Origin of the sequence: Sorangium sp. So ce128 (assembly GCF_051525245.1) — a bacterium.
Lineage (GTDB): Bacteria > Myxococcota_A > Polyangia > Polyangiales > Polyangiaceae > Sorangium > Sorangium cellulosum_B.
Genome location: NZ_CP150313.1, coordinates 3,790,172 through 3,847,842 on the forward strand (window position 1 = coordinate 3,790,172; position 57,671 = coordinate 3,847,842).

Below are 57,671 nucleotides of genomic sequence, written 5' to 3' on the forward strand. Positions count from 1 at the left end.
CGCCTGGAACTGCCTGAACGCCTCCCGCTCGTCGAACGCCCCCGCGTCCGGCTGGGCGGACGGCTCGTCGTTGCCCCCGGTGCGGTCGCCGCGCCAGTGCATCGGGCCGTGGTTGGCGAGGCCGCGAAGGCTCTGCGTCACCATCGGCCCCTTCATGGGGTGGAAGATGGGGTCGGTGATGGGCGTCTGCGTGATGACGTTGAAGAGGCCGAACGGGAAGGGGCCCGGGTCCGTCACGACGGGGGCGTCCGGGTTGCCGAGGTTCCAGGCCAGGTCATCGAGATCTCCGAAGACGTGGCAGCTCGCGCAGGCCGAGTCCCCGTGGCTCGACGAGAACGACGCGTCGTAGAGGAACCGGCGGCCGTTCACGATGCTGGGCGGCTCGGGGTTGAACATCGCGACGTGCCCCACCTCCGTCTTCGATGAGGTGTTGATGATCGAGATGGAGTTGTCGAAGCGCGTCAGCACGTAGAGGCGATTCTTGCTCTCATCGAGGACCATGCCCGTCGGCCCGCCGCCGCTCACCGGGATCTGGTTCGCGGCGTCTGGCACGAAGGTGTCGTTCTCGAGCGCGGCGGTGCTGAAGACGCCGATCTTGCTCGAGCCGAGCGCGGCCACGTACAGCGTCGCGCCGTTGCTCGTCACGACCATCTCCTGCGGGAAGGCGAGGCTCTTCGCGTTCTCTGCGTTGGGGATCGGCGCGCAGCAGGTGCTGTAGTCGATGTGTTTGTTGAGGTGCCTCGGCGCGACGCTCCCCGGGCTGAGGACGGTGATCCGGCTCTCGTGGAGGTGGCCGCGCACGGTCTCTCCGGCGAAGATGCCGGGCCCCTCGAAGCTCTTCTCGTTGAACGCCTCGGTGTTCGCGACGTAGACCTTCCCGTTCACCGGGTTGACGGTCATGTTGAAGAGGACCGTCCCGACGCCGGAGAAGAAGCCCTGTGAGCCGCTGATCCACGCAGGGGGGGTCGCCATGGCGTCGATGACGAAGACGTCCTTGTCGGGCAGCGAGAACCTCATCTGGTCGTCCCAGGTGCGGCCCAGCTCGTCGTACCAGTGTCCGCCATCGTATTTCACGATGAGGGCGACCTCGGGCGCCGGTACGCCTTCGAAGTTGGTGCTCGGGCCGGGCACGCCGTCAGGCCCGAAGCCGTCGGGGACCAGCGCCTCGTTGACCGTGGCGGTGCGGTTGCCGGAGTGGAACGCCGCTGCGTACACGCGCGTGCCGTCCGGGGTCACGGCCAGGGCGCGCGGGGTGTCGCTGAAGAGGGTGATGACGTTGATCGGAGCGCCGCCGAGGGACGTGCCGAGCTGGTTCGCGTCGAAGACCCAGACGTCGGCGCGGCCGACGCCAGGCGTCGTGAGCTGTGGGTCGATGGGGTTGTTCTGGCCGCGGTGGGCCGTCGTGATGAAGGCGCGCCGTCGCCCCGGGCCGCCGAACACGATGTCGCGTGGCTCGTCGCCCACGAGGAGCGTGCGCACGACGCGTCCGGTGTAGCCGCCGAGACCCACGTTGACGACGCTCACGCTGTCCGATAGGTGGTTTACGACCCAGACCTCGTTGTTGCTGCGCGCGGCCACGGCCACCGGCTCGAGACCGACCGAGATCGACGCGCGGCGCTCCAGGCCGCCTCCGCTCAGGATGCGGAACACCTCGAGGCGGCTGTCCGGCGTGTTGACGGCGAAGAGCAGCTTCCCGTCCGGTGAGATGGCCAGCGGGCGGACCTGCCCGCTCTCGAAGGCGGTGAACGACGGCGCGCCCATGGCCGGCGCGCTTGAGAGCGATACTGCAGTCAGGGATGCGACGAGAACGCCTAACGTCGCCCACCGTGAGCCGGGCAATCGATTCATGGGTGCCTCCATGCTGTCGAGTGGCCCCAAGCCACGCGACGACAATCCAGAACTGTAAGGCAGGACGAAATAATTGTTCAAGTGTGCATTGAGGCGTGATGCGATTTTTGCCAAGTACGCGCCAAGTACGCGATTTTTCATCTGCCATAAGGACCGCTGATGTGGGCGTGGTTGACGCGCATGCGCATGCGCACGCGCTTTTGCCTTTTGACGCGCACGGCGCGTCATCGCAGCTGGTCGCGTGTGGGGCGTGGGAGGCGCTCTGGCGCCCTCTCTCGCCAGCTCGTCAGTCGCGCGGTTCGCGCAGAGCGCGTGAGCCGCAGGTGTCCCGACGCCTCCCGCGCAGGGGTGGCCGGGGCGCGTAGGATCGGGACCGACGGTGCCGAGGAATACGAATGCCAGGCGCCGTCGTTGGCTCGGGCGACCGATGAAGCACCGACCATCAGCCCTCCTCCTGGCCGCGCTCCTCGCCGCGGCTTGCTCGCGCCCTTCCAGAGAGACGCCGGCCGTCGAGCGAAGCGCCGAAGTCGCCGGGACGGCGGCGCCGGCTCCGCCAGCCTCTCCGCCGCCGCCGCAGAAGCTCCAGGCCGTCACGCGGGTCGGCAGCGCGCTCGCGCGCGCGCCGCAGGACGACGCGCTCTATCTGGCCGACGAGGACCACGCCGTCCTCCGGCGCATCCCGCTTCCCGTCGACGTGAGCACGCCGCCTGTCGAGATCGCCATGCCGGGGCCGCCGGCGCAGGTGCTCGCGCTCGCGGACCGCGTGCTCGTCACGATCCGCGATCCCGGGCTCCTCCTTGTCTTGCGGCCCGATCCGGCGGCGGGGCTCGTGGAAGCGGCCCGCGTGCCCCTGCCGGCCGACGCCTGGGGGCTCGCGATCACGCCGGATGAGCGCACGGCGCTCGTCACCAGCGCATGGGCGGGCAAGGTCTCCGCGGTGGACCTCGCGACCGCGACCGCGACATGGGCCATCGATGTCCCGCGCGAGCCCCGCGGCGTCGTGATCCGCGAGGACGGCGCGGCCGCGTACGTCACGCACCTCACGTCCGCCTCGCTCACCCGGATCGCGCTGGGTGGCGCTCCCGAGGCCCGGCCGGTCGTCCTTCCTCCGTCGCCTTTCCGGGCTCCTCATGCCAAGTCGCTCTCCGCGTCGCTCGGCTACGCGGCAGCGCTCTCGCCGGATGGCCGCCGCCTCTTCGTCGCGCGCCACGCGCTCGGCGCGCTCGGTGAACAGGCGTGGTTCGGCGCCTCCACGGTGGACGTCCTCATGACGAGCGACGAGGCGCCCCTCGCGCCCCGGCGCCGCCAGGGCGCGCCGCTCTGGCGGGCGAGCGCGCTCGACGATGCCCCGTTCGACGACGCGGAGCTGGAGCTCCCAACACCTCGCTCGCCCCGTTCGTCCAGCCGCGCGCGCTCGTGTACCGGAAGAGCACCCGCACCCTGCTCGTCGCCAGCGAGGGCACCGACACCTTGGTGGAGCTCGACGCGCTCGCGGTCGATCCGGCGCTCCGGCCGCTCCGCACCTACGATCTCGGCCGCCATGCGGGCCCCGACATCTACGTGGCGACCCTGTGCGGCGCGCCCAGCGGCGTCGCGCTGTCCGCGGACGAGTCCATGGCGTGGGTGTTTTGCCGTTCCACGGACGCCCTCGCGATCGTCCGCCTCGACGAGCACCGCGACGACGCTCCGTTCGAGCCGAGCCCCGTGCCGTACATCGCGCTGGCCGACGCGCCGGTCCCGCGGCAGGCCGCCCTTGGCCGGAAGCTCTTCTACAACGCGGTCGACTGGGGCACGAGCGGCGGCCTCGGGTGCGCTGGCTGCCACCCGGACGGGCGCGACGACGGCCATGTGTGGCACGAGGCCCACGTGATGGACATCGGCGGCGAGAGCGTCAATTTCCTCGGGTCCGCCGAGAATCAGCCGGTCGACGTGGAGCCGCGCGGCGGCGTGCCCCGGCAGACTCCCATGCTCGCGGGCCGCGTGTCGGCCGAGGGGCCTTATGGCTGGAACGCCCAGAGCGAGAACCTGGCGGAGCGCCTCCGCGAGGGGTTCGGCCTTCACCGGTGGGGGCCCGGTGGTCTAGGCAACGGCGAGCTCGCCCTGAGGGCGCGCCACCTGGCCGCGTTCCTGCGCGCGGGCCTCGTGCCGCCGCCTAGGGAGGCGCGGAAGCTCACGCCGCAGGAGGAGCACGGCCGCGCCCTCTTCATGAGCGACACGGCGCAGTGCGCTCGCTGCCACGTGCCCGAGACGGAGCACACCGACCGCATGGGCTACCCGATGCCCGGGTTCGCGGCGCGGCCCGGGTTCGCGGAGGAGAAGGCGGGCCAGGTGTTCAAGACGCCCTCGCTGCGCTTCGTCGGCGGGACGGCGCCCTATTACCACGATGGATCCGCGAAGACGCTCGAAGAGCTCATCGACACCAACCAGGACCGGATGGGTCGCACCAGCCACATGTCGAGGAATGACAAGGCGGCGCTCGCCGCCTTCTTGAGGATGTTATGAAGAAGAGAGCGGTGATCGGGATGGTCCTGCTCGGCGCGCTCGCGCCGGCGCAGGCGGCGGAGTCGGTGCTCGCCCCGGCGGGAGGGGCGGCGGCCGGGCCGCAGGCGGGAGCCACGGGAGGCCCGGCGGACGCGGGAGGAGGCGCGGAGGCGCCGCAGAAGCGCGCGCTCGAGGCGACGACGCCGCCGCCGCCCGAGCGGACGGCGCGGCCGGCAGCGGCCGAGTGGGACGCCGCGGAGCAGGTGTCGCTCGCGCGCGTCGCGAGGGGCGGCGCGTGCAAGGCGCGCCGGCGGCGCGAGTGGCTGCGGATCGATTGCAGCGTTCCGTCGGTGGTCGCCGTGAGGTCGCTCGGCGCCGGGGCCGGAGGCGAGTCTGTCTCGGTCGGCGAGCACAAGGCCGACGAGGACGGCCCCTTTCCGTCGAGCGTCTCGGTGATCTTCCCCGTCCGGATCGGCGACAGGAGGGTCATCGAGATCGTCTCGATCGAGGAAGGATACCGCTTCCAGACCGGGCTCTCGACGAGCGTCATGATCTCCGAGCAATGGCTCGAAGGCGACGCCGGGCCGCTCGTCAGCGCGCTCTGAAGCGACGCCGGCGCGACTGTCGACGCGCTGCACTGCGCTTGCCCTGCGAGGCGCCACGCGCCCGGACGACATCCACACGAATTCGGAGGCATCCGCGCTCCGAGCCGGGAAGCCGCGATCGAGCGGGCGCGCTCTGCATCGAGAAGCCTGTTCGCGAAATGTTGCGGTGCTCACCGCGCGACGCCGCATCGTGTGCGCCTTCCACCTGCTACCCGCACTCACGCGTGGCGCGTGGCGCGTGGCGCGTGGCGCGTGGCGCGTGGCGCGTGGCGCGTGGCGAGATCAACCCGCGCGGCTTGCGGGAAGGGATTGGATCCGGCGCGACTACGTCGTAGTATGGAGAGCTCGCATCGACCATCGCACCGGCCGTCGGCTGCAGCATCCAGAGGAACGATCCGGCGGTCGTCGCGCGCGCGGTCGAGAGATGGAGAAGAGATGAGCTGCTTGAGCGTGGATCCTGTCGTCACCGACAGCTTCGGGATCGAGCAAGCCTTGAGGGACGACACCCTCAGCGTCAAGCTCACCGGCACGGGGGACATGGCGGCATCTCCGCCGCTCAGCAGGTACGTCAAGGCGCTGGAGGGCGAGGTGATGCGCCTCTCGGTGAGCACCGTCGAGTTCGACGTGCGCGACCTGCGCTTCATGAGCTCGAGCTGCCTCAAGGCGTTCGTCGGCTTCATCTGCGGCCTGATGGGCCATGGCCTCAAATGCAGGATACGGTTCGTCACGGACGCGAAGCGGACATGGCAGCGACGGAGCCTGAAGCCCCTGGATCGCATATGCCCGGAGCTGGTCTCGATCGCGGATGCATGATCGAGAGCCCGAGGCCATGACGAGGAAGCGTCGGACGCTCGCGTTTCTGATCGACAATGTCGTTGGCGACTACCAGTCCGAGCTGCGCGCCGGGATCGAGCGCGGCGCCGCGGCGCACGACGTCAACCTGCTGACGGCGTTCAGCGACCCGGCCATGGCTCGCCGGCCGGAGGTGGCCGACCGGGGCACCTTCTATCACCTCATCGGCCCTGAGACCGCCGACGGCGTCATCGTCGCCTCGTCGACGCTCTCCCCTTACGGCGGCATGGAGGTCATGCGATCGTTCTGCCGGTCCTTCGCGCCGCTGCCGGTGTGCAGCATCGGGACCGCGATCGACGGTGTGCCGAGCCTGATGGTCGACAACGCCCTCGGGAGCGAGATATCGGTCGGGCACATGGCGGACGAGCACGGGTGCCGGCGCATCGCGTACATCGGCGGCCCGAGCAGCAGCGAGGAGGCCGCGCTGCGCGCCGGCGGGTACCGGAGGGCGCTTGCGGCGCGGGCGCTCCCTTGCGACGAGCGCCTCCTCGTGTTCGGTGGGTTCACGATCCCGACGGGGCGCGCGGCGATGCGCGAGCTCCTGGCTCGCGGGGTGGCGTTCGACGCCGTGGTGGCGGCCAACGACAGGATGGCGCTCGGGGCGATCGAGGTGCTCAAGGCCGAGGGACGCCGCATCCCGGAGGACGTCCTCGTTTGCGGGTTCGATGACGTCGGCATCGCGCGCTTCACGAAGCCGTCGTTGACGACGGTCCGCCAGCCGATCGAGCGGCTCGGGGGGATGGCCGTGAGCACGGTCCTCCGCATGATCGACGGCGAGGCCGTCGAGCCGCTGCAGCTCGCGCGTGTGGAGCTCACGCAGCGCGAGTCCTGCGGCTGCGGGTACCGCGCGGGCGACACGTTCCTGCAGCCGGTCCCCTCGGTGCGCGGCTTTCCGCGCGCCATCGCGGATCAGCGGGCGTCGCTGGAGCGCGCGCTCGCCAGCAGCGTGGCGATCCCGAGGGGCGCCCTCGACGGCTGGGCGGGCGACCTGCTCGCCGCGATGGAGGCGGAGCTCGCGGGCGACGAGGGGCGCTTCCTGCGCGCGCTCCAGGCGCTCCTCGACGGGGCGAGGCGCGAGGGCGTGCTCCTCGAGGAGTTCCAGGCGGTGATATCGCTCTTGCGCTCGCGGGTACAGGGGTCGCCCGTGGGCGGCGACGCGGCGCTGGAGCAGCTCTGGCACGCTGCGCGCATCCTGATCGGGAGCGAGTGCGTGCACGTCGAGGGGGAGCAGCGGCTGAACGTCGAGCTCGCCGCGATCGATGTCACCTACGGCGCGCGGGGCTTCTCCGCGTGCTTGAGCCTGCCCGTGCTCAAGGGGTTGCTGGCGTCGGAGCTGCCGAGGATGCGGTTCTCGGACGTCGCCGTGTCGCTGTACGACGACGCTCAGCACGCCACCATGAAGCCGCTGTTCGTGATGGAGGACGGCCGCGAGGTGGAGGTGCCGGCCGTGAGCTTCCCGGCGCACCTCCTCGCGCCCCCGGGCTTCCTGGACGCCGACGAGCGCATCAGCAGGATCGTGCTCCCGGTTGCGTTCGGCGACGAGGAGAGGTTCGGCGTCGCGGTGCTCGACCACCGCGCCAGCGGCATGATGTACGAGGTGCTGCGCCTCCAGCTCGGCTCTGCGGTCAAGGCCGCGGCGCTGCACCGGCAGGTCGTCCGGGAGGTGGAGCTGCGCGAGCGGCTGGAGCAGGAGCGGGTCCGTCAGGAGAGCCAGGTCGCGGCGCGCATCCAGACCACGCTGGTGCCGAAGCAGCTCTCGATCGAGGGGCTCGACCTCTGCGCGGTCATGAAGCCGGCGGCCGAGGTCGGCGGTGATTACTACGATGTGATCCCGGCGGACGGGGGCGGGTGGCTGGGGATCGGCGACGTCGCGGGGCACGGGCTCGCGGCGGGTCTCATCATGCTGATGATCCAGAGCATGGTATCGGCGCTCACGTGCAACGACCCGGCGGCGAGCCCGGCGAAGGTCATCACGGCGCTCAACAAGGCAATCTACAAGAACGTCCGCGATCGTCTGGAGCGCGACGAGCACGCGACGCTCCTCTTGCTCCGGTACGAGCGCAACGGGCGCGTGACGTTCGCGGGCGCGCACGACGACCTGGTCGTGTGCTCGGCGCGGACGCGGCGCTGCGGGTGCATTCCGAGCTCAGGCGTCTGGATCGGCGCGCTGCCCGAGATCGGCGCGCTGACGCGGGATGCCGAGCTCTACCTTGGGGATGGGGACGTGCTCGTGCTCTATAGCGATGGCGTGACCGAGGCGCGGAACGCCCATCACGAGCAGTTCGGGCTGGAGCGGCTCTGCGCCGTCATCGAGGCTGTCCAGACGGAGCCTGTCGGCGTGATTCGCGACCGGATCCTCGATGCGGTCGAGGGGTGGTGCCCGAGCCCGGACGACGACATCACGATCGTGGTGGCGAGGTATCGCGCGCCCGAGTAGCTGCGGCGGGGCGGCGCTCGCTCTGGCCGGGCTCGTTCTTCGTGGTGGACCCATCGCGCCGGTGGAGCTCCTCGCTGCGTGGGGCACCGCCGGTGCTTCCGCTGGCGAGAGGGCGAAGGAGAAGGCCGCGCGCAGTTACCGCGAGCGCCCTGGTTTTGGGGGCCTTGTCGCGTTCTGCGCCCGCGGTCCACGGTCCGGCGCGCGCGAGCGCATCGTGGCAGGGGATCGGCGGGTCGTGCTGGCTGGCTTCGACGCGAACACCTCGCTCATCGACGCCGCCGTCGCCGCGCTGGCGATCCATCGGTCGAGCTCCGCAGGAGCCCTGCAGGCGTCAATGTGAGCCCGCTCATCCGCCGTCAGTGACAGGCCGCGCGCTTCGAGCACCGCGAGCAGGGCCTCCCGCTTGCCTTCGATCTTGCCTTCGATCTTGCCCTCGGCCCGACCACGCTTCTCGAAGAAGAGCCGGAAACGTCGAGACGCCGGGGTTTCAGGGACTTTGCTTGGATCCATGGCCATCTCCCTGAGCGCGGCCAGCATGGCGTCGCTCAGCACCGCGAGGATCGCACGCGCCTGCGCATCCCGCAACGGCTCGTCGGTGAGGTGCTTTTCGGTCAGCTCCAGAGCGCGTATCACGATCCGGCGCGCGGCCGGCCCGCGACGGTGGTGTACGGCCCACGCGGCGAAGAGCGCGAGTTCCGGGTGCATCGGATCGAGCAGCGCCTCGACGCGTCGACCTGCCAGGAGCAGCACCCGCGGCGTCAGCTCGAAGCGCGTGCCGAGCTCGCCCTGGAGGTGCGCGACCCGCTTCGCCCAGGAAGCCACGCGGCGGCTGGCCGTGATCACGAGGACCTCGCCCATCGCCTTCTCCTGATGGACAAGCACGCTGACCGCAAGCGGCCAGCTCCTCCGCTTGCGCTCATCGATCGAATTCTGGACCTCGACCATCAGCCAGCCCCGCTGTCGCGAGCGCAGGAGCAGATCCGGACGAACCTCGATGGCTCTGGTGAAGCGCACGGTCGCATCGACCACCTCGGTTGGCCCGCCGAGCGAGCAGCCGGTGAGGTGGTGGAAGAGATCGGCGAGCAGCGCTGGACGATCCCGCAGCGCGACGACGAGCACCTCGTGCGGAGTTCCCGGCATCCGGCTGTCTGTACCCGAGGGGAGCGAGGTTGGCGAGCCTCGATGTCGCGAATTCGATCCTCCGTCGGAGAGGGCCGTCGCTCGGACCGCCGACGTGGAAGCGACCAATTCTTGCTGCTCATGATGAAATAGCCAGAGCGCGTGTAATGAGGCGCGGTGGGCGCCAGGGGCCACACGCACAGGGACTGCGGACAACTGCCTTGGCCTGTCGCCGTGGCGACGCTGGCTCGCCAGGCACCTGCCGGTGAGCCTCTCGATTCCGGCGGCTGCCTCTGGCGGCCGCCACCCCGTCCGCCGCGTTCGCCACCCCTCCCGCCGCGAAATTCCCTGAGTTCGCCGCCCTCTCTGTCTGGCACGCCTTTCGCGAAAGGGCTCCGGCATGCAGGCCACGGCGCTCACGTTCTCTCTGCTCGGGCTCGACGCGCACCCCATCCGGGTGGAGGTCGACTCGGGCCGCGGTCCGTCGTTCTTCCAGATGGTGGGCCTCGCCGAGGCGAGCGTCCGCGAGAGCCGCGTGCGCGTCCGCGCCGCGCTCCAGCAACTGGGCATCGAGCTTGACGAATATGTGATCACCGTGAACCTCGCCCCGGCAGACCTCAAGAAGAGCGGCGGCGCGTACGACCTCGCCATCGCGATCGCCGCGCTCGCGGCGCTCGGCAAGGTGCCCGCCGAGGGGCTCGACCGGATTGGCCTGCTGGGCGAGCTGTCGTTGAGCGGCGCGGTGCGCCCCGTGCGCGGCGTCCTGCCGGCGCTGCGCGGCGCGGCGGCGCAGGGGGTCACGCGCGCGATCGTGCCCCAGGGAAACGCGCGCGAAGCGGCGAGCGTGGCTGGTATCGACGTCCTCATCGCGGAGCACCTCGGCCAGGTCGTCGCGCACCTCCGCGGCAACAAGCCCCTCCCGGGCGCGGGGACCATGGCCGCGATCGACGCGGAGCCGAGCGCTGCAGCGGCGGATCTCGCGGAGGTCCGCGGCCAGCACGGGGCGCGCCGAGCCCTCGAGATTGCCGCTTCCGGGGGACACAACCTGATCATGGTCGGCCCGCCAGGCAGCGGAAAGACCATGCTTGCTCGGCGCCTGCCAACGGTCTTGCCGCCGATGTCCTACGACGAGGCGCTCGATATCACCGCGATCCACTCCGTCGCCGGGCTGCTCTCCCCGGACAGGGGCCTCGTCGCGGTTCGCCCGTTCCGCGCCCCGCATCATACCGTGAGCGCCGCGGGCCTCGTCGGCGGCGGGGATCCAATCCGCCCCGGCGAGGTCTCCCTGGCCCACCACGGGTGCCTGTTCCTCGACGAGCTGCTCGAGTTCCGCCGCGGCGTCCTCGAGGCGCTCCGCGAGCCGCTCGAAGAGGGCACGGTCGCCCTTTGCCGCGCCCGCGCCCGCGTCGTGTTCCCGGCGCGTCCGATCCTGGTGGCCGCCATCAACCCCTGTCCGTGCGGCTTCCATGGCGACCGCGGCAATCGCTGCGCCTGCTCCCTCGATCGTGTCCGCGCCTACCGCGCGCGGCTGAGCGGGCCGATGCTCGATCGCATCGATCTTCACATCTCCTTGCCGCCCGTCGACGTCGCTCACCTGTGCGCGCCGCTCGCCGACGGCCGCTCGTCGCTCGACGCGCCCGAGCGCTCCGCGGCGGTGCGGGCGCGCGTGGTCGAGGCCCGGGCCGCGCAGCGCGCGCGCTTCGAGGCGGGGGAGGTGGCGGCGACGCACAACGCCGAGCTCGGCCCGCGCGATCTCGCGCGCGTCGCCATGCCGGACGCGACCGGCGCGCGCGTGCTCGCGTCGGCCGTGGAGCGGCTCGGCCTCTCGGCGCGGGCGTATACCAAGGTGCTGCGGGTCGCCCGCACGCTCGCCGACATGGACAGGAGCTCTGCCGTGCGGGCAGCGCACGTGGCCGAGGCGATCGGCGCGCGGCTGTTCGATCGCGAGGCCGCCTGCGGGCCGGCGCCCGCCACCACCGCCGCGGGCGCCTGAGCTCGCCGCAGGGCCAAGGACCACCGCGCCCGCAGCGATTCGGGCGCGATCGCGGCCGCCCCGACGGCCGCGCTGGATCGTCTGTCTGCGCGCTCGGGGGCGCGCACGTTCAACACGCAACAATTGAACCGCAACAAGCAACGAACGCACGTCGAAAAGGAGAGACCGAGATGATGACCGAGATCGCTGAGAAGCTCCGCACCGTGAAGACCGTCGTAGGCACCATCGAGAAGCAGTTCGGGAAGGGGGCGATCATGTCATTGAACGACGAGAACGAGACCCGGGACATCGGCCTGATCCGGACCGGATCCCTGTCGCTCGACGCGGCGCTGGGGATCGGGGGATACCCGCGCGGGCGCATCGTGGAGATCTATGGCCCGGAGTCGTCGGGGAAGACCACGCTCACGTTGCACGCGATGCGGGAGGCGCAGCGCGCGGGCGGCGTCGCCGCGTTCATCGACGCCGAGCACGCGTTCGACGTCACGTACGCGCGCTCGCTCGGCGTCGACATCGACAGGCTGCTCGTCTCGCAGCCGGACAACGGCGAGCAGGCGCTCGAGATCGTCGAGATGCTCGCGCGCTCGAGCGCCGTTGACGTGATCGTCGTCGACTCGGTGGCTGCGCTCACGCCCAAGGCCGAGATCGAGGGGGACATGGGCGATTCGCACATGGGCCTCCAGGCGCGGCTGATGAGCCAGGCGCTGCGGAAGCTCACGGGCATATGCCACCGCACCGACACCACGCTCATCTTCATCAACCAGCTCCGGCAGAAGATCGGCGTCGTCTTTGGCAATCCCGAGGTGACGACCGGCGGCAATGCGCTCAAGTTCTACGCGAGCGTGCGGCTCGACGTGCGCCGGGTGGGGCCGGTGAAGGTGAGCGACGAGGCCATTGGAAGCAGGACGCGCGTCAAGGTGGTCAAGAACAAGATGGCTCCTCCGTTCAGAGAAGCCGAGTTCGACATCCGGTGGGGAGCGGGCATCGACGGCGCGGCGGATCTCATCGACTTCGCCTGCCAGCTCGGGGTCGTGGAGAAGAGCGGCGCGCACCTGTCGTTCGCGGGTGAGCACATCGGGCAGGGGAGGGAGCGCGCCCGCGAGGCGCTGCTCGGCAAGCCGACGCTCGCCTCGTCGCTCCGCGCCGCCGTCGACGCGGCGGCGCCGGCGCGAGCTAACGGTAGCAACGGCAGCGCGGCGATGGATTCCTGATCTCGGGGCGGTCGGCGCGCCCGGCGGCTCGCCGCCGCCGGCGCGGCCGCTCTCGCTGCGCGACGACGCCGCGCCTCGCGAGAGGCGCAGGGCGGTGGGCGCCGGCGGATGGTGAGCGACGGCAGAGACGACACGCACAAGAGAACGACAGCAGACGACAACACAGAAGCGAACTGGAGCATGTCATGAACGAAGGACTGAACAAGGTGATCCTCATGGGCAATCTCGGCGCGGATCCGGAGCTGCGCTACACGGGCAACGGCACCCCGGTGCTTCACCTGCGCATGGCGACGAACGAGTCGTTCGTGGACAGGAACAAGGAGCCCAAGGAGCGCACCGAGTGGCACAGCATCGTGTTCTGGGGGCCGCGCGCCGAGGCGCTGGCCAAGGTGCTGACGAAGGGGGACGGCGTGCTCATCGAGGGCGGGCTGCGCACGTCGAGCTACGAGAAGGACGGGATCAAGCGCTACCGCACCGAGGTGATCGCGCGGGATCTCCGCTTCGCGGGGCGGCGGGCCGCGTTGGCGGAGCCCGTGCCGGGTTCGGACGACGACGGCGAGCCGACGCAGCCCGGGGCGGGCGTGCCGACCACGGCGCGGCTCGGGAAGAACGGCGCGCGGGGGCGGCCCCCGGAGGTGCCTGCGCTGGATGAGATGCCGTACTGAGGCGGTCCGTCCGGACGAGCGCGGGGGCGAGGCGGCTTGTCTCGAGCCGCCTCGCGGCGTCCCCAGCATGCCTCGCCTCACCCGGTCGGCGACATTCCCCTCCTGCGGTCGCCGTCGCGGCCCCATCGAGCCCCCCGGCGCTCAGCGCTTGGCGTGTTGCTGGATTCCACTCAGGCCAGTTTCCAGGGCGATGTGTTACGAGGTAGCCCTTCGCGGACGCTGGCGCGCAGCGTCAGCCGCGAGATGACTGATTCGATGACTACATGTCACCATCACGCGGTGGACGGTATCCGGCAGTGCCGTCTGAAGAACTCTCGTGTCCTACATGAACACAGAAAAGTGATTGAATCGATGGATAACGTGCTCGAAGTGTGTTGACGAATGCCGTGCTTTGGAAGTAAACAGTGGATGCTAGGCTCGACGCGACCAGGTGCGATTCTCTTGCTGTACACGATCGACCTCCTCAACCGAATCTGCTCGGCCTGCGGAACGGCAACGTGGTAACCGTCAACCGAGGTACTTCATGCTCAGCAATGCGGTTCGCTTTCTGATGGTGTCTGCTGCTGCTTCTTTCGTCGCGCTCGGCGCTGCCCCGGCCGACGCGTGCTCCCTGCTGTCCAGCGGAGCGCTCGATTTTATCGCTGCCGGTACGCCGTCCGGGGCCGGGGCCGTCTTCCTCACGGGCGTTCAGAAAGAAGAGTTCTGGTTCGACCCGGACCCGATCGTGGACGCGGTGAACGACTCGGCCAAGATGTCCTCCTACTGGGGTTCGACGAGCCCGACCTCGGAGAAGTACTATACCGAGTTCACCAAGCCCGGGGCCATCGTCTCGCTGATTTCGAACATCTCCAACGTCGCTGCGGGTGACGTGCTCGTCATCAATAAGACGGTGGCGGTGCCAGGCGGCCCACAGACCGCATACGGCGGGCACACCGTGATCATCACGGGCCCGGCGCAGCAGCTCACGACGGCCCTCAACCCGAAGTACACGAACACGATCCAGTGGGCGCTGCCGATCGCCGACTCCACCAGTTCGGTCCACGGATGCGACGCCATCTGGCGTGACAGCCGGTGGACGAACACGTGCAGCGACTTCGTCGCAGGGCCGGGGACGGGCTACATGCGCATCTATACCGATTCCTCGGGAGTCCCCGTGGGTCACACCTGGAGCGTCACCTCGGGCGGCACCTATTTCCCGATCACGAGCACGACCGTCGCGCAGCGGCCCTTCGTCATCGGCAGGCTGAACTCTTGCCCGCTGCCCTGACCCCCTGAACCGGCGCGCCCGCGGCGCAGCGGCGTGTTCGCCGGGCGATCCTGAGGGCGCGCGCTCTCAGGATCGCCCTCTCCCCCTTCGGCGTTTATGGCGTTCCGCCCTTCTCGGCCGCCGCGGGCACGCGGCAGAGCTGGGCGATGCCCTTTCCGCTCAGCTTCTCGCGCGTCAGCTCGAACTGCGGCACGTACATGCAGAAGCGGCCGCCCTTCTCGGTCGCGATGCTCGTTCGACGCGAGATCATCTCCTCGAGCTCCGAGCGGCTGATGGCCTTGTCCGTCTTCAGCGTGTCCGAGACCTTGAGATCGACCGCGTTCGGGCAGCTGACGCTGGCGGCGACGGTGAGGTTGGGCTTCACCTTCTCCTGACCTTCGCGATAGTCAGCACCTGGCCCGGCCTGACCGCCCGCTTGCGCCCTGCCGGCCTGGGCGCCTTCGTGGGGCTGGCTGCCGCCTTGAGCGCCGCCGGCCTGAGCCTGGGCCTGGCTGCCGTCGGTCTGGCCCTGCACACCCGCACCGCTGCCCCGTCCCAGGTTGCCGCTGCCGCTGCCGGTCTGACCGCCCGACGGCTGCTGCGACTTGCCCGCCGCGACGGGATCGATCCGACCGTTGACGGAGGCGGTGTAGGTGCACCCTTCCTCGACCGGGAACGAGATCTGCTCCTGGAGATTCATCGCCTGTTTCTTCTGACTCTGCCCCTGTTGCTGCTGGGTGCGCTGTGCGCCGCTCGGGCTGGGCTTGTCGCCCTGATGCTGCGCACCGCCCTGCGCCGCTCCCGGCGTGCCCGATTCGCGTTGCTGCGGCGAGCCCGTGCCGCCCGTCTGTGCTGCCGCGAGCGCCGGCACGACCGCGAGCGCTCCCATGGCGAGCGCGAGTTGGATGGACCGATTCGATTTCATATTACCCCCAACCGTAGAATCTGCTTCCGATCGTACTCACCACCGCGCGGGCCGACCGCCCACTAGGCGGCTTGTTCCCAGACCTTCCTTGACAGCGCGTCCTTGATCCACGCGAGGTGCCGCTGCTCATCAGTGTAGTTGCGCTCGACGATCGCGCGCGCCTCGGCCGTGAGCGACTCGTCCAGCGCCGCCTGGTATTGCCGGTTCGTGAGCTCCTCGTTGCCGCGCATGGCGAGGAGCGCGCTCTGGTCTCCCTGGCTCGTGATCGCCGTGAACCCTTCGATGAGCTTGCCCTTGAGGTCGCGGGTCCGTTCCGCGATGCCGCCGAGCGACGTCACATGCGCGGTCAGATCCACCACGTGGCGCGCGTGATCATCCCTGAAGCTCGCGAGCCTCTCCTTGGTATGAGCGTGCTCGCACGCCTCGATGGCGCGGTCGTAAGCGGCGATCGCGTCGCGATCGAGCTGGATGAGGTCGTTGAGCACCTCGATGACGTCTCTCGCCATGATGGACACTCCTTCCGGGATCCCGCTCCGCTCGGACCCCACCGCCCACCACCTGGGGCATTTGCGTGGGGGCGCAAGCCATGCGCACGTCGTCACCGGAACTTGTGGTCGCCGTGGCCTCGCCCGGCTCGGCCGCCGCTCGAGGCTGCCGATGGCGGCCGTGGCGGGCGGTCCGGCATCCCGAACGGTCCGGCAACCTCGACCTGGCACGGACCGTGAAGGTCAGTCGGGAGACGGGAGACGGGTGACGGGAAACCCTGACAGCTTCCGTGGACCGGCGCCGCCAGCGCCGGCGCCGCGGGGAGATGGAATGTGCCTATGAAACGCTCTCTTGGCCGCTCCTCGATGCGCGCCGCGCTCGCGCTGCTCCTCGCCGCCTCCGCGGCTTGCGCCGAGGGGCTCGCGAACGCGCCCGGCATCAACCGCGAATGGACCCCGGAGGACCGTGGTCAGGACGCCATCGCAAATGGCCCGGGCTCCTGCCCCAGGGAAGGCCCCGATCCGCTCTCGCCCCCCGGCGAGCTGCGCGAGATCTGTCCCAAGGCCGCTCCGCCGAGGCTGCCCAACGCCGCCGCGTCGCCCTGAGCGCAGCCGGCTCGCGCCAGAAACCTCGCTGCGCCCACTGACCTCACGTTCGCGCGCGCAGGAGCGCGCGGCGAGCTCGGCACGCAAGAGTCCTTCTGCTGTCGATCGCTTCCACGATTCGACCGCCCGGATGTGGTTGTGCCTGCCAGAGCGAAGGCAGAATGTCGCGGCTGAGGCGAACTGCCTCATGGAGGGAACGATCGCCAGGGCTCCGGTCTGCCTCTACAGCTCGGGCGCGCCAGCTCCCGCCGCGGCGCCCGCTGCGGGGGGGCGACTCCGCCGCTCGCCCGCGGGGCACTCGCGGTGCCCGGCGCTTGCCGCGTCGACCTTGAGTTGGCCGGGCCGGCGTGGCTGCCGCGCGGTCGGGATGGTGATGGGCTCCTCGATGAGCTCCGGCGCCAGGGCGCCCTGGGCGGGGATGAAGCGCGGCTCGCCGGGCTTGCGATCGTCGGCCACCTTCCACGCGCGCGGCACCCTCCTCAGCCCGACGGGATAGAGGGTGAGGCCGTCGCGGTGGACGTGAATCCGCAAGAAGTTCTTGTAGTCCTGGATCCGGAGCGCCGAGAACGCTTCGTTGCCGTGCCGCCGCGCGACGTTGAGCGAGATCAGGAGATAGACGCCCATGATCGTCGACCCGACCACGGCGCCGGTGGCGCCGACGAAGAGCGTCACGCCGAGGAGGCTCCACATGGACGGGAGGTCCCGGACGTCGACGCCGAGCAGCGCGCCGCCGAGGTGCGCGAGCCCCAGCGCCGCCCCGAGGTGCGCGAGCGCGTGGAGCGAGCCCGCGAACCGGCGATACCAGGTCTTGTAGGTGTCCGTGAAGACGATGAACACGAGCACGACGACGAGGACCCACCCCACGGCCCCCGGCCCGGGACGGGGCAGCGTCAGGGAGGAGAGCATGTAGACGAAGGCGGCGGCAGGCCAGAAGCCGAGGTTGTGCCGAGCGAACGAGAGGTTGCGCCAGGCGAGCCGGCGCGACTCCGGCTCTGACGGAAACGAGGCACGCAACATATAAGGGCGCTGGTCGGCGCCCGCGCCGGAGCGGACCACGGTGACCGGCTCGCCGTGGGTCGGGTGGAGGAACGCGCCGCCGCCGCCGGCGATGACGTTTTGCCGGCCGTCCGCGGACTCGTGGCGGCGATAGTGGTGCAGATCTCCGGCGATGCGCGCGACGATCTCGACCCCGGGCCGCGCGTCGGCGAGCTGCTTCTCGAAGAAGGCGAGGTTGCTCTGGAGCTCTGGGTTGTAGATGGCGCCCTTCACCCAGTCGGGCTCGGCGGTGCAGAGGATCACGCGATCGCCGTCGCGCATGTCGTGCGTCGCCAGCTTGCAGAAATACTCGATCTGCGGCTGGTCGATGTCGGACTCGAGCTGGATGTCGACGCCGAGCAGCCAGAAGCCGTGGGGCAGCTTCAGCGCGAAGTAGCTCCGCGACTGGAACGTCTTCCAGGCGCCGAGCGTGCGTTTCTGGCCGAAGAGGCGCATGAAGCTCATCAGCCCGTCGTACCAGTCGTGGTTGCCAGGGATGGCGAACAGGTGCGGCGGATCCGTCACATCGGCCTTCGGGAGCGCGGCCGCGTAGGGCTCGACGAGCCGCGTCCAGTACGCCTGACGCGTGGCCGAGGGGTAGACCTGGTCGCCGCCCATGATGAGCACCTCTCCGCGCCTCGTCTCCCGGTCGCCCAGCGAGAGGACCGGCCGTGCGAGCAGGCTGGCGATCGCGTAGGTGGGGTTGAAGCCATCGCCTGTGTCCGCCACGTAATCGATCCAGAGCTCGTCGCGCGTGACGCCGTTTCGGACGGCATAGTCGAAGGGCGGCTGCGGCCCCGCGATCGCCTCGATGAGGCGGAAATCGCCGCGCGCGCCCATCAGGCGGGAGACGGTCATGTCGAGCGCGGAGCGGGCCAGCTGGAAGGGGCTGTACCAGCACGTCATGACGCTCTGCTGGAGCGCCGCGAGCCGCTCGCGATCCGGGCGATCGATCATCCGTCCCTCCGCTCAAGGGAGATTATCACCGCCGGAGCGCCGCGTCGCCTCGGCCGCGCGCTTCAGCGGGGCGCGACGACGTCGTGGGCACTCACGCTACGCGAGATCACTGCCATCCTTGAGACAGCCGGCGAGCTCGCTGAGGAGCTTGTCGGTCGCCTCCAGACCGCTCGTGAAGGCTTCGCCCTCCTTGGCTCGGCGGGTGAGGCGCATGTCGGGCGAGAGTCGGTAGGGTGAGGCCTTCGGCTGGACCAGCTTGAGCACCTTGGCATGATCGAGCGGGGTGTCCTCGCGCAAGTGCAGCGTGACGCCCTTGGCGCTCGCCTCGCATGCGAGCGCCTTCAGCCGGCGCAGCTCGGTCTTGAGCCGCATGAGGTGCACGAACCGGCGCGCCTCGAGCGGAGGCGGGCCGAAGCGATCCTCCATCTCGACCGCGAGGTCCTGCACGTCCTCGGTCGAGGCGGCACCGGCGAGCCGCTTGTAGAGGGAGAGGCGTACGCCTACATCGGAAATGTACTCCTCTGGAAGAAGCGCGTCGGCGTCGAAGGAGAGCTCGGTGTCGACGTCGTGGACCACGGGTTCGCCGCGCAGCTCGTGGACGGCCTCGTCGAGCATCTGGCAGAAGAGCTCGAAGCCAACCTGGGCGACGGTGCCGCTCTGCTCGGCGCCGAGGAGGTCACCGGAGCCGCGAAGCTCCAGGTCGAGCGAGGCGATCTGGAAACCGGAGCCGAGCTCGGTGTGTCGCTCGAGGGCCTCGATGCGGGCGCGGGCCTCGTCGGTCATGGCGTTCGGGGGCGGGACGATGAGGTAGCAGTAAGCGCGCTCCTTGGAGCGGCCGACGCGGCCGCGCAGCTGGTAGAGCTGCGAGAGGCCGAACATGTCGGCGCGGTCGATGAGGATCGTGTTGGCGCGGGGGATGTCGAGGCCGCTCTCGATGATGGCGGTGGCGCAGAGGACGTCGTAGCGCCCCTCGACGAAGTCGAGCATCGTCTGCTCGAGGTTGTGCTCGCTCATCTGGCCGTGGGCGACGCAGACGCGGGCGCTCGGGACGAGCTCGGCGAGGCGGGCGGCGCGCTCGTAGAGGCCCTCGACGCGGTTGTAGACGTAGAACACCTGGCCGCCGCGGCCGAGCTCGCGGAGGACGGCGTCGCGGAGGACGGCCTCGTCGTGGCGGGTCACCACGGTGCGGATGGCGCGGCGATCGACCGGGGGGGTCGTGATGATCGACATGTCGCGGAGGCCGGAGACCGCCATCTGGAGGGTGCGGGGGATGGGGGTGGCCGAGAGCGTGAGGACGTCGACGTTGGTCTTGAGGGCCTTGATGCGCTCCTTGTGGGTGACGCCGAAGCGCTGCTCCTCGTCGACGATGAGGAGGCCGAGCCGCTTGAAGTGGACGTCCTTGGAGAGGAGGCGGTGGGTGCCGATCACGACGTCGACGCTGCCGTCGCGGAGTCCGCGGGAGACCTCGTCCTGCTCCTGCTTGGTCTGGAAGCGGGACATGACGCGGACCTCGATGGGGTAGGAGGCCATCCGGGACCGGAAGCTGAGGTAGTGCTGCTGCGCGAGCACCGTGGTTGGGCAGAGGACGGCGACCTGCCTGCCGGCGTTCGCGGCGCGGAAGGCGGCGCGGATGGCAACCTCGGTCTTTCCGAACCCGACATCGCCGCAGACGAGGCGGTCCATCGGGCGGCCAGACTCGAGGTCGGCCGTAACCTCGGTGATCGCCCGGGCCTGGTCGGGTGTCTCGTCGAAGGGGAAGGTCGCTTCGAAGGCGCGGTAATCGTCGTCCGGAGGTGGAACGGGCTCCGCCGTGGCGGCGCGGCGCTCGGCGTAGAGGCGGAGGAGCTCGTCGGCCATCTTGCGGACGCTCTTCTCAACCCGCGCCTTTGTCTTGGCGAACGTCTGCCCGCCGAGCCGGTCGAGCTTGGGGGCGCCTTCGCCGCCGCTGAATTTCTGGATCTGGTTCAGGCGGTAGACCGGGAGGTAGAGCTTGTCGCCGCCGGCGTACTCGACGGCGATGAGATCGACCGTGGTTGAGCCGACCTGCTTGTGGACGAGGCCAAGATACCGCCCGATGCCGTGCTCTACGTGGACGACGTAGTCGCCGACGCCGAGGTTGCGGAGGTCCTCGAGGAAGGCCTGCGACGCCCTCGTGGAGGAGGCGGCGGCGCGCGCGGCGCGGCGGTGAGCGCGGGCACCGAAGATTTCCTCCTCCGTGACCAGCGCGAGCCCCTCGGCAGGAGCGATGACGCCGCGCGCAAGAGAGCCCGTGACGACGAGGGCCGTGTCGCGCGGAGAGGCGGAGCTGCTGCCATCGAAGAACGCGGGGTCGAACGGACCGAGGTTGGCCTTCACCCGCACGTCGCGATGGCGGAGCAGGGCGACGAGGCGCTCAACCTGGGTCTGTGCGCGCGCAGCGATAAGCACTCGTAGGCCCGCTTCTTGCCAGGCGACCACGCGACGAACGAGCGGGTCGAGAGCGCCGTGCTTGCCGCGTGACGTGCGAGCCGTCTTGATGGCGCGCTCGAGGTCCGACTGGTCGCGCGTCGCGAGCGACGGGACGTCCTCAGGGACGACCTCGAAGCGCTCCAGCGAGTTCCGGTTTTCCGCAGCACCCTCAACCCCGGTGCGGTGCAGGGCAAGCACGGTACGCGCGCCGAGCCACGAGGCAACGTGTGCCTCGTCCTCGTAGAAGGAGGCCAGCGGGAAGTGCGGCTCACGGTCCTTGTTGCTCCGGTCGGCCGCAGCGCGACCGAGCTCGTTGCGCACGGCGGCGGTGACGGAGGCGGGGTCCTCAAGGAGGATGAGCGCGTCGTCGGGCAGGTACGACGTGAAGGACGCGAGGTCGATGAAGGCAGGCAAGTAGCCTTCGGCCCCGAAGAAGGCGCGGCCGCTCGCGACGTCGTCGACCAGCGCGCGCGCCTTGGTTGAGGGGAAGTCGATGACGTCACACGCGGCGCGTACCCGCTGGCGGGCCCGCTCGACATTGGCAGGCGTGAGGATCGCCTCGCGCGCCGGCGGGATCCAGACCTCCTTCACCTCGGTGACCGTGCGCTGGTCGTCGGGGTTGAAGGTCTTGATCGATGCGACGATGTCTCCGTAAAAGTCGATGCGCACCGGCAGCTCGGCGGAAGGCGCCCAGACATCGAGGAGGGCGCCGCGGACGGCGAAGGTGCCGGGATCTTCTACGAGGGGGCTGCGGACGTAGCCCGATGCACCGAGGCGGGCCGAGAGCGCGTCGCGATCCATCTCCTGCTCGGCGATGACGAGCTCGGCGTGTTCGGTGATCTCGTCCCTGGGTACGACCCTGCGGGCGAGCGCGGTGATGGGGCAGACGAGGACCGACCAGGGAAGGTCCATGCCGAGGTGGAAGAGCGTGGCGAGGCGGGTCTGGGCGCCCCGGCGGTCCGGGTTGACATCCGCGTAAGGGCTGGCCTCGTTCGGCAGGTAGAGAAGGACGCGGCCGAACGTGGTCGAGCCGGCGGCCTCGGCGTCATCGGCGTCCCGATCGACGAGCAGGAACGAGGTATCGGCCGCCAGAGCGCGGGCGCTGTCGACGTCCGGAGTCAGGGCGATGATCCGGCGCCCGGCGGCGGCCGCGACGAGGCGACGGATGACGAGGGCGCCGGCCGAGCCGGCCGAGCCTGTGACATGACGGGTGCCAGGCGGCGCCGCGGCGAGCTCTGCGGCGAGCTCCCGGGGCGTGACGATCCGGCGGTCTGCCGGGAGATCGAACGACGGGAGCGGCTCGAAGTCGGCCGGCGGGCCGCTGGTAGCGGTATCGTTCGAGGCGCTGTCGTCGACGTGGCCTGAGAGCTCGGCGATCGTGGCGCTGAGCGGGGAGCTCGAGGTGGAAGTGAGGGAGCGCTCGGGGGGCATCGGCGCAGCGCGGTCTAGCATAGGCGGCGCGATTCGACCCGCGGTCTCGACTCGACCGTGGTTGGCGCCGCGCGCGGGGCACAACGCCACCGTGCTGCGGCCGGGAACGCAACCCCACCGTGCAGGGCGCTACGTGACGCGCACGCCAGCTCGGTCCCGGCCCCAAATCGCCTCTCGTCACGATGGTAATGTCGACTCTCGACTCCACTCCGCGCAGACTTTTCGACCGCTCGGACTCTGTTCACGCCGAGCCTGGCAGCCCCGAGCTGGCGAGCCAGTACGCCTGCCGGCCAGCCGAATCGTCCGTTGTTGCGCATGAATCGAGCCTTGAAGGAGATCGAATGCTTGGTCCCGTCCGTCGCTTGCAACAACGCCGCATCCAGGCGTCGGTCGTGTTGTGCGACGGGCGAACAGAGACTCCTGATTTCCAGTCTTAATATAATTGTGTCAACGTGTGCGGGTCCTGCGTCTATGCGGCCGCAGGCTCGCCCTCGTTGACGGTGACCCCGTGGAACACGCGCATCCACCACGTACCCGCTGGGAAAGTTACGCTGCGTACACCTGCACGCCATTGATTGATCGAATGTCGGTATGCGATGCGAAAGGCTTGTACGGCCGCGATGGCGGCGTTCTTTGCGTCTGCCTGCCGGCGGCCGACTGCGAATGTTGGATTGAGATCGCGAAGTGGGTCGATGCTCGTTGCTCGCCTGTAAGGAGAAATATTCCTCGCGCGCGCAGCCCCGAGGAAGCCAAGCCTTTGTCGCTTCAGGGTAGCGTGAGCCTGTCTCTCGTGCAGATCGATCCTTCCCGTGATCTCCCGGCGAAATTTGTCGGCATTGGAATCGCTGATCGACGGTGGAAGCGTGATCGCAAGTGCTACGTCGGTTGGCCATTCGGGGCTCTGTGGATTGAAGTATATTTCAGGGCGTTGGGCGCGCAGCACGCCGCAGCCGATGTCGCCGACGAGCACCTTGGCTCCTGGCCACTCATGTGCATGCGGTACGAGACCAGCAGCGACTGGATTTGCGAGGGTGTAAGCGATCTTCTCCACCAGAGCGTCCCGTGTTGCTAGCCGTACCACGCTCGTTGCTCGATCGTCCCACACCGGCCCCTCCCACGCGCGCAAGATCTTGGTCCCGAGAGCGACAAGCCGATGGAATCTCTGCAAAAATCGTGGGAGCTCACCGCGTGTGTCTGTGACAACGATATGAATGTGCGTGGACATCACGCAGAGGGCGTGTACGAGGATACCATAGCGGTGGGCCGAGACCGCCAGGGTATAGATCACGAGCCGTGTGATCGCGGAATCGGGGCGGAAGAGAAAATGCCTTCGCAGTACACGGCGGGTGAGAAGATACGTAGCGCCGGGGACGATCGCACGAGGCTGGCTCATGCCTGATGGGTATGTCAAGCGCCGTGCCAGACTCGAAATCGGCCGATTTTTTGAGGATTTGGGTGTTCGAGGAGGTGGCGGCCGCCATCCTCTTCGCCACCTGCGCCACCCAATGGTCAGGTCGGGGGGCAGAGCAGGGCGTGTGCGGAGCGCAACGTCAGTCGAGCGCGACGTCGCCGCGACGTCGCAATGTGGCTCGGTAGACGGCGGCTGCTGCGAAGGCCATGGAGGGGATGCTGGCGATGCATCGCGGGCCGGTAACAAAACCAAAGAAAGAGCTCAACAGTTCTAAAGGTGGACCCCGCCTCCCAGCGATACCCCCCACGTAGTCGCCCCTCGCTGCCCGGTCAGCCCGGACGGCGCATCCAGGTTGATGGCAACCTGGGAGCGTACGAACACCGGCTCGAATTCGACATTCGCATACAAGATTGCTGCCCATTGTGAGAAATCTCGCCCTGCGAGCGGTGCCGACTGCGCGAGCATCTGCACTCGCACTCCGGGTGTCAGCAAACCCATCCGCAAACCCGCGTGAGCGGCGGCCACGACCGCCAGCCGAGACGGGTTGGAGTTCACGGAAACGAGCACGGCTGGATCCAGCTCAGCGCCAACGATCACCGGCATGGACAGCTCCGCCCGGCTGCGGAGCAACAGCGCGATCGGGATCGCGTTCGGTGCCCACATCCAGTAATCCGCGAACCCGCGCGCGGCCGTAGCTACCGCGTAGTTGTACTCGGCCTCCGTATTCTTCGGGATGGTGCCAGGGAACGTCGTCACCGGCGGTGCAACCCCGACCCCGGCATAGATCGAGCGGTTTCGCTCCTCGAGAAGCGCCGCCTGCACGGTCACGAACGGATTCCCGAAGCGAAACGACGAGCGCCGCGCCTCGCCCTCGATCCGAAACGTAGTCCAGGCCGAGGTGACGTCCGTGGTTGCGTGCAGCCAGCTGTTCAGGCGAACGCCCCCCGCCACCTGCGGCGCGACATGAATCGTAGCCACCGTCGGGTTTTGCGGCGAGGCTGTGAAAATGCCGTACAGCGCAATATGACCGCGGCCGCCAGGTCGCGACGGAATGTCCCCCGTCATCTGTGCCCAGCTCGGCGCCGCCTCGACCGAGGCAACCACGGTAATCGTAAGCGCGAGCCCGCGCGCTCTCCTCCTCACTTCGTCCTCCGGAACTTCTGCACGCCGCGACCCCTCAGGCTGGTGACGTAGACGCTGCCGTCGTGCCCAACGGCGATTCCGTGCCCCCAGTCGATCTCCCCGGGACCGTCCCCCGATGTGCTCCACCGGTCCACGATCTTCCCGTCGAGGCTCATCCGCAGCACATGCCCCCGAGGCCGCTCTGGATCCTGATCGCCTCCGTCTACAACGTAGATGTGCCGGTCGGGTCCGAAAGCGATCGCCCACGGTCGCCCCAACGCGGCGCTCTTCCACTGCGCCAGGTAGTGGCCGTTCGCGCTGAAGACCTGAACACGCGCGTTCTCCCGGTCCGCCACGTAGACGCGCCCCTCGTCGTCGGTGACGATGCCGTGAGGCGTGTCGAGTTGTCCCGGCCCGAAGCCCTTCTCGCCCCACTCCATGACGAACCCGCCGTCCTCGGAGAAGCGCGCGATCCGCGCATGGTTGTAGCCGTCCGCCACGTAGATATCGCCGTCCAGGCCGAAGGCCACGTTGGTGGGCCGGTCGAGCTGCTCGGGGCTCGTCGCGCACCCGATATCCGCGAGGAGTACGAGGATCCACACACCGATGCCCTTCATGGCGCCTCGCCGAGGGTCATGACCACATCCCCCTCCGCCGTCAGCTTGAACACCCGGTTCTGCTCGGAGTCCGTCACCCAGACGAAGTCGTTGCGATCCACCTCGATCCCGTGTGGATAGAAGAACAGCCCCTCTCCCCACGCGTCGAGCAGCTCGCCCGTCTCTGGATCGAACGCCAAGATCGTGGGTTCGCGGATCGGCGCGTCGTTCCCTGACGTGCGCCCGGCCGCATGGCTCACCAGCACGCGCCCTCGCGCGTCAACCGCCACATCAAGCGCCGGGCCGAACACCATCCCGTCAGGGACACGCGGCCACCCGTCCACGACCGCGTACGGCCCTGCAGGCGCGTCGTCCGCCGTCGGCGGTCGCGACGTGCACGCCCCCGCAAGCGCCAACCCTACCAGCCAGCGGCCCCCGCGCTGCGCCCCGGAGACCGACGTTGCGTTGCGAAGCAGCCATCCCATGACCAAGGATAACAATGTTATCCTGGTGGCGTCAACGGGCGAGGCGCGGACGTGGCAGGATGGTGGGCATGGGTGTGATGGATGCGGATGAGCCGGTGGAACGCGTGTTCATGGCGCTCTGCGAGGGACGACTGACGCGGGACGATCTGACGGCCCGCAAGATCGCCGCATTCCTGGGCCAGACGACGATGGTGCTGTATCACCACTTCGGCTCGCTCGACGGATTCCTCATTCGCGTCGATGGCCTCGGGTGGCGGCGGCTCGCGGAGCGCCTCGACGCGCGGGCGCGCGCTGGCGCCGATGCGCGGTCGCTTGCCGTCGGTTACGTCGAGTTTGCGCTGTGCCATCCGGACCTGTACTGGCTGATGGCTGAGCGCCGCTTCGACCGCGCCCGCCTGCGCGAACAGGGGCGCCTGCGGCTCGCGCGCCCTCTTTGGAGCTCATTCGTCGAGCTCTTGCGTCATCATGGCAGCAGGCGGCCGGAGGAAGATACCTACGTGCTCTTCGCGGGCCTCCATGGCATCGCGATGCTCGCGCTGAGCGGGCGCGCCAACCTGGGTGAGGTTTCGTCCAGGGGAATTCCTTCCGTACTGGCTTTTCCCAGCCTAGGTGGAACATCGGCTGGTACCCCAGCTGGTGCCCCAGGTACCCCACTCAACCCGGGTGAGGATCCCAACCTGGGTGAGGGGTCCGCCCCACTCAACCCGGGTGAGGATCCCAACCTGGGTGAGGGGTCCGCCCCGGGTGAGGATCCCAACCTGGGTGAGGGGTCCGCCGCCAACCCGGGTGAGGGCCCCGTCAGAGATGCGGAGGTGGCCTTCGCCGCGGCACGCCGTCTGGCGGACCTGGTGCTCCCCGCCCGTCCACCCGAGCCGCCCGCCTCCCAGGCGAGCCGCGACCGCGGCGGCCCCGGGCGCCGCGCCTGAGCCGTCCGCCCAGGCGCCTGCCGGTGCCAGGGCGCTCGCTGGACGCTCCGCGCGCGACGCATCGGGTCCTGGCACACGGCTCGCCGGCCAGGAAGAAAGGGAAAGCGCGTCGACGCGCGCCTTCGCGCCGGGCGCATCCCTCGCGCGGCGCGGGGCTTGCGCTGGCGTTGTGCGAGACCGACCCCAGCACATCGCGCCCGTTCGCCGGACAGGCCTCGCAATGTCGGGGAAATCGGCACGTCCTGCGAACTCGCGGCATCTATCTCCTTTCGGAGGTGTTATGCGCGCCCGACGCACGGTCGCTTGGTTGCTCAGCGGGGGGCTCCTCACCGCCAGCGCCGGTTGTGGCAGCGACGAACCGGAGGCGCTCGGCGCAGCTCGGCTCGCGGCCGTCGCGAGCGCCGACCGCACCGTGCACGCGGTCGATGCGCTCGGCGCTCAGCACCAGGCCGCGATCGCCGCCAACGCCGACGCGAGCATCCTCGTCGCGACCTACACCGATCCGCGCGGCGCCCGCGCGAATCCGATCAGCCTGTCCGGCGTTGCGCGCTCCGCCGACGGCGGGAGATCCTTCGCCGAGGTCCTCGGCCCGAGCGGCGCGGGGGCGCTGCCCTCGGTCGCCGGCGGCCAGGTGCTCGGTGCCCCGCGCGTCGTCCACGATCCGACCCGCGACATTTTCGTCAGCTCCTCCACCTACGTTCGCCCCGCCGATGGCCTCCAGGGCCTCTGCCTCCATGCCTCGAACCCCGGCAGCAGCACGGCCGGCTCCTCATGGTCCGCACCGGTCGAGGTGACCCCCGCGTTCGTCGCGGGGGAGAGCGCCGAGCAGGCCTCCCTCGACGTCAACGCGGCGACCGGGCGCCTCTCCATTACCTGGGTTCAGCGCGGCGGAGCGTCTCCGAGGATCCTCTACAGCCACTCCGACGATCTCGGCCAGACCTGGTCGCCCGCGGCCACGATCGCGCAGGCGCCCGCCGGTGGCGATCTCGACGGGCCGAGCGCGCGCATCCTCCCGGGGGCGACCGACAGGGACTCGGTCGTCTATGCTGTCTTTCGCGCCATCGAGCCGGGGACCTCGCTGCGCAACGTCGGTTGCCGCCGGTCGATCGACGGAGGCGTCACCTGGGAGCCGCTCACCCTGCTCGACGAGGCCAGCTACCCCACGGAGGACCAGATCCTCGGCGTCGACCACGGAAGGAGCGCCCCGTCGATCGACGTCGACCAGGCCACGCGGCAGGTCTACGTCGTCTACCAGCGGAGCGGCGCCCACGGCACAGGGGACATCGCCCTGCGCTCCTTCACAGAGCAGTGCACCGCAGGCCCCGCCGTCCTCCTCAACAGCAATCCAGGGCGCGATCGGGCCCAGTTCTTCCCCTTCGTGGCCGTCGACCGAACGACCGGCACCGCGCACGTCGTCTACTACGACCAGGATGTCGACAGCTCGGGCGACCTGACCGAGATCGTCCACACCGCGTCGAGCGATCAAGGCGCCTCCTTCAGCCCGCCTGCGCCGATCTCGGACCACCCCTTTCACGCGGGCCACGGCAACGACGCCTCCCGGCAGAACCTCGGCGACCGCATCGGCGGCGTCGCGCTCGCCGGTGAGCTCTACAGCGTCTTCAGCATGACGGCCACCCCGCCGCGGTTCGACGAGGGGCAGCCGTCGTCGACCTCCCTGATCGCGCCCAGCGTCCACCTCGACGTCCTCGACGAGCTCGCCAGCGTCCCGCCGCTGCGCGCGGCCGGCGCCCGGATCGCGGACACCGCGTGCGGCGCCCTCGCGAACGAGCGCGTCGATCCGGGGGAGCTCGTCGATGTCGGCGTCTACCTCGAGAACCACCTCGCCAACCCGATCTCCGGCAGGACGACCGTCTCCCGGATCACCGCCGCGCTGTCCACGGAGACGCCCTCCGTGACCATCGTGAGGGCGAGCGCGCTCTACCCGGATATCGAGCCCCTCCGCACGGTCGCGAGCGACGCGCCATTCGTCCTCAGGACGGGCCGGGACTTCGTTCCTGGAGCGCCGATCGATCTGACGCTCACGGTGAGCTCGGCTCAGGGCACGGTCGAGCTGCCGATCCAGCTCGAGACGGGCTCGCCGGGCGCCGCGGAGGTCCTCCTCCGCGAGGACTTCGACGCAGCGAGCGCGCCAGCGCTGCCCTCCGGCTGGCAGTCGGTGCGCGCCGGCGGGACGGCCTCCGCCTCGCCGTGGACCGTCGCGCAGACGCTGACGCCCGGAAACAACGCGGCATTTCACGACGAGGAGGCGGCGACGTCGCTCGTCGCGCTGGTGTCGCCCGCCGTGAGGATCCCGGAGAGCTCCGGGAACTCCCACGTCACGCTCGACTTCGATCTCACCTACGAGCTGGAGGACGATCCGCAAAAGCTCATCCAGGCGTTCGACGGTCTGACGCTGCGCGTGGAGGATCTCACGGCCGGCGCCGCGCCCCGGGCGGTGCTCGCGGAGGCGTTCGCCGAGCGGATCGTCACCGGCGGGAGCCACCACTTCCCAAAGCACCTTCCAGCCCGCGACGACCCGGACTACCTGGAGGATAACGCGGTATGGTCCGGCAGCTCCAGCGGGAGCAAGCGCGTGTCGATCCGCTTCCCTGGCGCGGGGATGCGCGGGCGGACCGTGAGGCTCCGCTTCGACTACACGCAGGACGACAGCCGGGTCTGCACGGATATCGGGCGCCCCGGGCCGTGCGGCGTCGCGGTCGACAACATCGTGTTCGCGGCGGTGCCGGTCGTGTCCGGGGCCTGCGGGGCGGATCTGACCATCACCCAGACGGCCGCGCCGGATCCTGTATCGCCAGGCGCGCAGCTCACGATGACGATCGACGTCGCCAACGAGGGGCCGGGCGATGCGAGCGACGTCGTCGTGTCGTCCGTGCTGCCCGCCGGGGCGAGCCTCGTCAGCGCCTCGGGGACCGGCTGGACGTGCGACCTGGCCGGCGGAGAGCTCGTGTGCCGGCGCGCCTCGCTCGCCGCACGGGAGAGCTCGTCCATCGCGGTCACCATGGTCGCGCCCACGCTCCCGCCGCCCACGGTCGACGAGAAGATCGAGAGCACGGCGAAGGTGAGCTCGAGCGAGCACGATCCGGCGCCGGAGAACAACGAGAGCGACGTGCGCATCGACGTCTCCGTGCCAGCGCGCCTGATCGGCTATCTCACGGTCCTCGGCGAGCGCATCGCGGGCGAGGATCTCGCCTATACGGCGCTCATCAGCAACACGGGTGGGCGCGTGCAGCCCGACAATGCAGGGTTCGAGTTCGTGGACGTGCTCCCGCCCGAGCTGCTGCTGGAAGGCGCGTTCGCGGACAAGGGCGCGGTCTCGGCCGATCCCGCCACCAACACGGTGGGCTGGGACGGCGAGGTCGAGCCGGGGGAGTGGGTGGCGCTCACGATGGAAGCGATCCTCCTTCCCATGACCGACGGACTCGTCGTCACGAACCAGGGCACGCTCTTCTTCGACGCGGACTCCGACGGCGTCAACGAGTCGAGCGCGATGACCGACGAGCCCCTGTTCGCCGGCGCGGCCGATCCGACGGTGCTCACGGTGAGGCCCGCCGTCTGCGGCGATGGCGAGCTCGGGCTCGGCGAGCAGTGCGACGACGGCAACCTGCGCAACGGGGATTGCTGCTCGGCTCTGTGCACCGCCGAGCCGCCGACCACGATCTGCCGCATCGCGACCTCGCTGTGCGATCCCGGGGAGTATTGCGACGGCGCAGGGAGCTGTCCCGCGGACGTGAGCCTGCCGGACGGCGCCAGCTGCGATGATTTCGATGTCTGCAATGGCAGCGAGGTCTGCTTCCAGGGACTCTGTCTGAGCGACATCCCGCTCTACTGCGACGACGGGGATCCGACGACCACGGACGAATGCCATCCCTTCTTTGGCTGCCGGAACACGCCGAACAGCGCCACCGCGGGAGGGGGCGGTGGCGGCGACGACGGAGGGACTGCAGCAGGCGTGGGCGGCGGCGGCGCAGCGGGCGGCGGCGGCGCAGTGGGCGGCGGCGGCGCAGTGGGCGGCGGCGGCGCAGTGGGCGGCGGCGGCGCAGGCGGCAGCGGCGCAGGCGGCGGCGGCGCAAGCGGCGGCGGCGCAAGCGGCGGCGGCGACGCCGGAGGACCGGCCGAAGGCGCTGGAGGCAGGGGCGACGGCGCCGGCGGCGATTGCTCCGCGGATGCCGGCGGGGCGGGCGGCACTGGGGTCGGCGGTGGCCGAGATGCGGCGGGTGGGGAAGGGGGAGGGGGCCAATCCGAGGGAGGAGCGCCCCCGGGCCACTGCTGCTGTTTGGGCGTCAGCTGCGCGTATGCCGTCATCGGCGGTGAGACCGGGCACGCGTCAGGAGCGGCCCGCGCGCTCGCGCTGTGCGGCGTCTTCGTGGCGCTCGGCAGCGCGCGCCGCGCCCGCCGCCGTCGCTGCTGACGGCGGCGCCCGCGCGCCCTGCGATCACCTGTAGACGAAGACCCCCTTCAGATCCTCGGTCTGCGAGATGGGCGTGCCGTCCTTCTTCGAGGTGGTCCTGAACTGGTAGATCATCCCCGGGATCAGCGCGGGACCGTCGTACTCGACGGAGACGTTCTCGCTCCCCGACACCCTGGGCACCTCCAGGTCCTCCCAGATCTTGGCGCCAAGCGCGTCGAACAACCGCACCTCGTACAGATCTTCGCTGGAGTCGTCCTCGAAGACGAACGTCGGTGTCCCGCTCACCTCCTCCATCGTGCTCGCGCCGGGCGAGACCACGGCGAGCGCGCCCGTCACCTTGAACGACTCCGCGACGGGCAGGTCCTGGCCGGAGACCGTGATGCGCACGATCTCGGTCCCGCCAATCGACGTGTCAGGATCCCGCACGAGCGCGTCGTCCTCGAAGGCGGCGAGGACCACGTAATCGCCATCGGGCACCCCGGCGATCGAGAACTCTCCGGTGACGTTGCCTTGCCGGAGCCCTCGCGGGGCCTCGCCGCGCGCGGTCGCCTCGTCAAAGGTATCGGCCACGACGAGGATGACCGAGGTCGCGCTCCCCCCTGGAGCATTCACGATCTCGACCTTGCCGCTCACTGTCGCCGTGGCGTCTCCGGTCGCGTGAAGATCCACGCCCGTCGTCTCCTTGCCGGCGCTGACGGTCGCGCTCGCCGTGTCGAGCGCGAGGCCTTCGGCATAACCTTTCACCGTGACGTCTCCCGCTGCCACGTTGTAGATGGTGTAGCTGCCGTCGAGATCGGCCGCGCCGGTGGCGCCGCCCGCGACCAGCAGCGTCCCGCCGGGCTGGTCGGCGTGGACGACCCCGGAGATGGAACCGAGCCCCTCGCTGTCCGAGAGCGGCAACAGCGAGATCTCCGTCGCCGCCGACTCGATCGCGGGCGGTTCGCCCGCCGCCGTGGAGAGGTCGATGGGCAGCGCGACCCGCGGCGCCTTCGGGAACGTCTCGTACGCCTGCGCGTCGGCGCGCAGCGTGACGTTGACCTCGATCGGAGCGCCGCTCGCGTCGCGCCGCGCGGGCACGACGAGCTCATAGGTCCCGTCGGCCCCGGTGACGGCCACCCGGGAGATCACCGCGTCGCTCGGGTCCCGGGCGAGCACGCGCGCGCCCGCGATGGCCTTGTCGTCGAGCGAGTCGTAGACGCGCCCCCTCAGCGTCACCGGCTCGAAGCAAGCGGGCTCGGCGCCCTCCACCTCCTCGCACACCTGCGGGGCGGCGCACCCTGTCTGCGCGGCCACCGAGCAGCTCTGCGGCTGACCCTCGTCGTCGCCGCCGCACCCCATCCCCATCAAGGCGCACAGCATCCCAACAGACATCGAGCGCATCACCATCGACTCGTCTCCTTTCAAACCACGTCTCGTAGCTGCAAGCTCAGCTTTTCAGCTCGTGAGCGGCCAGCGCCGCGGCCTGCGATCCTGTCGCCGCTCCGAGCAGGGACAGTGAATCACGCATGCGCGGCGGGCACCGAGCAGGGGGAACACATCCCTCCGGTTCTTCTGTGTCTTTCATGGTTCAATCCCTGTCCTCGAATCCAGGGAGAACCCGGGCAAGCGTAGGGCTAGTTCAAGATGACCTGGCAGCAGCCGGTGATGCAGTAGTAGCCTGCGTCACAAGGCTCCTGGCCGGAGAGCCCGCACGGCTGGATCCCCGCCGCGCACTGGCCTTGGGGCTCGCCGGTGGGCCCGCCGCCGCTGCCGGTCGCGTCTCCGCCGCCGCCTGTCGCGGCTCCGCCGCCTCCACCTCCGCCGCCGCTCCCTGCGCCGGTGCCGGACTCGAAGCAGTCGTCTGGCAGCGTGTCCTTGCCAAGGCACAGCTCGCAGCGGCCGCACTCGTTCAGGCAAGCATCCACGGGCGTGCAGGGCTCGCAGCGGGTCGGGTCGGACTCGTGGCCGCGCGAGCAGGAGCCTTCACCGGTGCCATCGGCGTCCGAGCCGAGCCAGACGTACTTGCCGCCGCCCGCCGGCAGCTCGCAGCAGCCGAAGCAGTCGCAGCCGTTCGGCGTGAGCGGACCGCAGATCGTGTGGCACATATCGGACTGCTCGTCGTTGAGATCGCTGCAGCTCTTGCCATCGGCGCCCGGCGTCGAGGCCCCGCTGTCATAGGCGCACATCGTCCCGTTGATGGACTCCGGGTGAAACCCGGGCGCGACCTCGTGCTCATCGCACTTGTGGTTCCAGTGGCAATCGTCGTTGCCGGAGCCGGAGTCCTGGTCGAAATAACAGTCGACGGTGCACGCCGGCCCCGCCTGGCCGGGGATCCCGCCGTAGTAGCTGCCCTCGGTGTTGTCGCACGGGCCGAGGCAGTCCGGATCCTGCGCGTCGAGGAGCCCATCGTCGTCGTTGTCGACGAGATCCCCGCACGCGTACGTCTTGCCCTGGCACTCGACGATGCTCGTCGGGGTCGCCATGCCCCCGCCCGCAGCGCCGGTGCCGGCCCCTCCGCCGCTCGCGCTGCCGCCGCCGCTCGCGCTGCCGCCGCCGCTCGCGCTGCCGCCGCCGCTCGCGCTGCCGCCGCCGCTCGCGCTACCGCCGCCGCTCGCGGCGTCGCCTCCTCCCGCGCCGCCGGATGGGGCGGCGCCGTCAACGGTGCTGTCGCTACAGCCGGCGCTGAGGGTGAGTCCAAACAGGGCGGTCACCAACGAGAGAGAGAGAGCTAGGCGCATGGTGTCTCCAGAGGTGGCTCAGGCGCTCCCGTCCGCAGCGCGAGCTGCGGAGCGGGACTACCGGCGCGTTCATCCGGAGCAGTTCCGCCGCGGTCAGGTCACGGCTCAGAAAAATGACCGATCGCGAAAAAAACGCGGAGCCATCGCGAAACCGGCGTGGGGTCGTGGGGTGATAACCCACGTTGTGCTCGCAGTTGTCTCTTTTCTTCCAGGTGGCAACCGAGCGGGCACGCTCGTCGCTCTCATGGGGTCGCGTGGCCGCTGCGCGCCAGGGCCGCGCGCAGCGGCGGTCACGCCGCGTGATCGCGCCGCCGTCGGGCGCCCAGGCCCAGCGCGCCCGCGAGGAGCGCCACGAGGCCGACGAGCGCGCCGCCGCGCTCGCCTCGCTGCATCGCGCAGACCAGCCCGGACGAGACCTCCGGCTCCGTGGACCCGCCGCCGCTGCTGCCCGCACCGCCGCTGTCGTCGCAGGCGTCGCCGACCCCGTCGGCGTCGCCATCCCCCTGATCCGCGTTGGCCGCGAGCGGGCAGTTGTCGTCGCCGTCCGGGACGCCGTCGTTGTCGTCGTCCGCGTCATCGACGTCGCAGGCGTCGCCCTGATAGTCCTCGTCGTTGTCGGCCTGATCCGCGTTGGGGACGGAGGTGCAGTTGTCGTGCTCGTCCGGGACGCCGTCGTTGTCGTCGTCGTCCTCGCAGGCGTCGCCCTGGCCGTCGCCGTCGCTGTCGGCCTGATCGGGGTTGTACTCCTCGTCGCAGTTGTCCGCCGCGTCGCTCAGGCCATCTCCGTCCACGTCCTCGCAAGCGTTGCCCACGCCGTTGTCGTCGGCGTCCGTCTGATCGGGGTTCGGCACGTGCGGGCAGTTGTCCGTCTCGTCCGGTATGCCGTCGCGGTCGCCGTCGACGTCGGCCCCGAGGTCGCAGGCGTCGCCGCGGCCGTCGCCGTCGCCGTCGGTCTGATCCTGGTTGGACACGTGCGGGCAGTTGTCCTCTGCGTCCACGACGCCGTCGTTGTCGTCGTCGTCCTCGCAGGCATCGCCTGTGCCGTCGCCGTCCGTATCTTCCTGGAACAGATTGGGCACGACGGCGCAGTTGTCCTCCACGTCGACCACGCCATCGTCGTCGCTGTCGGGATCGCAGGCGTCCCCGAGGCTGTCCCCGTCCGCGTTCTCCTGGCCAGGGTTCTGATCCACAGGGCAGTTGTCCTCTGCGTTGCGCAGCCCGTCGCCGTCGGTGTCGATGTCGGGCTCGCAGAAGTCGCCGACGCCGTTGCCGTCGCTGTCCTCCTGGTTCGGATTGCGCGTGGCAGGGCAGTTGTCGCAGAGATCGCCGATCTTGTCGTCGTCTCTGTCCTGCTGGAGCGAGTTCGGGACGTCGCGACAGTTGTCGACGTCGTTGTCGATGCCGTCGCCGTCGTCGTCACCGGCCTCACAAACGTCGCCGGTGCCGTCTCCATCGGAGTCCACCTGATCGGCGTTCGCTGTGCCAGGACAGTTGTCATCGGCATCCAGGACACCGTCGTTGTCGTCATCGTCGTCGCAGGCGTCGCCGGTGCCGTCCGCCTCCGCATCCGACTGGTCCGGGTTCATCGCGACAGGACAGTTGTCGCACGCGTCGCCGACGCCGTCGGAATCCGAATCCCGCTGATCCCGATTGATAGCGGACGGGCAGTTGTCGCACGCATCGCCGAGAACATCGCCGTCGGCATCTGCCTGGTCCGGATTCTGGGTCTGCACGCAGTTGTCCAGGGGATCCACGACCCCATCCAGATCGGTATCAGGGTCCTCCGCCCAGCCCGTTGCCGGCAGGATCAGCCCGAACAGGCCCGCCACGAGCCCCACCGAGAACCGTCGCCCGCGCGACCGCACGCCCCTCGTCCCCGCACGTTTCATCGCGCCTCCATTCGTCATGGCCTTCATGGCGACAGCTTGGTCACGAACACGTCCGTGCCCTCGCCTCCCTCGATCCGCTTTTCCCCGAACGTCACCTTCCCGGTGAACGCGCCGGTCACGTAGACCTGCCTGTCGCGATCGATGGCCACGCCCGTCGCCCGGTCCGCGCCGGTGCCGCCGAAGCGGTGGCTCCACCGGTAGACGCCCTCCGGATCGAGCTTGGCCACGAACACGTCGTCGTCCCCCGCGCTCTTCACCGACCCGTCCGCCAGCGTCGTGTCTCCGCGGAACCCCCCCGCGACGACCACGTCCCCCGCGCCGTCGACGAGGAGCTGCCCCAGCGACGCGCCGTCCTCGCCGATCACCCGGCTATAGATGTGCTCTCCCGTCGAATCGAGCTTGGCCACGAACACCGCCTGGTGCTCTCCGGCCGCCCGAGGGCCCCCGCCGAGATCGATCGTCGCGCCGAACTCCCCGCCCACGATCACGTTGCCCGCGCCGTCCACCGCGACCGCCTTGGCCCGCTGCGGCCCCGCGTCGCCGAAGCGCTTGCTCCAGCGGTGCTCGCCGAGCGCGTCGAAGCTCGCCACGAACACATCGAAATCCCCGGCGCTCTCCAGCGGATCGCCGCCCAGATCGAGCGTGCCGGCGAAATCTCCGATCACGATCGCGTTGCCGCGCGCGTCCATCGCCACGGCGCGGGCCTGCTGATCGAAGCCGTCGCCGAACCGCTCGCTCCAGAGCAGCACGCCGTCGTCGTTGAAGCTCGCCAGGAACACGTCGCTGCCTCCGGCGCTCTCGAGCCGGTCCTCGCCGACGTGCAGCGCGCCCGAGAAGCGGCCGGCCACGACGAGGCGCCCCGGCGCCGCCGCGACGCTCGTCGCCGCCTGGAAGCCGATGCCCCCGAGCGGCTGCAGCCACAGCTCCTGCCCCTCCGCGTCGAGCCTCGCGACGTAGCCGTCTCGCCCGCCGGCGCTCGTCCGCGGCTCGCCGCCGAACTCCAGCGTGCCGGAGAACTCCCCCGCGACCAGGAGGCCCTCGTTCCCGTCCGGCACGAGCGCGTTCACCGTCTGCGGATCGAACGCACCGAAGCGCTTCAGCCCGAGCCCCGACCCGTCGCTCGCCGAGAGCCGCGCCCAGAAGACGTTCTCCTCGCCGATCGGGGTCACGCTCTCGTCGTCGAGGGCCACGTCCTCCGCCTTCGTGAGCCTGCCAAGGAGCGCCGCGGTGCGGTCGTCGGCGACGGCCACGCTCGCCCCTGCATGCTCCCCGTCGCCCCCGAGCGCGCGCGCCCACTGCACCTCGCCGCCCGACGGCCGCGCGCCGCCGCCGCCTTCGCCGCCGGCCCCCGCAGGGGTCGACAGGCTGAGCTCGGGAGCGCAGCCGAGCACCGCAGCGCCGAGCGCCGCAGCGCCCACCATCACGACGCCAAGCGCCGCGCCGGCTGTCGCCGGGTAGAACCGCCGTGCCCTCATCAGAACACCCCCTGCCACACCACACCCTGCGCCGTGGGCGTCGCGATCGGCACGAGCGACGACGCCCGCTCGCCGCCCGCCCCGGGCCGCAGGAGGATGCCGCCCAGCGCCGCGCCCACGCCGGCGAGGCCGACCGCGCCGAGCGTCACCGACAGCCCCAGGCTGCGGTTCCACCGCGCCCGGAGCGCCTCCATGCTCTCGAAGTCGTGGACGCCCCGATCACACACGGACCCGGGGCACTCGTCCTCGACCCGAGCCCGCGCGGCCATGTGGTCGGCAGCGAACACCGCGCCCCCCGCGAGCGCCGCGAGCCCCACGCCGCCCGCCGTCCATGCCCACAGCGGCACCGGCGCGCGGGGCTCCGTCGGCGCATCCACGGGTGGCAGCTGCCCTCCGCCCACGTTTGCGCCCATACTCCCACCCGCGGCTGCGCCTGCCTTCGGCTCGGTCGACTGCCCCGGTACGAGGCGGATCCGGACCTCCACCGGCGCGCGCTCCGCCTGCTTCAGCGTGACCTCGCGCCGCGCCGTCTGGAAGCCTGGCGCCGCCACCACCACCTCGTGGCGACCGGGGTTGAGCTTGCGCGGGTAGGGGAGCGCCGCGCGGGGGATCGGCTGGCCGTCCACGCGCGCCTCGAGCTGGTCCAGCGCCGGACCCTCGACCCGCAGCTGGAGCGACGGGATGCGCGCCTCGAGCTGCTCGACCATCGCCGCGGCGGCCGCCCGCGCCTGCGTGAACACCGGCGGCTCGTCGCTCCCGAGGGGCAGGTGGACGACCTCGTAGGCCGTCTCCCGGGCCTCGATCAGGCGACCGAGCGCCTCGTCGGCACGCGCGAGATCGAGCCCCGTCGTGGGGGCGCGCACGAGCGCATGGGCCGCCTGGAAATCCTCGCGGGCGCCGGCGACGTCCCCCGCGTCGCGCTTCTTGCGCCCCTCGATGAGGAGCGTCCGCGCGGTCTGCCGATCGGCCGCCGAGGGCTCGGCCCGCGCCGGAAGCGCCCCGGCGACCGAGAGGACAGCCAGGGCTATGCCTGCGGCGCGGGAGGCACGGGGGCGCAACAATTTCATCTCATCACCAAGCCGCCCGGGACAGCCCCGGACTACTCGATCATGATCGCACGTCGCTCGCGCGGGGGTCAACTACGCCAGCGCGCGCGCATCGTGCTCATGGGGCCATGGCGCGCGCAGCGCGTTTGGCGTCGATCGTGTTGATCACGTTGATCACGTCGATCCACGCCCATTGCGCTCACCGCATGTTGGCGTTCGCGACTCGCTCCGTTCACGTGGCCGGTCGACTCTGGGGCAGGGGCACGGCCGCCGGCTGGCCGCCGACCCCCTCCCGCTCCCTCGGCGGCGAAACCGAGCCTCCGGCGCTGAGAGGCGCCTCGCTCGGCGCGATCGGCCTGAGATCGGCCGTCGCCGGGCCTCGGAGGACGCGGCCCATGGCGTCGAAGCGGGCGCCGTGACAGCGGCAGTCCCAGCTGCGCTCCGCGGAGTTCCACGAGACCACGCCGCCGAGGTGGGTACACATGGCCGACATCTCGTGGATCTGCCCTTGCGGATCGCGGTAGACGGCGAGCTTCTTCAGGCCCCTGCGCACGACGGCGCCTGCGCCGGGCGCGATCTTCGCCACGTCATCGACATCGCCCTTGCCGAACCATGAGGCGTACTGGCACGCGACATTGAGGTTCTCCTTCGCGACCTCGGAGACGGCGGCCAGGCTCAGGTTGACGCGGGTGGGATCGAAGAGCGACGCCATGCGGCTGTCACGGCCCTGCACGAGGTCGGAGATCACGAGGCCCGCGATCGTCCCGTGCGTCATGCCGTTGCCACAGTCGCCCGTGGAGATGAGGATCCTCGATCCCTTCTTGATGCGACCGATGTACGCAAGGCCGTCGGCCGTCTCCATCACCTCGCCGGACCAGCGGTGCAGCACCTCGCCGGCCTGCGTGAAGCGCTCTCTCGCCCACGCCTCGAGCCGCGCGTGGCGCTGGTCCGCGTCGCTGGCCTGTCCGGTCTTGTGGTCCTCTCCTCCCACGAGGAGCACCTCGTCCGGGTCGTTCGCGCCGTTGATGTTGGCGAGGCGGACGTAATGGAACGGTTCGGCCGTGTCCCAGTAGAGCCCCGGTGGGACGGCGCCCCGCGGGATGCGCAGGCCGACGACGTAGCTCCGGTAGCCGGCTTGCTTCAGGTGCACGGTGATGCGCGGAAGGAACGGGGAGTTCGTGGCGAGCACGGCCTCGCTGGCGGTCACCCGGTGCCCGCGCGCCGTCTTGACGACCACCCCGTGAGGCACGGTGTCCTCGTCGACGTCGACCACGTGCGCGAGCGTGTAGAGCTTGCCGCCGTCGCGCTCGATCGCCCGCGCGAGCCCCGCGAGGTACCTGCGGATATGAAACTGCGCCTGATCGGGGAAGCGGACCGCGGGCCCCGTATCGAAATCGAGCAGCGGCGCGCGGTCGACGTAATGGGTCGAGCCGAGCCCGGCGCGGTGCGCGGCCTCGATCTCGTCCCGGAGGGTGGCCGGGGGCGATCCCGGGGCTGTGAAGAGATAGCCGTGGACGCGCCGGAAGTCGCAGTCGATCTGCTCTTCCGCGACGATCCGCTCGATCGTCTCGATGGCCGCCGTGTGGCTCCGTGCGGCGAGGCGCAGGCGGCTCTTGCTGTGCAGCTTCGCGAGCGAGGCCCAGCGCCGGTCGAGCGCGTGCGTGATGTGCGCGGTGGTGAGCCCTGACTCGCCCCCGCCGATGGCGCCGTTGTCGAGGACGACGACGCGTTTGCCGGCCTTCGCGAGGAGATACGCCGTCGTCAGCCCGGCGATCCCCGCGCCGACGACGCACACGTCCGCCTCGTGGTCGGTCGCGAGGGGGGTCATCGGGGGGATGACGGCGTGGGTCCAGGCGGTGTTCTTATCGTAGGCTCGCTCCGTCATAGGCGCTCCGCGTCTGGACGCCGAGCGCTTTGGCCCGGCGCTTCGTCTCGGTGATCGGTCGTGGGGTCCGCCCTCCGGGCGGCGTGATGATCGGCCGCGCCAGATGCCCTGGATGCGGCCTCGATGGCCGCCGCGCCGCCGGCGCGCGCGGGTGAGCTTGTCAGTCCCCTCCCGCGGGTCGGCGGAGAGGTGGCTGAAGCGAGCGGGCGACAGGCGGGTGAGCGGCTGAGCGCCGTGCCGACGCTCGCCCGCGCGGCCCCTGTCGCCGCTGCACGCGAAGGGCGTGAGCGGAAAGAGAGCCGTGGCGCTCCTGAGCCAAGCCACCCACATCACTCGCGGAACGATGCAGATCGCGTACCGCGCCCACCGCCGCCCGGCGCGGCTTGTATGTTGGACGTGCCGCGGGGCTTGCGGTGAGGCATTCTGCCACGATGAGGCAACCCTGCGATGCGCGGCGCACGTCCGAGGCCATCGCGGGCCGCGTGCAAGAGAACGGTTGGTCAGCGGGGAGCCCCGTCAAGGCGAGGCGCGCCGTCCAGGCGGGACGCGTCGTTCCGGCGGATTTAGGGGTAGCCGATCGTTGCCACGAATTCGCCGCGACAGCTGCTTGATTCGATCCGCGCGCACGCGTACTTGACGTCCACGACACAGCAGATTGAGGACGTTCGACAGCCCACCGCGAGGGGGTGCCGGACCGGCCTTGGCTCCACCGAGCGCCCGCGGCTCGGGCTCTTCGTCGAGACATGGAGGATGGATGAAAGCGCACTTCGTGACGAACGTGGCTCGGATTGCTCTTCTGACGAGCATGGGACTTCCCCTGGGCTGCAACGGCTGCGACTCGGAGCCTGAGGACGGCGTCACCTCGTCGGCGAGCGGCGTCGGAGGCGCCGGCGGCCAAGGCGGCGAAGGCGGCGTCGCCGGGCAGGGCGGGGCCGGAGGCGGCGGCGGGCAAGGCGGTGAAGGGGGTGCCGGGGGACAAGGCGGGGTTGGAGGCGCCGGCGGCAGCGGTGGCGTCGGAGGCGCCGGCGGCAGCGGTGGCGTCGGAGGCGCCGGCGGCAGCGGTGGCGTCGGAGGCGCCGGCGGCAGCGGTGGCGTCGGAGGCGCCGGCGGCAGCGGTGGAGTCGGAGGCGCGGGGGGGCACGGTGGCGAAACGGGCGCCGGTGCATCAGGTGGGGTGGGGGGCGCAGGCGGCGACGGCGGCGCGGGCGGCAGTGGCGGCAGTGGCGGCGGCGAGCCTCCGGCGTTCCTCGGAGATGCCCTGTGGGGGCTCGGCGCCGGCGAGGCGAAGAACGAGCGAATCGAGGCGATCGCGGCGGATCCGCACGACGACGTCGTCCTGGTCGGCGGCTTCGCGACGGCGATCAACTTCGGTGGCGAGGCGGACGCCCTCGTGAGCGACGGTGGTCTCGACCTCTTCGTCGTGAAGCTCGACGCGGCGGGAAGCCACGTCTGGAGCAGGCGTTTCGGGGGCAAGTCCGATCAGGTCGCGTTCGCGGTGGCCACCGATTCCATCGGCAACGTCGTCGTCGCCGGGGAGTTCGAGGGAACCCTCAACTTCGGCGCGGACGCGAGCACGGAGCTCGTGAGCGCCGGTGGGAAGGACCTCTTCGTCGCCAAGCTCGACGCCGACGGCAACCACCTCTTCAGCAAGCGCTTTGGCGGCGAGCTCGACCAGGGCGCCACGGCCGTGGCCATCACCGAGGCGGGCGAGATCGTCGTCCTCGGCATGGTGGACGGCAGCATCAATTTCAGCGAGGCGCCCGGGACCGCGCTCGAGGGGAGCGGCGGTCCCAACGTCGTCGTGGCGAAGCTCGACGCCGGCGGCGGCCACCTCTGGAGCCGGCGGTTCGGGTCCGCGGAGAGCTGGCAGCGCTTCCGCAGCATCGCGGTCGGCGAGTCGGCCCTCTACGCGGCCGGCGCCTTCGGCGGAAGGCTCGAGATCGACGGCCACGTCGTGGAGAGCGCCGTCGACGGCTCGCGCGACGACGAGCCGATCTACGGCATCGATGGGCTCGTCCTGCGGTTCGATCTCGCATCGGGCAGCCTCGTCTGGGGTCGGTCGCTGGGCGCCGCTGGCGAGCAGTTCGCCAAGTTCATCGGCCTCGGGCTCGGCGGCCATCCGGTCGTGCTCGGCAACTACAGCGCTCCGTTCCGCGTCGGGCCCACGGACATCGAGCGCGCCGCCGTCGGGGATTACGACCTCTACCTGGCCCGGCTCGACGCAGAGACCGGTGAGCCGCTCGCCGCCCGTGGGCTCCCGTCCGCGGGCGACGAGTTCGTCTGGGGCTTCTCGCAGGACCCCTGGGGCAACCACGTGCTGAGCGGTTACTTCACGGAGGCGCTCGAGCTCGGCGGGGCGCCCGTGGAGATCGAGCCCCCCGAGTCGGGCGATGCGTTCGTCGCGAAGCTCAGTCCGGACTTCTCCGAGGAGCTCTGGTCCGACGTCTACCGCGATGGGGTCTTCTGCTTCTCGACGGCCCAGGCCGTCACCGGCAGCGGGAACACCGTTGCCGCTGGCCTCTTCCACGGCGAGCGGATCGAGCTCGGCGGCGGCCTCCCCGCCATCGAGCACAGCGCGCCTGTGGGCGATCTCAGCAACGGCGACGTCTTCCTCGTCACCCTGTCGCCGTGACGGACGATCGGGCGCGCAGGGACCCCCGCGCGCCCGACCACCGGCGGCGATGTGCCGCAGCGCTGCTCAGTTCGTCTCGTGGCGCGGCCCGACGGCGTCGGCGTGCCGTGCGGCGCTGCTGCCCTGCTCGCCCTCGCGCTCGCCCTCCTCCGGCGCGCCGCTCTGTCCGTCGCCGCGCGACTCGCCGCCCTTGCGGCCGATCTGCGCCATGTGTCCGCGGTTCTGGCTCACGGCCGCGCCGCCCTTGCGGCCGATCGCGGCCATGTGCTCGCGATTCTGGCTCACGCTCGCGCCGCCCTTGCGGCCGGCCGCGCGGGCCTCCTCGGAGCTGAACTCGTGGGCCGTGCCCTTCTCGTGCGCGGCCTTGCCGCCCATGCTCGCGATCGCGCGTTGCTGCTTCTGGTCCATCGCCGCGAACCCACGACTGCTGCTCTGACCGTGTTGCTGTGCCATGAGTCGTCTCCTTGGTGTCTGGGCGCATCGCTTCAGCGCCCTCACGGGGCGACCCAGGCGTGGTGCCCTGTGGGATCGTCGCTGAACGATGTCGGCTCCTCCGGGGGACTGCAACGTGAGTGCCATCAAGAGGGATCCATGGCCACGCGACGTGACCGGCGCGGATCCAACGGGGCTTCCGCGGATTCTCGTGAGCGCCCGGGAGCGTCCAGGGTGCGCTCCAGCAGGGTGAGGTGACCGCGATCCTCCGCGCGCGCCCGGGGAAGACGCGGTTTCTGCGCCGACGTGCGCAGCGCCGATCGCGTTGCGTCCAGCGCCGCTCAGCCCGGCCGAGACCGGCGTTCCAGCGGACGCCCCGCCGCGCGGCAGACTGCCCCACCGGTCGTGAGCGCGCGGGCCATCGCGCCTCGTCCGCGCCGCGCGGTCGAAATCCCACGGCGCCCTCTCGTGTGGACGACTCCAGCGCTCGCGACGTCGCCGACGTCACGGCCGCCGGGCCGCGAGGATGAGCTCCGGTGCCCAGCGTGCTTGACGGCGCGCGTTCTCGATCGCCATCGCCGATCCCCCGACCGGCGTTGTCGAGCGCAGCCATCCGGCTGATCCAGGGCGCCGCAGTCGCGCAGATTCTGCGCGTCCGGGAGCCCGGCAGCTCAACCTGGGACGCGACAGCGTCGTGGTGACGCGTAGGCCCTGCGCCGCTGCGTCGCCGCGTTCGCATGCGAGCGGTCCGCCGAGGCGGCGGTTGGGCTGTCGCACGAGCGCAATGCCGGGGGCGTGGAGGCCCCTACCGCTGTCAAGCGGCGCGAAGCGGCCCGTCAAAAACTCGACATCCGTGTGGCCCCCGAGTTGCTCCGCCTGTTGCCTCCCGGTCGCTGGAGCGTCACCGATGTCACGGTGACGCCACGCGCGAACACGTGATACAGAGCGGCCCGGCGTCATCAGCCCATGCGCACCATGCCATCCCTGGAACGTCCCCGAATGCAAGAGAGGCTCACAACGGACTGCGATGAGGTCGCCGGATCCGGCGGGCTGGTCGACGTCGAGCCCGAAGGCGCGCTGTTGAAGGACGCTCTGCGCGGCCTGGTCGGCGTGTTCGCTCTCCACGACGCGATCCTCATCGGCTATCTCGCCTTGACGACGATCTTCTTGCTTGGCGCGCCGCCGACGGAGCTGCGAGCGCAGTGCATGAACCGCAATCTGGCGGGCATCGCCGCCCTGGTGTCCGTCTGCGTGCTCGTGCGCCGCGCCACGTTCCTGGCGCCCTTGCTGCGGAGCGTCCTTTACCGACTCTCGCTCGTCGGCGCCTTCCTCCTCAACTACCTGTCGCTCCGGACCCTCTTGCCGGCGGTCCGGAGCGATAGCGTCGACGCGGAGCTCCTCCACCTCGATCTCCTCCTCTTCCGCGTCGAGCCAGCGCTCTGGATGGAGCGCTTCAACACGCGCCCGATCGTGGAGTGGTTCTCGTTCTTCTATTTCAGCTACTTCTTGATCTGTTTCCTCTCGATGGTGCTGGCGGTATGGGTCGCCCGCCCAGGCCGGGGGACGACGGAGTACGCGGTCGGCTCCACGATCGTCTACTGTGTTGGCCAGCTCGGTTACATGGCGGTCCCTGCGTACGGCCCCATCCAGGCGCTGAGCCACCTCTATCAGGGGCCGCTGGACGGCGGCTTCTTCTGGGGCTGCGTGAGCAGCGTCGTGCAGGCCGGCGGCGCGATGAAGGACGTCTTTCCCTCCCTGCACACGGCCGCTCCGCTCTGGTTCGCCCTGTACACGTTCCACCGCGCCCGCACCGACCGGCGCCTCTTCTGGCTCGCCGTGGTGGCCGCGTTCTTCTCCATGAACATCATCGTCTCCACCATGCTCCTCCGCTGGCACTACGCGGTCGACGTCGTCGCCGGCGCGGTCCTGGCCGTGGGCACGGCGTGGCTCACGCCGCGGCTCGTCCGCTGGGAGGAGGGCCTCCGCGCCCGCATGGGTCAGCCGCAGCCGTGGAGCTTCCGGTAAACGCGCCTCTCCGGCGCTGGCGCGCTCCAGTCCCGCGCGCCTTCGCGTCGGGGGAAGCTGGTCTCAAGGAGCCGGCCTCGGCCTGATCTCGGTGAGCACGAGTGCCCGCGGCCTGCTCGATCGGGCAGCCGCTCAGGCGAGCGGTGCCTCCCACGCTTTCAGCGGAGCACCCCGCGGGAGCTCGTCGGCGCGGTCAGCCGCCGGCTGGAGCCGCGGTGCTTCGTGGACGCGCACCGGTGGCGACTCGATCGCCGGAGGCTCCTCGGCGGCGCTCTCCGGCAGAAATCCGTCCGACTGTTTGCTCCAGAGCCGCTTGTAGGCCCCGTTTCGCGCGAGCAGCTCGGCGTGCGTGCCGTCCTCGATGATCCGGCCGCTCTCGAACACCAGGATGCGGTCGAGGTGGACCACCGTCGAGAGGCGATGGGCGACGACGAGCACCGTCTTCCCCTTCATGACGTCGTCCAGCGTGTCCTGGATGGCCTGCTCGGTGATCGAGTCGAGGCTCGATGTCGCCTCGTCGAGGAGGAGGATCGGCGCGTCCTTCAGGATGACCCGCGCGATGGCGATGCGCTGCCGCTGGCCGCCCGAGAGCTTGACGCCGCGCTCGCCGACCATGGAGTGATACTGGTCCTTCATCTGCACGATGAAATCGTGCGCGTGCGCCTTCCGCGCGGCCTCGACCACCTCTGCGTCGGTCGCGTTCAGCCGGCCATAGCGGATGTTCTCGAGGAGCGTCCGGTGGAAGAGGCTCGGGTCCTGCGGGATCAGGCTGAGCTGCGCGTGGAGCGCGTCCTGCGTCATGTCTCGGATGTCCACGCCGTCGATGAAGATGTGACCGGAGTCGATGTCGTAGAGACGCAGGATGAGGCTGACGAAGGTGGATTTGCCGGAGCCGGAGAAGCCGACGAGCCCGACGCGCTGGCCGCGCGGGATCGTCACGTCGAGGCCCTCGAAGATCGGCTGATCGGGCGTGTACCCGAAGGTCACGCTCCGGAGCTCGATCCGGCCGCGCTCGAGCGTCGGGGCGACGGCCTCGGGGCGGTCGACGAGCTCGTGGGAGCGGACGATGGTGTTCACCCCGTTCGCGACGTTGCCGACGAACTCGAAGAACTCGAGGAAGCGGCGGCTGAGGTTGCGCGCCTCGTTGATGATGAGGAGCGACAGGCTCGTCGCCATGACGAACTCGGCGACGCCGATGTCGCCGCGCTCCCAGAGCCTGAGCGACTGGTAGAGCGTCGCCACCTTGAGCAGCGCGGCGGACGCGAACTGGAACCAGCGCACGCGCTCGGAGTACCAGTTCGATCTGCGCACCGCGCGGAGCTCGTGTTGGAGCTGCTCGTCCAGGTACTCGCGCTCGAAGCCGAACCGGGCGAAGAGCCGCGCGCTCGTGAGGTTCGTGACCGAGTCGACGAGCTTGCCTGTGGTCTCGCTCCGCGCGGACGCGGCGCGCACCGCGTGGGGCTGACACCGGGTCGCGAGCCAGTAGGAGATGCCGACGAACAGCGCCGCCCAGGCCGAGACGACCGCGGCGAGCGCCGGGTGAGCGCGGTAGAGCAGCCCGATCGAGACCGAGAAGACGATGGCGATGGGCCAGAAGTCGAAGAGGATGGCCCACAGGGTCTGCGAGACCCCCATCGACGTCTCGCTGATCCGGTGGGCGAGCGCCCCGGCGAAGTTGTTGCTGAAGTAACGATGGGAGTGGTGCTGGAGGTACGCGTACAGATTGCGGGTCACGTTCTGGCGCTGCCACGGCCCGACGAGGATCTGGCAGAGGCCGGCGATCCGGCTGAACAGGAACTCGCCGGCGATGAGCGCGACGAACAGCGCCAGCGCGTCGCGCAGCCGTCCGCTCAGCGCGGCGCGGCCAGCGCCCGACGCCTGCGTCACCCCCTGGATGACCTGCCCGATGGCGTACGGGATCATGATCCCGCACGAGGCGTGGGCGGACTCGAACACGAACATCGCCAGATACCAGGCGCGGTAACGACCGACGAAGTGAATGATGAACCGGAAGGGCGTGTTTGGGAGCACCGGAGCGCCGGGGGCGCGCTGCAGAGAGGTCTTGGGTTCCACCGAGATTTCCTGGGCGCCCTGCGCGCCCTCATGAGCTGACGGTCATTGCGCGCTCCGCCCTCCAATGCCAAGTGCACTAACCGGGCCAGCTCTGCCTTGGCCGTGACCGTGGAGGAGCGGTGCGAGGGGGCTGCTGCCTCAGCAGCAGCCGGTGGTGATCGGCTGCTGCGGCGCACGCAGGGGTGGTCGTGCGCTCGAACGATCCGGATCCACGCGCGGGGCCCCCGTGGAAGTTCAAGGGGGGTTGCCGCTCGGCCCTTGCGTGGTCGGCGATCTCCACTAAGCGCTTCAGGATGAGCTGTTCTCTGCCTCGAGCAGCCGCGGGCGTGATGCGAGAAGGGATGAAACAGCGGTCGAGCGAGGAACGCGCAGAAGGGCGCGACTTCATCGAATGCCTGGAAGACCTCGCGATCGTGCGACCTGTGGACGACTCCGAAGAACATCTCCTCTGGGACACCGAGCTCCTGAAGCAGGAGCTCGCCCGCGCGAGCCCTGGCCGCGAGTCGGGGCTGATGCGGCTCCTCGCGGCGCGGGTCGCGATGAACAGCTCTTTCCAGTTCTTCGGCCTTCTCGACGCCCACGGTACGAGCTGGGAGTCGAACCACACCTCGACCCGCGGCGCCGGCGTGGAGCGGCGGGAGGTGCACGGCGTGCCCTTCTGGGAGTGCCGCTGGTGGCAGGGCTCGCCGGAGATCCAGGAGCGCCTGAAGGACGCCGTGCGGCGCGCGGCGCGCGGCGAGTTCGTCAGGTACGACGTGGAGGTCCTCGGGGGGAACGAAGGTGAGAAGAGCATCACGATCGATTTCAACCTGAACCCCGTGAAGGATCGGCAGGGCAAGGTCGTCTTCATGATCGCCGAGGGGCGGGACGTCACCGAGCAGCGGCGGCTCGAGCGCGAGGTCGCGCAGCACCGGGACGAGCTCGCGACGCTCGACCGCCTCAAGACGGAGTTCGTGGCCAACGTGAGCCACGAGTTCCGCACCCCGCTCACGCTCATCCTCGGGCGCGTCGAGGACGCGCTGTCGAGCCCGGCGAGGTCGCTCGCGGGCGACGGCCTCGCAGCGGCCCACCGGAGCACGCTCCGGCTCCTCCGGCTCGTGAACACGCTGCTCGATTTCTCCCGCATCGAGGCGGGGCGCCTCCAGACGTCGTTCGCGCCCACCGATCTCGCGCGGCTCACGGCGGAGCTCGCGAGCTCCTTCCGCTCGCTGATCGAGGGCGCGGGCCTGTCGCTCGTCGTGGACTGCCCGCCGCTGCCCGAGCCCGTCTACGTCGACGCGGCGCAATGGGAGAAGGTCGTCATGAACCTCCTCTCGAACGCCTTCAAGTTCACGTTCGAGGGGGAGATCGCGGTCTCGCTGCGCGCTCACCCGGACCACGTCGAGCTGACCGTGCGCGACACCGGCACCGGGATCCCGGCGGAGGAGCTCCCGCGCATCTTCGAGCGGTTCCACCGCGTGCACGGCGCGCGCAGCCGGAGCATCGAGGGCACCGGGATCGGGCTCTCCCTCGTCCAGGAGCTCGTCAAGGCGCACGGGGGCTCGCTGCGCGCCTCGAGCGCGGTGGGGCAGGGGAGCGCGTTCATCGTGGCGATCCCGAGGGGCCGCGCGCACCTTTCGCCGGAGCGCGTGGTCGCCGCCGGGGAGCCGGCGCCCTCGGCGGCGAACGCGAGCCTCCACGTGCTCGAGGCGTCCCAGTGGTCCTCACCCGGGCGCGAAGGAGCGGCGCCAGCGGGCCCGGAGCCGCGCGCCGACGCCGCGCCCGTGCAGGTCGCCCCGGGCGGCGGAGAGGGCCGGATCCTCGTCGCCGACGACAACGCGGACATGCGCGAGTACCTCGTCCACCTGCTCACGCCGAGGTGGAGCGTGGAGGTGGCCTCGGACGGGCGGGCGGCCCTCGAGGCCGCGCTCGCGCGCCCGCCCGACCTCGTGGTGAGCGACGTGATGATGCCCGAGCTCGACGGCGTCGCGCTCCTCCGGGAGCTCCGCGCGGACCCGAGGACGAGCAGCGTCCCTGTGGTGCTCGTGTCCGCCCGGGCGGGGGAGGACGCCGTCGTCGAGGGCCTCGACACGGGGGCGGACGATTACCTGGTGAAGCCGTTCTCGCCGCGCGAGCTCCTCGCCCGCGTCCGGACGCAGATCGAGATGGCGCGGATGCGCCGGCGCGCCGTCGAGGCCGTGGAGCGGGAGCGCGCGCAGGAGCTGCCCCGCTTCCTCGACGCGGCGAGCGTGGTGCTGGCCGAGTCTCTCGACTATTCCACGACGCTCGCGCGGGTGGCGCAGCTCGCGGTGCCTGTCCTCGCCGACTTCTGCGTCGTCGACGCGCTCGACGAGGAGGACGGCACCTTCCGGCGGGTGGGCGTGGCGCACTCGGATCCTTCGCTCGCCGCCGTGGCCGAGGAGGCGAAGCGCTTCGCGCCCAAGCTCGACGGCAACCCGGAGCACCCGCCGACCAAGGTGCTCCTCGAGCAGAGGTCGGTGCTCGTCGAGCACTTCACGGACGAGCAGATGTGCGCCATCGCGCAGAACGACGAGCACCTCCGGGTGATCCGGGCCATCGGGGGGCACTCGTTCATGTGCGTCCCGCTGGCGCGGCGCGGGCGGCTCTTCGGGACGCTGACCTTCATCGTCGTGCGATCCGAGCGCCGGTACAGCCGGGCGGACCTCGCGGCAGCGGAGGAGCTCGGGCGCCGCTGCGCGCTCGCGGTGGACAACGCGCGCCTCTACAGGGACGCGCAGAGCGCGATCGCGCTGCGGGACGAGTTCCTCTCGATCGCCTCCCACGAGCTGAAGACGCCGCTCACCCCGCTCGCGCTGCAGATCCAGACCCTGATGCGCCGCGCGCCCGAGCTGTGCCCCGACAGGGAGCGCCTCCCGTGGCTCATGGACCGGCTCGGGCTCGTTCGCCGGCAGAGCGAGCGGCTGAGGCGGCTCATCGAGAACCTCCTCGACATCTCCCGCATTTCCGCGGGGCGCCTCGCCCTGGAGCTCGAGCAAGTCCGGCTGTCGGACATCGTCCGGCAGGTGGTGTCTCGCTTCCAGGAGGGCGGCGAGATCGCGGAGGCGGGCTCGCGGGTCACCGTGAGCGCGGCGGACGACGCCGCAGGGAGCTGGGATCGGGTGCGGCTCGAGCAGGTCGTCGAAAACCTCGTCTCGAACGCGCTCAAGTATGGTCAGGGAAACCCGATAGAGATCACCGTCGCCTCGGTGGGCTCGATGGCCACGTTGACGATCGCGGACCACGGCATCGGGATCGCGCAGGAGCACATCGGCCGGATCTTCGGGCGGTTCGAGCGCGCCGTGTCGGCGCGGCACTATGGCGGTCTGGGCATGGGGCTCTACATCACGATGCAGGTGGTCGAAGCGCTGGATGGTTCGATCGAGGTGAGCTCTGTCCTGGGAGAGGGCTCGACCTTCAAGGTGACCCTGCCGCTCGCCGGCCCTCGGGCCTCGCGCCGGCAGGGTCTGCCGGGATTCGAGGGCGCCTGAGGCGCCCGGCGCGAGGGGGCCCCGCGGGCCGGCCCGAGGTCGTGGCGCTCTGGTCGCTGTCACCCTGCGGAGGGAGCGAGTGCGCATGACGATGAGCCGTCCCAGCAAGCGCATCCTGATCGTCGATGACGACGCCGCGATCCGCCGGACGTTGAGCGAGCTCCTGGAAGAGGAGGGGTATGCGGTCGCCTGCGCCGCGAACGGGCGCGAGGCCCTCGCATGCCTGCGCGACGACCCCTCGTCCATCGCGCTCGTCCTGCTCGACCTGATGATGCCGGTCATGGATGGGTTCCAGTTTCGCGCCGAGCAGAAGCGCGACCCGACGCTGGCCGCCACGCCCACCGTGGTGATGACCGCGCGCGGCGCGACGGAGCGCGCCGGCATCGACGCGGACGCGATCCTCAGCAAGCCGTTCGACGTGCTGAAGCTGATGGACACCATCGAGCGGAGCTGCCGGAGGGGGTGAGCCGGCGGCGCGCCGCGCCGAGCTGATCGTGCGAGCGGCGCGATGGCGCGATGACGCGCCGCAGGCGACCTAGGAGCCCGCCCTCGAGCCGCACATGGTCGTGAGCACCGCGAGCAGCTCCGCCGGCTCGATGGGCTTCGGGACATGGGTGTTGAACCCTGCTCGCAAGGCGCGCATGCGATCCTCGGTGCGCGCATAGGCGGTGAGCGCGATCGCCGGGGTCCGCCCCCCGCTCGCCGCCGGGAGCGCGCGGATCTTGCGGATCAGCACGTAGCCGTCCTCGCCGGGCATCGCGACGTCGGACACGAGCACGTCGGGCTGCAGCGCCTTCACGGCGAGCAGCGCCTCGGCCGCGGACGACACGGCCGTCACGCGCGCGCCGCACTGCTCGAGCATCGTGACGAGGAGCTCGCGCGTGTCGTCCTCGTCCTCGACCACGAGCACGTTCAGCGCCGCGAGCTCCGGCGGGCGGTCGCTCCCGGCGGAGACGGACGGCAACGGCGCCAGCCGGCGCCCCCGGTCGTGGCTCGGCGGCGCTGCGAGCGGCAGCTGGACGACGAACGTGGCGCCCTGACCCTCCCCGTCGCTCAGCGCGTGGGCCGTGCCGCCGTGCATCTCCACGAGGCTCTTCACGATCGTGAGCCCGAGGCCCAGGCCGCCGTGCTTGCGGGTCGTGCCGCTCTCGGCCTGCCGGAACTGCTCGAACACGTAAGGCAAGAACGCGGGCTCGATGCCCTGGCCGGTGTCGGACACGGTGATCTCGGCGGACCCGCCGGCGCGATCGAGCTGGATGCGCACCACGCCGCCCCGCGGCGTGAACTTCACCGCGTTGTTGAGCAGGTTCCAGACGACCTGCTGCAGCCGGCCCGCGTCGCCCGCGACGGCGCCCACGCCGGGCTCGAGGAGCGACAGGAGCCGCACCCCCTTGGCGTCGGCGGCCGGCCGCACGACCTCGAGGGCGGCGTCGATCACCGGCACGAGCTCGATGGGATGGACGTCCAGCCGGAGCTTGCCGGCCATGATGCGCGAGATGTCGAGCAGATCGTCGATGAGCTGCGCCTGCGCCTGGGCGTTGCGCTCCACCGTCTCCAGCGCCTTGTCGCGGCGCTCCTCGGGGAGCTTGCCGGTGCGCAGCATCCGGACCCAGCCAAGGACCGCCGTGAGCGGCGTGCGGAGCTCGTGGCTCATCGTCGCCAGGAACTCGTCCTTCAGGTGGCTCGCGGCCTCGGCCTCCCGCCGGGCGGACTGCGCCGCGTCGAGCAGGTCTTGCCGCTCCTCCTCCGCGCGCTTTCGCGCCGTGATGTCGAAGAACGAGGAGACGACGCCGGCCACCGAGCCGTCCGCGCCGCGGAGCGGCTGCGCGTTCACCGAGAGCCACAGGACCGAGCCGCCCTGCCGCTCCAGCCCGAGGAGGACGCCCGACTGGGGCGCGCCGGTCCGCAGCGCGATCTGCGAGGGGACCATCTCGAAAGGGAACGTCGAGCCGTCCTCGCGGACGAGCCGGCACGACGGGCCCAGCATCGTGGACCCGACGAGCTGGGCCATGGGCAGGCCCAGGATCCGCTCGGCGCTCGCGTTCGCGGTGCGGATGACGCCGCGCTCGTCCTGGAGCGTAATGCCCTCCTCGAGCGCGCTGATGATCACGCGATAGCGCTCCTCGCTGTCCCGGAGCGCCCGCTCCGCCTCGATCGCGTCGGTCTCGTCGCGGGTGATCAGCACGGCGCCCGCGGGCGAGCCGTCGGCGTGCCTGAGCGGCGATGCCGTCCCGGCGAGGGCGCGGATGGATCCGTCCGGGCGCGTGACGAGCCAGCGCGCGTTCTCGACCTTCTCGCCACGGAGCGCGCGGTGGAGCGGGTCCTCGTCGGGGCGCAGCGGCCGGCCGTCCAGCGCGAGCAGCCCGCGGGTCCGGAGCGCGTCGCGCGCGTCGCTCGCGTACACCCCGTGCTGCCGCTGGGCCTCGCCGTTGCAGATGCGGAGCGCCCCGCGCGCGTCCGCGGCCATGATGCCGTCGCCGCTCTGCTCGATGAGCGCCTGCAGCAGATCGCGCTCCACCGCCGCGATCCGCTCGGCCCGCTCGGCCCGCTCGCGGAGCCGCTTCGAGCGAAGGAGCGCGCCGACGCGCGCCGACAGCGCGGCCGCCGGGCAGGGCTTGACCACGTAGTCGTCGGCGCCCGCGGTGAGCCCCTCGACGAGGTCCTCCTCCTGCCCGGCCACGGTCAGGATGAGGATCGGGAGCCCGACCGTGGCAGCGCGCGACCGCAAGAGGCCACAGATCTCGGTGCCGGACATGCTCGGCATCACCTGGTCGAGCACGAGGACATCCGGCAGATCGCCCCCCGCCATGCGCTCGAGCATCGCGGCGGCGTCCGTGAAGATCTGGACCTCGTACCCTGGCGCGAGGGCGCGCGCGGCCATCTCGGCCTCCAGCAACGAATCGTCGAGGATCCACACCACCCCGCGCTGCGCGTGCTCGCTCGGCGGCGGCTCCATGCCCCCCTCCCGGACGCCTCGCCCCGCGGCCGGCGCCGAGCGCCGGGGCGGGCCGTTCGCATCGCGCGCGACGTCGGCGAGCACGAAGTCCATCGTCATTGGCCGATTCATGGTTCTCCAGGAGCAGGGGCCGTGAGGCATATCGCCACAGGGCGGCGCCTCTCGGGACGGGACGGGACGCGGAGACGTGTTGGTTCCGCAAGCATCTTTACCGCCCAGTCTCATCTGAGGGAGAGCCCGCGACGATGCAAGCCTAATACGATGAAAGGCGCGCCCTGTCGCCCTCTTCTGCCTGTCTGCGTCGGTTGCTTCTGGTCGCCTCTGGTCGCGTCAGGTTGCCTCTGGTCGCGTCAGGTTGCCTCTGGTCGCGTCAGGTTGCTTCTGGTCATTGCGCCACGCATCACGCAACGCTCGCCGGGTTCCATGACGTCTGTCGTGGCGTTCGCGCCCGCCGACGTTCGCCGGCGCACCGGGTCCTTTACGCGCGGGCAGCGCATGGCCGCTGCGCGCTGCTCACCCGAGCGTGGCATCCGCAGCTCGGGACGTGTCTGACGGGAGTTCCCTGATTCTCCCACGGACGCACAAGCGCGATTGACACCCCGGATTCGGAAAGGCTATTCCCTCGATCGAGCACCGCTGTGGCAGAGATCCTCGTCGTCGATGACAGCCGGGTGATGCGTGAGATGGTGGTGGCCTGCCTCCGGGCAGAGCAGCACGGGTTCGCGCACGCGGCGAGCGGGCTTGAGGCGATTGAGACGCTCTCGCTCAGGCCGTTCGATCTCGTGGTGCTCGACCTGAATATGCCCGATATCGGGGGACTCGAGGTGATCGAGTTCATCCGGGGTCAAGACAGGCTGCGGAGCCTGCCGATCCTGGTGGTGACGACCCGGGGTGATGAGGAGTCCCGCGTCCGCACGCTCGCCGCGGGGGCGTCCGAGTTCATGACGAAGCCCTTCACTCCCGACGCCATCCTGGCCAGCGTGCGCGCGCTCCTGCAGGACAACGGCGCCAGCGCCGGATGACCGGATGGGCGGCGCGCTCGATGTGAACGAGTTCGTGGCCGGCTACCTCGTCGAGGTGGAAGAGCACCTCTCCGCGTCGATGGCCAACCTCCTCGCCGTCGAGGCGGCCCTCGGCGCCGGCGAGTCGAGCCCCAAGGCGATCCGGGAGCTCTTCCGCGCCCTTCACACCATCAAGGGCCTCTCCGCCATGGTCGGCGTGGAGCCGATCGTGGATCTCGCCCACGCGATGGAGACCGTGCTCCGGGCGGCGGACCGGGCGGCCGGGAGCCTCTCCGCCTTGTCGATCGAGGTCCTGCTCCGCGGGCTCCGGTCCATCGAGGAGCGGGCGCGGGCCCTCGCCGAGGGCAAGCCGGTGCTGCCGGCGGCGCCCGAGCTCCTCGCCGCGCTCACCGCGCTCGATCTCGCCGCCGCGCCGTCGCCGCCCGTGCCGACCATCGGCGCCGATCCCGAGATCCTCGCGAAGCTCGGGCCTGGCGAGCGGGTGCAGCTCGCGCAGGGCGTGGCCGGCGGGCGGCGCGCGCTGCGGGTCGACTTCGTCCCCTCGCCGGCGCGCACCGCCGAGGGGGTGAACATCACGACCGTCCGCGAGCGCGTCGGCAAGCTCGCCGAGATCGTCAAGGTCGTCCCGCTCTCGGTGCCGGCCAGCGATGGGGCGCCGGGCGGCATCGTCTTCGCGCTCCTCGTCCTCACGAGCGCGCCCGACGAGGAGGTCGCGCGCGCGGCGGCGGCGGATGGCGTCCGCGCGCTCACCGTGGAGCCCCCCGTCCCGCCGGCCGTCGCGGCGCTGGCGGAGCGTGAGCCGGACGAGCCGGCGGACCGGGAGCCCCAGCTCCGAGGCGTCGTCCGCGTCGAGGTGGCGCGCCTCGACGACGCGCTCGACAAGCTCTCGGCGCTGGTCGTGACGCGGTTCCGGCTCGCTCGGGCGGCCGCCGAGCTGCGCGCCCGCGGGGTCGACACCCGCGATCTGTCGGAGATCCTGCGCGAGCACGACCGGACGCTGCGCGACCTCCGCGGCGCCATCATGCGCGCGCGCATGATCTCCGTGGCGGAGCTCCTCGAGCGCGTGCCGCTCGTCGTCCGCGGCCTCGGACGCGCGACCGGCAAGCAGGTCCGGCTCGAGATCGACGCCGGCAAGGCCGAGCTCGACAAGGCGGTCGCGGAGCGCGTCTTCCCTGCGATCGTGCACCTGCTCCGCAACGCCGTCGATCACGCGATCGAGCCGCCCGCCGAGCGGCGGCGCCTCGGCAAGCCCGAGGAGGGCGTCGTCCGGGTCTCCTGCTTCGAGCGCTCCAGCAACCAGCTCGAGCTCGGCGTCGCCGACGACGGCCGCGGCATCGATCGCGCGCTGGTCGCGAGGCGGGCCGGCCGCCCCGCGCCCGAGAGCGACGCGGCGCTGCTCGACCTCATCACGCTCCCCGGGCTGTCGACGCTCGATCAGGCGACGAAGACCAGCGGCCGCGGGCTCGGGATGGACATCGTGCGCCGCATCGCGGTGGAGCAGCTCAGCGGCGAGCTCTCGGTGAGCACGTCGCCCGGCGCCGGCACCACCTTCACCCTCCGGATCCCGCTCACGTTGACCATCGTGGACGCCTTCTCCTTCCTGTGCGGTGACCAGCTGTTCGTGACGCCCGTCGCGGGCGTCGAGGAGGTCATGGAGATCGACGCCGCGCGCATCCTCCGCGGCCCAGCGCCTGGCCAAGCGCGGGGCGGGACGATGTTGCCAGCCCTGGGCGAAGCACGGGGCGGGACGATGTTGCCAGCGCCGGGCGAAGCGCGCGGCGGGACGATGCTGCCAGCCGTGGGCGAAGCGCGCGGCGGGACGATGTTGCCAGCGCCGGGCGAAGCGCGCGGCGGGACGATGCTGCCAGCCGTGGGCGAAGCGCGCGGCGGGACCATGTTGATCGAGCGCCGCGGCGAGGTCGTGCCCCTCGTCGACCTCGGCGCCCTCTTCGAGCTCGGGGCCTCGCCGGCGCGCAGGGCGCTCGTCGTCCGTCGCCACGGCGCGCCCTTCGCGTTCGGCGTGACCCGCGTGATCGGCCAGCAGGAGGTGGTCGTGCGGCCGCTCGAGGACCCGCTCGTCCGGGTGCCGGGCGTGTCTGGCTCGACGGATCTCGGCGACGGGCGCCCCACGCTCGTCCTCGACCTCGTGACCCTCAGCGGCAGGCTCTCCGCTGGCCGCGGCGGCCGCGGCGCGCTCGTCCGGGGGGCCTCGTGAGCGATCTGCACGTGGTCCTGAAGGTGGCGGACACCGAGTACATCATCTCGGCGGCGGACGTGCTCCACATGGAGTCGTTCGCCGGGGCGACCCGGGTGCCGGGGGCGCGATCGTACGTCGGCGGCCTGGTGCAGATCCGGGGCCGCGTGGTCCCGGTCGTGGATCTGCGCGTCCGCTTCGGGCTCCCGAGCGCGGAGCCGACGCTGGACTCGCGCGTCATCGTCGTCCAGCGCGGCGGCCGCACCGTGGGCCTCCTGGTGGACAGCGCGCGCGAGGTCGTCAACATCGCCGAGGGCGAGCTGAAGCCGCCCCCCGAGGTCATGGCGGAGGAGAGCGCCGGGTTCGTCAGGGCCGTCGCGAAGCTCGGGGAGCGCCTCGTCATGCTCGTCGACGTCGGCAGGATCATCGGTGAGGAGCAGGATCATGGCATCTGATGCAATCGCGGACATCGACGGCGCGCTCGCGCGGGCGGAGCAGACCGAGCGCGCGCTCCGTCAGGCGGTCGC

At 70.6% G+C, this 57,671-nt stretch carries 38 protein-coding genes (2 of these 38 running past the window's edge); 19 read left to right on the forward strand and 19 right to left on the reverse strand.

Annotated features, from left to right (window positions below):
* Window positions 1–1,761, reverse strand: the 5' portion of a protein-coding gene (locus WME82_RS14735; RefSeq protein WP_438043341.1) for a YncE family protein. Its footprint begins 951 nt before the window's first position; 1,761 of the gene's 2,712 nt are visible here — the first part of the coding sequence; the start codon lies at window positions 1,759–1,761; its stop codon lies beyond the left edge, outside the window.
* Window positions 1,762–3,264: 1,503 nt separating this feature from the next.
* On the opposite strand from WME82_RS14735, the gene WME82_RS14740 reads away from it, so the two are divergent.
* The 4 genes from WME82_RS14740 to WME82_RS14755 all read left to right on the forward strand — a co-directional run bounded on the left by WME82_RS14740 (window position 3,265) and on the right by WME82_RS14755 (window position 8,223).
* Window positions 3,265–4,350, forward strand: coding sequence for a hypothetical protein (locus WME82_RS14740; protein WP_438043342.1), 1,086 nt, complete (start codon window positions 3,265–3,267; stop codon window positions 4,348–4,350).
* Window positions 4,347–4,934: a hypothetical protein gene (locus WME82_RS14745; RefSeq protein WP_438043343.1), complete on the forward strand. Its 588-nt coding sequence runs from the start codon at window positions 4,347–4,349 to the stop codon at window positions 4,932–4,934. The genes WME82_RS14740 and WME82_RS14745 overlap by 4 nt, the downstream gene beginning before the upstream one ends.
* A gap of 435 nt (window positions 4,935–5,369) precedes the next feature.
* Window positions 5,370–5,747: a hypothetical protein gene (locus tag WME82_RS14750; protein WP_437746063.1), complete on the forward strand. Its 378-nt coding sequence runs from the start codon at window positions 5,370–5,372 to the stop codon at window positions 5,745–5,747.
* A gap of 16 nt (window positions 5,748–5,763) precedes the next feature.
* Window positions 5,764–8,223, forward strand: a complete 2,460-nt coding sequence (locus WME82_RS14755) for a SpoIIE family protein phosphatase (protein ID WP_438043344.1) — start codon at window positions 5,764–5,766, stop codon at window positions 8,221–8,223.
* A gap of 135 nt (window positions 8,224–8,358) precedes the next feature.
* On the opposite strand, the gene WME82_RS14760 is transcribed toward WME82_RS14755, so the two are convergent.
* Window positions 8,359–9,537, reverse strand: coding sequence for a hypothetical protein (locus tag WME82_RS14760; protein ID WP_438043345.1), 1,179 nt, complete (start codon window positions 9,535–9,537; stop codon window positions 8,359–8,361).
* A gap of 205 nt (window positions 9,538–9,742) precedes the next feature.
* On the opposite strand from WME82_RS14760, the gene WME82_RS14765 reads away from it, so the two are divergent.
* The 4 genes from WME82_RS14765 to WME82_RS14780 all read left to right on the forward strand — a co-directional run bounded on the left by WME82_RS14765 (window position 9,743) and on the right by WME82_RS14780 (window position 14,475).
* Entirely contained in the window at window positions 9,743–11,335 is a 1,593-nt protein-coding gene (locus WME82_RS14765) for a YifB family Mg chelatase-like AAA ATPase (protein ID WP_438043346.1), read from the forward strand.
* A 170-nt stretch (window positions 11,336–11,505) separates the two neighbouring features.
* Window positions 11,506–12,543, forward strand: coding sequence for a recombinase RecA (recA, locus tag WME82_RS14770; RefSeq protein WP_437871725.1), 1,038 nt, complete (start codon window positions 11,506–11,508; stop codon window positions 12,541–12,543).
* Between the two features lie 185 nt (window positions 12,544–12,728).
* On the forward strand, window positions 12,729–13,208 hold the full coding sequence (locus tag WME82_RS14775; RefSeq protein WP_438043347.1) for a single-stranded DNA-binding protein: 480 nt from the start codon (window positions 12,729–12,731) through the stop codon (window positions 13,206–13,208).
* A 523-nt stretch (window positions 13,209–13,731) separates the two neighbouring features.
* The gene (locus WME82_RS14780) at window positions 13,732–14,475 is read left to right on the forward strand and encodes a hypothetical protein (protein ID WP_438043348.1); all 744 of its coding nucleotides are present in this window, start codon (window positions 13,732–13,734) and stop codon (window positions 14,473–14,475) included.
* A gap of 94 nt (window positions 14,476–14,569) precedes the next feature.
* On the opposite strand, the gene WME82_RS14785 is transcribed toward WME82_RS14780, so the two are convergent.
* Window positions 14,570–15,343 (reverse strand): hypothetical protein, encoded by a 774-nt coding sequence (locus WME82_RS14785; protein WP_438043349.1) that lies wholly within the window; start codon window positions 15,341–15,343, stop codon window positions 14,570–14,572.
* 98 nt (window positions 15,344–15,441) lie between these two features.
* Window positions 15,442–15,885, reverse strand: coding sequence for a PA2169 family four-helix-bundle protein (locus WME82_RS14790; RefSeq protein WP_438043350.1), 444 nt, complete (start codon window positions 15,883–15,885; stop codon window positions 15,442–15,444).
* A gap of 318 nt (window positions 15,886–16,203) precedes the next feature.
* On the opposite strand from WME82_RS14790, the gene WME82_RS14795 reads away from it, so the two are divergent.
* Entirely contained in the window at window positions 16,204–16,470 is a 267-nt protein-coding gene (locus WME82_RS14795; RefSeq protein WP_437746072.1) for a hypothetical protein, read from the forward strand.
* A gap of 222 nt (window positions 16,471–16,692) precedes the next feature.
* On the opposite strand, the gene WME82_RS14800 is transcribed toward WME82_RS14795, so the two are convergent.
* The 6 genes from WME82_RS14800 to WME82_RS14825 form a co-directional block, all read right to left on the reverse strand.
* Window positions 16,693–18,462 (reverse strand): metallophosphoesterase, encoded by a 1,770-nt coding sequence (locus WME82_RS14800; RefSeq protein ID WP_438043351.1) that lies wholly within the window; start codon window positions 18,460–18,462, stop codon window positions 16,693–16,695.
* Between the two features lie 96 nt (window positions 18,463–18,558).
* On the reverse strand, window positions 18,559–22,362 hold the full coding sequence (gene mfd, locus WME82_RS14805; RefSeq protein ID WP_438043352.1) for a transcription-repair coupling factor: 3,804 nt from the start codon (window positions 22,360–22,362) through the stop codon (window positions 18,559–18,561).
* A gap of 448 nt (window positions 22,363–22,810) precedes the next feature.
* Window positions 22,811–23,311 (reverse strand): hypothetical protein, encoded by a 501-nt coding sequence (locus WME82_RS14810; RefSeq protein WP_438043353.1) that lies wholly within the window; start codon window positions 23,309–23,311, stop codon window positions 22,811–22,813.
* Window positions 23,312–24,022: 711 nt separating this feature from the next.
* Window positions 24,023–24,856, reverse strand: coding sequence for a hypothetical protein (locus WME82_RS14815; protein WP_438043354.1), 834 nt, complete (start codon window positions 24,854–24,856; stop codon window positions 24,023–24,025).
* A gap of 35 nt (window positions 24,857–24,891) precedes the next feature.
* Entirely contained in the window at window positions 24,892–25,491 is a 600-nt protein-coding gene (locus WME82_RS14820) for a 6-bladed beta-propeller (protein ID WP_437746076.1), read from the reverse strand.
* A complete protein-coding gene (locus WME82_RS14825) occupies window positions 25,488–25,736 on the reverse strand; it encodes a hypothetical protein (protein ID WP_438043355.1) in 249 nt (82 codons plus the stop codon). The genes WME82_RS14820 and WME82_RS14825 overlap by 4 nt, the downstream gene beginning before the upstream one ends.
* Before the next feature lie 287 nt (window positions 25,737–26,023).
* Between WME82_RS14825 and WME82_RS14830 the strand changes: the two genes are divergently transcribed.
* Both WME82_RS14830 and WME82_RS14835 read left to right on the forward strand, forming a co-directional pair.
* On the forward strand, window positions 26,024–26,881 hold the full coding sequence (locus WME82_RS14830) for a TetR/AcrR family transcriptional regulator (RefSeq protein WP_438043356.1): 858 nt from the start codon (window positions 26,024–26,026) through the stop codon (window positions 26,879–26,881).
* 280 nt (window positions 26,882–27,161) lie between these two features.
* Window positions 27,162–31,310, forward strand: coding sequence for a hypothetical protein (locus tag WME82_RS14835; RefSeq protein ID WP_438043357.1), 4,149 nt, complete (start codon window positions 27,162–27,164; stop codon window positions 31,308–31,310).
* A 24-nt stretch (window positions 31,311–31,334) separates the two neighbouring features.
* On the opposite strand, the gene WME82_RS14840 is transcribed toward WME82_RS14835, so the two are convergent.
* From WME82_RS14840 to WME82_RS14865, 6 genes are all read right to left on the reverse strand, one after another.
* Window positions 31,335–32,696: a hypothetical protein gene (locus tag WME82_RS14840; protein ID WP_438043358.1), complete on the reverse strand. Its 1,362-nt coding sequence runs from the start codon at window positions 32,694–32,696 to the stop codon at window positions 31,335–31,337.
* 227 nt (window positions 32,697–32,923) lie between these two features.
* The gene (locus tag WME82_RS14845) at window positions 32,924–34,027 is read right to left on the reverse strand and encodes a hypothetical protein (RefSeq protein ID WP_438043359.1); all 1,104 of its coding nucleotides are present in this window, start codon (window positions 34,025–34,027) and stop codon (window positions 32,924–32,926) included.
* Between the two features lie 290 nt (window positions 34,028–34,317).
* A complete protein-coding gene (locus tag WME82_RS14850; protein WP_438043360.1) occupies window positions 34,318–35,916 on the reverse strand; it encodes a thrombospondin type 3 repeat-containing protein in 1,599 nt (532 codons plus the stop codon).
* 23 nt (window positions 35,917–35,939) lie between these two features.
* Window positions 35,940–37,391, reverse strand: a complete 1,452-nt coding sequence (locus WME82_RS14855) for an SBBP repeat-containing protein (RefSeq protein ID WP_438043361.1) — start codon at window positions 37,389–37,391, stop codon at window positions 35,940–35,942.
* Window positions 37,391–38,458 (reverse strand): hypothetical protein, encoded by a 1,068-nt coding sequence (locus WME82_RS14860; protein WP_438043362.1) that lies wholly within the window; start codon window positions 38,456–38,458, stop codon window positions 37,391–37,393. Before WME82_RS14860 ends, WME82_RS14855 begins: the two co-directional genes overlap by 1 nt.
* Window positions 38,459–38,669: 211 nt before the next feature.
* On the reverse strand, window positions 38,670–40,322 hold the full coding sequence (locus tag WME82_RS14865) for an FAD-dependent oxidoreductase (protein ID WP_438043363.1): 1,653 nt from the start codon (window positions 40,320–40,322) through the stop codon (window positions 38,670–38,672).
* A gap of 754 nt (window positions 40,323–41,076) precedes the next feature.
* Here WME82_RS14865 and WME82_RS14870 point away from each other — a divergent pair.
* Window positions 41,077–42,954, forward strand: a complete 1,878-nt coding sequence (locus WME82_RS14870) for a PE-PGRS family protein (protein WP_438043364.1) — start codon at window positions 41,077–41,079, stop codon at window positions 42,952–42,954.
* A gap of 66 nt (window positions 42,955–43,020) precedes the next feature.
* On the opposite strand, the gene WME82_RS14875 is transcribed toward WME82_RS14870, so the two are convergent.
* Window positions 43,021–43,407: a KGG domain-containing protein gene (locus tag WME82_RS14875; protein ID WP_437916090.1), complete on the reverse strand. Its 387-nt coding sequence runs from the start codon at window positions 43,405–43,407 to the stop codon at window positions 43,021–43,023.
* Between the two features lie 978 nt (window positions 43,408–44,385).
* Here WME82_RS14875 and WME82_RS14880 point away from each other — a divergent pair.
* Window positions 44,386–45,411, forward strand: coding sequence for a phosphatase PAP2 family protein (locus WME82_RS14880; protein WP_438043365.1), 1,026 nt, complete (start codon window positions 44,386–44,388; stop codon window positions 45,409–45,411).
* Between the two features lie 132 nt (window positions 45,412–45,543).
* Here the strand turns inward: WME82_RS14880 and WME82_RS14885 are convergent, their stop codons facing one another.
* Entirely contained in the window at window positions 45,544–47,484 is a 1,941-nt protein-coding gene (locus WME82_RS14885) for an ABC transporter ATP-binding protein (RefSeq protein WP_438043366.1), read from the reverse strand.
* Window positions 47,485–47,825: 341 nt separating this feature from the next.
* Between WME82_RS14885 and WME82_RS14890 the strand changes: the two genes are divergently transcribed.
* A complete protein-coding gene (locus WME82_RS14890; protein ID WP_438043367.1) occupies window positions 47,826–50,972 on the forward strand; it encodes an ATP-binding protein in 3,147 nt (1,048 codons plus the stop codon).
* A gap of 85 nt (window positions 50,973–51,057) precedes the next feature.
* Window positions 51,058–51,438 (forward strand): response regulator, encoded by a 381-nt coding sequence (locus WME82_RS14895; RefSeq protein ID WP_437299693.1) that lies wholly within the window; start codon window positions 51,058–51,060, stop codon window positions 51,436–51,438.
* Between the two features lie 69 nt (window positions 51,439–51,507).
* Here WME82_RS14895 and WME82_RS14900 read toward each other — a convergent pair whose 3' ends face one another.
* Window positions 51,508–54,027 carry a hybrid sensor histidine kinase/response regulator gene (locus WME82_RS14900; RefSeq protein WP_438043368.1) on the reverse strand — a complete coding sequence of 840 codons (2,520 nt, stop codon included), beginning with the start codon at window positions 54,025–54,027 and terminating at the stop codon, window positions 51,508–51,510.
* A 539-nt stretch (window positions 54,028–54,566) separates the two neighbouring features.
* Here WME82_RS14900 and WME82_RS14905 point away from each other — a divergent pair.
* The 4 genes in view from WME82_RS14905 to WME82_RS14920 are tightly spaced (at most 4 nt apart) and all read left to right on the forward strand, a layout consistent with a single transcriptional unit that may run on beyond the window.
* Window positions 54,567–54,950 (forward strand): response regulator transcription factor, encoded by a 384-nt coding sequence (locus tag WME82_RS14905; protein ID WP_437746092.1) that lies wholly within the window; start codon window positions 54,567–54,569, stop codon window positions 54,948–54,950.
* Between the two features lie 4 nt (window positions 54,951–54,954).
* A complete protein-coding gene (locus WME82_RS14910; protein ID WP_438043369.1) occupies window positions 54,955–57,165 on the forward strand; it encodes a chemotaxis protein CheA in 2,211 nt (736 codons plus the stop codon).
* Entirely contained in the window at window positions 57,162–57,599 is a 438-nt protein-coding gene (locus tag WME82_RS14915) for a chemotaxis protein CheW (protein ID WP_438043370.1), read from the forward strand. The genes WME82_RS14910 and WME82_RS14915 overlap by 4 nt, the downstream gene beginning before the upstream one ends.
* Window positions 57,589–57,671, forward strand: the 5' end (the start) of a protein-coding gene (locus tag WME82_RS14920; RefSeq protein WP_438043371.1) for a methyl-accepting chemotaxis protein. The gene runs 2,467 nt beyond the window's last position; the window shows 83 of its 2,550 coding nt (coding positions 1–83); its start codon is at window positions 57,589–57,591; its stop codon lies off the right edge, out of view. Before WME82_RS14915 ends, WME82_RS14920 begins: the two co-directional genes overlap by 11 nt.

What these genes read in the sequence shown, in the direction of transcription:
- WME82_RS14745 (WP_438043343.1), top strand. Translation starts at nt 4,347, where the DNA reads ATGAAGAAGAGAGCGGTGATCGGGATGGTCCTGCTCGGCGCGCTCGCG.
- WME82_RS14750 (WP_437746063.1), top strand. Translation starts at nt 5,370, where the DNA reads ATGAGCTGCTTGAGCGTGGATCCTGTCGTCACCGACAGCTTCGGGATC.
- WME82_RS14755 (WP_438043344.1), top strand. Translation starts at nt 5,764, where the DNA reads ATGACGAGGAAGCGTCGGACGCTCGCGTTTCTGATCGACAATGTCGTT.
- WME82_RS14765 (WP_438043346.1), top strand. Translation starts at nt 9,743, where the DNA reads ATGCAGGCCACGGCGCTCACGTTCTCTCTGCTCGGGCTCGACGCGCAC.
- recA (WP_437871725.1), top strand. Translation starts at nt 11,506, where the DNA reads ATGATGACCGAGATCGCTGAGAAGCTCCGCACCGTGAAGACCGTCGTA.
- WME82_RS14775 (WP_438043347.1), top strand. Translation starts at nt 12,729, where the DNA reads ATGAACGAAGGACTGAACAAGGTGATCCTCATGGGCAATCTCGGCGCG.
- WME82_RS14780 (WP_438043348.1), top strand. Translation starts at nt 13,732, where the DNA reads ATGCTCAGCAATGCGGTTCGCTTTCTGATGGTGTCTGCTGCTGCTTCT.
- WME82_RS14785 (WP_438043349.1), bottom strand. Translation starts at nt 15,343, where the DNA reads ATGGGAGCGCTCGCGGTCGTGCCGGCGCTCGCGGCAGCACAGACGGGC.
- WME82_RS14790 (WP_438043350.1), bottom strand. Translation starts at nt 15,885, where the DNA reads ATGGCGAGAGACGTCATCGAGGTGCTCAACGACCTCATCCAGCTCGAT.
- WME82_RS14795 (WP_437746072.1), top strand. Translation starts at nt 16,204, where the DNA reads ATGAAACGCTCTCTTGGCCGCTCCTCGATGCGCGCCGCGCTCGCGCTG.
- WME82_RS14800 (WP_438043351.1), bottom strand. Translation starts at nt 18,462, where the DNA reads ATGATCGATCGCCCGGATCGCGAGCGGCTCGCGGCGCTCCAGCAGAGC.
- mfd (WP_438043352.1), bottom strand. Translation starts at nt 22,362, where the DNA reads ATGCTAGACCGCGCTGCGCCGATGCCCCCCGAGCGCTCCCTCACTTCC.
- WME82_RS14820 (WP_437746076.1), bottom strand. Translation starts at nt 25,491, where the DNA reads ATGAAGGGCATCGGTGTGTGGATCCTCGTACTCCTCGCGGATATCGGG.
- WME82_RS14830 (WP_438043356.1), top strand. Translation starts at nt 26,024, where the DNA reads ATGGGTGTGATGGATGCGGATGAGCCGGTGGAACGCGTGTTCATGGCG.
- WME82_RS14835 (WP_438043357.1), top strand. Translation starts at nt 27,162, where the DNA reads ATGCGCGCCCGACGCACGGTCGCTTGGTTGCTCAGCGGGGGGCTCCTC.
- WME82_RS14840 (WP_438043358.1), bottom strand. Translation starts at nt 32,696, where the DNA reads ATGGTGATGCGCTCGATGTCTGTTGGGATGCTGTGCGCCTTGATGGGG.
- WME82_RS14845 (WP_438043359.1), bottom strand. Translation starts at nt 34,027, where the DNA reads ATGCGCCTAGCTCTCTCTCTCTCGTTGGTGACCGCCCTGTTTGGACTC.
- WME82_RS14850 (WP_438043360.1), bottom strand. Translation starts at nt 35,916, where the DNA reads ATGAAACGTGCGGGGACGAGGGGCGTGCGGTCGCGCGGGCGACGGTTC.
- WME82_RS14855 (WP_438043361.1), bottom strand. Translation starts at nt 37,391, where the DNA reads ATGAGGGCACGGCGGTTCTACCCGGCGACAGCCGGCGCGGCGCTTGGC.
- WME82_RS14860 (WP_438043362.1), bottom strand. Translation starts at nt 38,458, where the DNA reads ATGAAATTGTTGCGCCCCCGTGCCTCCCGCGCCGCAGGCATAGCCCTG.
- WME82_RS14865 (WP_438043363.1), bottom strand. Translation starts at nt 40,322, where the DNA reads ATGACGGAGCGAGCCTACGATAAGAACACCGCCTGGACCCACGCCGTC.
- WME82_RS14870 (WP_438043364.1), top strand. Translation starts at nt 41,077, where the DNA reads ATGAAAGCGCACTTCGTGACGAACGTGGCTCGGATTGCTCTTCTGACG.
- WME82_RS14875 (WP_437916090.1), bottom strand. Translation starts at nt 43,407, where the DNA reads ATGGCACAGCAACACGGTCAGAGCAGCAGTCGTGGGTTCGCGGCGATG.
- WME82_RS14880 (WP_438043365.1), top strand. Translation starts at nt 44,386, where the DNA reads ATGCAAGAGAGGCTCACAACGGACTGCGATGAGGTCGCCGGATCCGGC.
- WME82_RS14890 (WP_438043367.1), top strand. Translation starts at nt 47,826, where the DNA reads ATGAAACAGCGGTCGAGCGAGGAACGCGCAGAAGGGCGCGACTTCATC.
- WME82_RS14895 (WP_437299693.1), top strand. Translation starts at nt 51,058, where the DNA reads ATGACGATGAGCCGTCCCAGCAAGCGCATCCTGATCGTCGATGACGAC.
- WME82_RS14900 (WP_438043368.1), bottom strand. Translation starts at nt 54,027, where the DNA reads ATGACGATGGACTTCGTGCTCGCCGACGTCGCGCGCGATGCGAACGGC.
- WME82_RS14910 (WP_438043369.1), top strand. Translation starts at nt 54,955, where the DNA reads ATGGGCGGCGCGCTCGATGTGAACGAGTTCGTGGCCGGCTACCTCGTC.